The sequence below is a fragment of the Kitasatospora sp. NPDC004272 genome (genome assembly GCF_053603035.1).
This window is the reverse complement of record NZ_JBSGET010000014.1, coordinates 1-41,831: the sequence shown is the minus strand read 5'-3', so window position 1 is coordinate 41,831 and position 41,831 is coordinate 1. Positions and strand designations below refer to the sequence as shown.

Genomic DNA, 41,831 nt, shown 5'->3' with positions numbered 1-41,831 from the left:
GGTGTCGCCGGTGTAGTCGAGCTGGTCGGTGCACTTGGTGCCGGACTTCTTCGGGGTGCCGGCGGTCGCGCCGCCGCCCTGCGGGGCCGGGCAGGTACCGGTGGTCTCGCCGATCGAGTTGATCTCGGCGTTGGGCCGGGTGTCGCCGGTGTAGTCGAGCTGGTCGGTGCACTTGGTGCCGGACTTCTTCGGGGTGCCGGCGGTCGCGCCGCCGCCCTGCGGGGCCGGGCAGGTGCCGGTGGTCTCGCCGATCGAGTTGATCTCGGCGTTGGAGCGGCTGTCGCCCGCGTAGTCGACCCGGTCGGTGCACTTCGTGCCGGCCGCCGCCTTCACCGTGCCCGACGACTTCGCGGGGGTCTTGCCGGCGCCCGCGCCCGGAGTGGTCGGGGCCGCGGTCGGGGCGGCGGCGGGGGTGCTCGCGGCGGCGGGCGAGACGGTCACGGCGGCGGACGCGCTGGAGCCGGCCGAGGCGGAGCCGCCGCCGTCACAGGCGGTGAGCGACAGGCAGGCAGCCGCGGCGACGAGGGCGATGGCCGAAATCTTCCGAACGCGCATGGTCCTCTTCTTCTCGGTCGGGCGTCCCGCCCGCGGTGAGCGGGTCCGCCAGGAGGCAAGGGCGCTGCTCCCGGATATGAGGTTCCCTCAGCTACCGCCGGGATTCGGTCCGCACGGCGTCCCGGTTCCGCAACAGACCCGGCCCCCCGCCGGACCCGGCCCGCCGTCACCCGAGCGGGTGACCGTGCGCATACCGACCTGACGGTGCGTCAACAATCCCTGCAGACAAGCGAACCGCCGGCCCGGGGGAGCCCACCCCCCGCCCCCGGCGCCGCTCCCCGAACGGAGGCCCCGTTGCGCCGTCCCCTCGCGCTCACCGCCGCCCTGCTCACCGCCCTCGCCACCGCCCCCGCCCACGCGCACGCCGCCCCGCGCTGGGTGCACACCTGCACCGCCCCCGCCCGGGCCGACACCGCCTCCTGCGACGCGCTGCGGGTGGTCGGCACCGCCGCCGCCGACGCGGACACCGCCGGCTACGGCCCCGCCGAACTGCGCGCCGCCTACGGGCTGCCCGCGGACGGCGGCGAGGGCGCCACCATCGCCGTCGTCGACGCCTACGACCACCCGCGCGCCGAGGCCGACCTCGACGTCTACCGCCGCCACTTCGGCCTGCCCGCCTGCACCACCGACAACGGCTGCTTCCGCAAGACCGACCAGCGCGGCGGCACCCGGCTGCCCCGCGGCAACACCGCCTGGGCCGGCGAGACCGCCCTCGACCTCGCCATGGTCTCCGCGATCGCCCCGCGCGCCCGGATCCTCCTGGTCGAGGCCGACAGCGCCGCCGTCGGCAACCTCGGCGCCGCCGTCAACACCGCCGTCGCCCTCGGCGCCCAGTACGTCTCGATCAGCTGGGGCACCACCGAGAACGCCAACGCGGCGGCCTACGACAGCCGCTACTTCGACCACCCCGGCACCGTCATCGCCGCCGCCTCCGGCGACTCCGGGTACGGCGTCAACTTCCCCGCCTCCTCACCCCACGTGGTCGCCGTCGGCGGCACCACCCTGCGCCCCGACGGCTCCGCCCGCGGCTGGGACGAGACCGCCTGGACCCCCGGCACCGACCAGGGCGCGGGCAGCGGCTGCTCCGGCCGGTTCCCCAAGCCCGCCTGGCAGGACGACCCCGGCTGCGACCACCGCACCGTCGCCGACGTGGCCGCCGTCGCCGACCCCGCGACCGGCGTCGCCGTCTACCAGACCTACGGCGGCAACGGCTGGTACACCTACGGCGGCACCTCCGCCGCCGCCCCGGTCATCGCCGCCACCTACGCCCTGGCCGGCCCCCCGCCCCCCGGCAGCGACCCCGCGTCCTTCCCCTACCGCCACCCCGCCGCCCTCCACGACGTCACCACCGGCCCCGCCCCCACCGCCTGCACCCCGGCCTACCTCTGCACGGCCGGCCCGGGCTACGACGGCCCGACCGGCCTCGGCAGCCCGAACGGAGTGGAGGCCTTCCGGGAGTCGTGAGACCCGCTGCGCCGAGCCGGAACCAGGGGCGCGGGGAACCTGCTGCGCCCCTGGTTCCGCACCCGCTCCGCGCTACCGCTTCGGCGCCGGCGTCAGCCTGCTGGTGACGCCCACCCGGTTGAGCGCGTTGATCGCGCAGATCAGCCCGATCAGGTGGGCGAGTTCGGTCTCCGAGAAGTGCTTCGCGGCCTCGTCGAACACCGCGTCCGGGACGCGGGTCTCGGCGACCAGGGTGACCGACTCGGTCAGGGCCAGCGCGGCGCGCTCGCGGGCGGTGAAGTACGGGGTCTCCCGCCAGGCGGCGAGGGTGTCGAGGCGGTGCTCCCGCTCGCCCTTCGCGCGGGCGTCGCCCGCGTGCTTGTCCAGGCAGAACGCGCAGCCGTTGATCTGCGAGGCGCGCAGGTTGACCAGTTCGGTGAGCACCGGGTCGGCGAGGCCGGCGATCGCGGCCCCGGAGGCTTCCAGCAGCGGGCGGTAGAACTCGGGGGCGCGGTCGCGCAGCGAGATGCGGAGGGCGGGGGCGGGAACGGTGGAGTCGTCGGTCATACGGCCCACCGTAGGCGCGCGGTGGACCGGCCGCGTGGTTCATTTGGGGGATGGATCCCTGGGCCACTTTCGGCGGCGACCTGCACCTCGACCTGGACGCCGGACGCTCCCGCGGCCTGGGTCTGCGCGCCGCCCTGGAGGACGCGCTGCGCACCGCCGTCCGGGACGGCCGCCTCGCCGCCGGGACGCGGCTGCCGTCCTCCCGGGCCCTCGCCGTCGACCTGGGCATCGCCCGCAACACCATCGCCGAGGCGTACACCCAGCTCGCCGCCGAGGGCTGGCTCGCCTCCCGGCAGGGCTCCGGCACGGTGGTCGCCGAGCGCGGCCCGCAGTCCGCCCCCGTCGCGCCGCCGCCCGGGCTGCCCGCCCCGTCGGTGCCCGTGCACAACCTGCGCCCCGGCTCGCCCGACCTGAGCCGCTTCCCGCGCACCGCCTGGCTGGCCGCCGCCCGCCGGGCGCTGACCGCCGCCCCCAACGAGGCGTTCGGCTACGGCGACCCGCGCGGCCGGATCGAACTGCGCCGCGCCCTGGCCGGCTACCTGGCCCGGGCCCGCGGCGTGCGCACCGACCCCGAACGGCTGCTGGTCTGCACCGGCTACCTGCAGGGCCTCGGCCTGCTCTGCGCCGCGCTGCGCGAACACGGCCTGGCCGCCGTCGCGGTGGAGGAGTACGGGCTGCCGCCCCAGCACACCGTGATCACCGCCCGCGGCCTCGCCCTGCGCCCGCTGCCGCTGGACGAGGGCGGCGCCCGGACGGACGAACTGACCCGCACCGACGCCGGGTTGGCGGTGCTCACCCCCGCCCACCAGTTCCCCACCGGCGTCCCGCTGCGGGCCTCCCGGCGGGCCGCCGCGGTCGACTGGGCCCGGCAGACCGGCGGCTACCTGCTGGAGGACGACTACGACGGCGAGTTCCGCTACGACCGGCACGCCATCGGCGCCATGCAGGCGCTCGACCCGGAACGGGTGGTGTACGCGGGCACCGCGTCCAAGTCGCTCGCCCCCGGCCTGCGGCTGGCCTGGCTGGCGCTGCCCGCCGCCCTGGTCGAACCGTTGGCCCGGCACAAGCGGCTGGCCGACGCGCACAGCGGCTCGCTGGATCAGCTCGCCCTCGCCGAACTGATCGACTCCGGCGACTACGACCGGCACGTCCGGCGCAGCCGGCACCTGCTGCGCCACCGCCGCGACCGGCTGGTCGAGGTGCTCGCCGAACGCGCCCCCCGGGTGCGGGTCACCGGCCTCAACGCGGGCCTGCACGCCGTCCTGGAACTGCCCGCGGACGGCCCCGGCGAGGCCGAGCTGCTGCACCGTTCCCGGCGCGCCGGCCTCGCCCTGAACACCCTCGGCTGGCACCTGGCGCCCGGCGCCGCCCCCGGGCCCGGACGGCCCCCCGGGCTGGTGATCGGCTACGGCACCCCGCCCGAGCACGCCTTCGGCGCCGCGCTCGACGCGCTGGGCGAACTGCTCGCTCAGCCCTTGTGACTGCCCACGTAGAACAGCAGGAACAGGAAGGCCACGAAGACGTGCCCCGAGACGATGTAGATCCACACCCGGATCCACACCCGGTTCGAGGCGCGGTAGCCCGCGTCGATGGTCTCCGCGTACTTCGGGACGGCCGGGGCGGCCGGGGCGGTCCGAGCGGTCGGGGCGGGGGTGTGGGCGGCGGGCTTTCCGGTGTCGGTCATGGCGCGGTCTCCTGACGTGGAGGTGGTGGGGCTACAGGCGCGGGGTGTCACCCAGGCACAGGTCGCCGCCGGGGCTCTGCAACAGCGTGTGGACGAAGATCAGGTCGAGGCCGGAGGCGGAGTCCGCGGCGATCACGTGCGGGGTCATCGAGTCGAAGTGCGCCGAGTCGCCCTCGTCCAGGAAGTGCACCCGGTCGCCCAGCACCAGCTTCATCCGGCCCGCGGTGACGTACAGCCACTCCTCGCCCGGGTGCACCCGCACCACCGCGTCCTGCGTGCTCGGCGGCACGTGCACCCGGAGCGCCTGCATCGCCCGGCCCGGCGCACCGGCCCGCTGGTACCCCCAGCCGCCGGCCCGCCCGGGCTCCACCCGCCCGCCCCGGATCACCGGGTCCGGCTCGCCGGGCTGCTCGCCGAGCAGCTCGGACACGCTCGTCCCGTACGCCCGGGCCAGGCCCAGCAGCACCGGCAGCGAGGGCTGCCGGCGGCCGGTCTCCAGGCGGGACAAGTAAGCTGGCGAGAGGCCCACCCGGGCCGCCGCGACCTCCAGCGTCAAGCGGCTGGAGACCCGCTGCTCCCGCAGCCGCGCGCCGAGGCCCGCGACCTCCTGGTCCTCGTCGAGGGGACTGTCCGTCATGGGACCAGTGGACACCCTCCCTGCCCCCGAGGCAACAAACTTGCCCCACAGGCAAACCCGCCCCCTCTGCCTCCACTCTCCCGCCCCCACCCCCCCCGACACCAGGGCCGACCGGCCCCACCCGCGCTCCCCGAAGGGGGCCGGGCTCCTCCCGCCCGCCGAGCCCCGCCCGGCCGGGGCCCCGCCGTCCTCCCCGGAGGGGCGGCCTTTCCCACCCTCCCCGGTCCGCCCGGCCAGGGCTTTCGCCGTCCCCCGTTTCCCCTTCCGCCCCGGAGGGGCCGGGTTCCCCGCGCTTCTTCGCCTGCCCGGCCAGGGCTTTCGCCGTCCCCGGTTTCCCCTTCCGCCCTGGAGGGGCCGGGTTCTCCGCGCTTCTTCGCCCGCCCGGCCAGGGCTTTCGCCGTCCCCGGTTTCCCCTTCCGCCCCGGAGGGGCCGGGTTCCCCGCGCTTCTTCGCCTGCCCGGCCAGGGCTTTCGCCGTCCCCGGTTTCCCGTTCCGCCCCGGAGGGGCCGGGTTCTCCGCGCTTCTTCGCCTGCCCGGCCAGGGCTTTCGCCGTCCCCGCTTTCCCGTTCCGCCCCGGAGGGGCCGGGTTCCTCGCGCTTCTTCGCCCGCCCGGCCAGGGCTTTCGCCGTCCCCCGACTCCCCTCCGCCCCGGAGGGGCTCTCAGGGCCGGGGGATGTTGCGCAGGTTGGAGCGGGCCAGGTCGAGCATCTTGCCGACGCCGCCGGTCAGGACGGTGCGGCCGGCGGCCAGGGCGAAGCCCTTGAGCTGGGCGGCGGTGATGTGCGGGGGGATGGAGAGCGCGTTGGGGTCGGTGACCACGTCGACCAGCGCGGGGCCGGGGCGTTCCAGGGCGTCGGCCAGCACCTCGTGGACCTTCGCGGGGTCGGTGACCCGCTTGGCGGGGATCCCGCAGGCGCGGGCGATCGCCGCGTAGTCGACGTCGCCGTTGTCGATCTCGGACTCGGGGTAGCCGGAGACCAGCATCTCCAGCTTGATCATGCCGAGCGCCCCGTTGTTGAACACCACGGTCTTCACCGGCAGCCGGTACTTCGCCACGGTGAGCAGTTCGCCCAGCAGCATGCCGATCCCGCCGTCGCCCGACATCGACACCACCTGCCGTCCGGGGAAGGCGAGTTGGGCGCCGATCGCGTGCGGCAGGGCGTTCGCCATCGAGCCGTGCAGGAAGGAGCCGATCACCCGGCGGCGCCCGTTGGGGGTGAGGTAGCGGGCGGCCCAGACGTTGCACATGCCGGTGTCGACGGTGAAGACGGCGTCCTCGGCGGCGATCTCGTCCAGCACCGAGGCGACGTACTCGGGGTGGATCGGCCGGTGCTTCTCGATGTCCTTGGTGTACGCGCCGACCACCGTCTCCAGCGACTTGCAGTGCCGCTCCAGCATGGCGTCCAGGAACCGGCGGTCGCTCTTGCGCTCCAGCAGCGGCAGCACCGCCCGCAGCGTGGCGGCCACGTCGCCGTGCACGGCGAGTTCCAGCGGGGTGCGGCGGCCGAGCCGGGTCGCGTCGTGGTCGACCTGGACGGTGCGGGCCTGCGGGAGGAAGGAGTCGTACGGGAAGTCGGTGCCCAGCAGGAGCACCAACTCGGCTCCGTGCAGGGCCTCGTGGCAGGCGCCGTAGCCGAGCAGGCCGCTCATCCCGACGTCGTACGGGTTGTCGTACTGCACCCATTCCTTGCCGCGCAGCGAGTGCCCGACCGGGGCGTTCAGCGTCTCGGCGAGGTGCATCAGCTCCTCGTGCGCGCCGCGGGTGCCCGCGCCGGCGAAGACCGTCACGGTGGCGGCCGAGTTGAGGGCCTCGGCGAGGGCCTGCACCTGGGACCAGGGCGGGGCGGCCACCGCCTGCTCGGTGAGGAAGGTGCTGCGGCCGGTGGGGGAGGGGGCGGTGACCGCGGCGACGTCGCCGGGGAAGACCAGCACCGAGACGCCGGGGGAGCCCAGCGCGTGCTGGATGCCGACCCGCAGCAGCCGGGGCAGCTGGGCCGGGTTGGAGAGCATCTCGCACCAGGTGCTGCAGTCGGTGAACACCCGCTCGGGGTGGGTCTCCTGGAAGAAGCCGGTGCCGATCTGCCCGGACGGGATGTGCGAGGCCAGGGCCAGCACCGGCACGCCGCTGCGCTGGGCGTCGTACAGGCCCTGGATCAGGTGGGTGTTGCCGGGGCCGCAGCTGCCCGCGCAGACCGCGAGGCGTCCGGTCAGCTCGGCCTCGGCGGCGGCCGCGAACGCCCCGGCCTCCTCGTTCCTGACGTGCACCCAGGAGATGCCCTCGGCGCGGCGGATCGCGTCGACGACCGGGTTGAGGCTGTCGCCGACCACCCCGTAGACGCGTTCGACCCCGGCCTGCCGGAGCACCTCCACCATCTGGTCGGCCACGCTGCCCACGGGATCACCTCACGCCAGAAAGCACCGAAGAAACGGACATTCGCACCATAACGGCTCGGATGTCCGAGTCCTGGCTACCGCCCGTCGACGGTCGCGCCGAGGGCCTCGCAGGCGCCGGTGGTGGAGTCGGTGAGCGGGCCGACCACCGGGTACTGGGCCAGGTCGCGGTGGCACAGCTCGGCGGTGGAGGGCAGGACGCCGTGGTAGCCGGTGTCGAGGCCCTGGGCCTGGCCGAGGCCGCCGGCCTGGGCGATGGGGGCGGCCTGGGCGGGCGCCTGGACGAGGGCGAGCCCGGCCACGGACAGGGCGGCGAGGGCGGTGAGCTTCTTCATGGCAGGTGCAACGAGCGCCGCCCCCGCCCGGTCACGTGGATTGACCCGGCGGGGGCGGTTCGCGGGGAGTTCAGGACAGCCGCACCCGCAGGCTGCTGACGCCGTTGCTGACGAAGGAGGCGATCGGCGCCGGCGGCTCGCCCTCGGCGGCCCGCAGGCCGGGGAAGCGGGCGAACAGTTCGCGCAGCGCCGTCTCCGCCTCCAGCCGGGCCAGGGCGGAGCCGATGCAGAAGTGCGGCCCGTGCCCGAGCGAGAGGTGCCGGACCGGGGAGCGGGTCAGGTCGAAGCGGTCCGGCTCCGCCCAGTGGCCGGGGTCGCGCCCGGCCGCCGCGTACGAGGCGAGGATGCCGTCGCCGGCCGGGATCACCACCCCGTCCAGGTCGATGTCCTCCAGCGCGTAGCGCATCGGGAAGTGGCCGACCGGGGAGTCCCGGCGCAGGGTCTCCTCGACCACCGCGGACCACGGGGCCGCGCCGCCGAGCACCAGCGCCAGCTGGTCGGGGTGGGCGAGCAGGGCGCGCACCGCGTTGCAGATCAGGTTGAGGGTGGTCTCGTGGCCGGCCACCACCAGCTGCAGCAGGATGCCGATCAGCTCCTCCTCGCTGAGCCGGTCCTGCTCCTCGCGGGCGGCGATCAGCGCGCTGGTCAGGTCGTCGGCGGGCTCGGCCCGCTTCTCGGCGGCCAGCCCGGCCAGCAACCCGAGCATGTCGCGGGTCGCGGCGGCGCCCGCCCCGGGCGCGGCGGAGGAGCTGACCATGACGTCGGACAGCTCGTGCAGCCGGTCCTGCTGCTCGGCCCGCAGGCCCAGCAGTTCGCCGACGACGTCCATCGGCAGCGGGTAGGCGAACCGGGCCCGCAGGTCGACCGACCCGTCCGGGGCGGCGGCCCCGGCGAGGTCGTCCAGCAGGCCGAGGACCCGCTGCCGGACGGCGGGGGCCAGCGCGTCCACCCGGCGCGGGGTGAGGGCCTGGCTGACCAGGCCGCGCAGCCGGCGGTGGTCGGCGCCGTCGGAGGTGGTCATGCCGGGGATGGTGACGAAGGTCATCAGCGGCCAGCCCTCGGGGAGCCGCCCCTCCCGGTACAGCGTCCAGTGCGCGGGGTCCTTGGCCACCCGCGGGTCGGCGAGCACCCGCTGCAGGGCGGCGTGGTGGGTCACCGACCAGACCACCACCCCACCAGGGAGCTCAACCTGCGCCGCAGGTCCGAGAGCGCGGAGCTGCCGGTTCTCGGCGAGCTGGTCGGCTCCGGTGGGGTCGAGTCGGTGGGGGCAGACTCCGGCTGCGGCTGCGGTGTCCATGCGGTCCTCTCGGGCGTGACGGGTGCGGAGGCGGCGGGTGCCGGGTCGGCGAACCCGGTGGGTCCGGCGGACGGGAAGGGGACCGGGTCGGTCGGACGGGGCGGGGCGAAGGCGCTGTACAGCACCGGCAGGCTCGCCAGGGCGCGCGACCAGGGGGACGGGCGCCACTCCAACTCGTGTGCGGGAACCGCGAGTTGCAGGTCGGGCAGACAGTGCAGCAGGGTCTCGATCGCGGTCTCGACGATCAGCCGGGCCGGGTCCTTGGCCGGGCAGACGTGCCGGCCCGCGCTCCAGGCGAGGTGCGCCCGGTTGCCGCTGAGGTCGTTCGGCCCGTGCACCGCCGGGTCGTCGTTGGCACCGGCGATGCCCAGCACCAGCATGTCGCCCCGGCTGATGTACTGGCCGCCCAGCACGGTGTCCGAAGTGGCCCACCGGCCGGGGAAGTTCTGGATCGGCGGGTCGCGCCACAGCACCTCCTCCAGGGCGTCCGCGACGGTCGCCCGGCCGCCGGTCAGGCTGCCGCGGAAGCGCCGGTCGACGAGCAGCAGCCGCACCGCGTTGCCGATCCAGTTGACGCACGTCTCGTTGCCCGCGACCAGGAACACCAGCAGGTTGTGGACGGCCTCCTCGTCGCTCAGCCCGGCGGAGTGCCCCAGCAGCCAGGACACCAGGTCCTCCCCGGGGTGCTCGCGCCGCCGCCGCACCAGCTCGCCCAGCAGCCCGAAGAGCTCCACCGAGGCGCGGTGCGAGTCCGCGCCGCTGTCGACCACGTTCATGATCAGCCCGAGCAGCTTCGGACCCTCCTCGTCGGGCAGGTCCAGCAGCGTGGTGAACACCAGCGGCGGCAGCCGGCGGGTGAACTGGCTGACCAGGTCGGCGGTGCCGTCCGGCCCCCAGCTCTCGATCAGCGCCAGCGCGGCGGCCTCGCTGGTCTCCCGCAGCCGCTTCTGGTCGGCCCGGGCCAGGGTGTCGCCGACCGCGGCGCTCAGCCGCTGGTGCTCGGCGCCGTCCAGGTTGTTGAGGGTGGGCCGCCACATGGTCATCGGCACCAGGGGGGAGTCCGGCCGCAGCCGGCCCTCCGCGGCCACCCGCCAGTGCCGCGAGTCCTTGGAGAACTGCTGCTCGTTGCGGGTGAGTTCGAGGAGCTCCTGGTACCCGATGACCAGCCACGCCTCGACCCCGGGCTCCAGCTCGATCGGCGCCACCGGGCCGTGCTCGGCGCGCATCCGGGCGTACAGCCCGTGCGGGTCCTGGGCCACCGTCCGGCCGTACAGCGGGGTGACGCCGGGGCGCTCGGCGTACGGGCAGCCGCCGGCCAGGTGCGGTTCGGGAACGGTCATGACAGCTCCAGGGCGCCGGCCCGCAGGTGGTCGACGAAATCGATCAGCAGTCGGTGGGCGGCGTCCTCGTCGCGGACGTCACAGGTGAGGACCGGCACCCCGGGCAGCAGGTCGAGCGCGGCCCGCAGCTCCTCCTCCGGGTACGCCGGCGTGTCGGGGAAGCGGTTGACCGCCACCGCGAACGGGATCCGCTGCTCCTCCAGCAGCCCCAGCACGTCGAAGGACTCCTCCAGCCGGCGGGAGTCGACCAGGGCGATCGCCCCCAGTGCCCCGCGCGACAGGTCCTCCCACAGCGGCCAGAACCGCTGCTGCCCGGGCGTGCCGAACAGGTACAGCGCGAGCCGGGTGCTGAGCGTGATCCGGCCGAAGTCCAGCGCCACGGTGGTGGTCGACTTGTGCGGACGCCCGGTCAGGTCGTCCACGCCCTCGCCGACCGCGGTCATCGTCTCCTCGGTGCGCAGCGGGGCGATCTCGCTCAGCGCCCCGACCAGGGTCGTCTTGCCGACCCCGAACGGCCCGGTGACCAGGATCTTCACCGCGCCCTGCACGCTGGACGGCAGGTACTCGGGCTCAGCGGAGCTGACGGAGGCCAACCAGCACCTCCTCGATCAGTGCGAGCGGAGCCCGCTCGGCCGGACGGACGGGCGGCAGCACCTGGACCGCGCCCAGTTCCCACAGGTCGCCGACCAGCACCTTCAGCACGCTGATCGGCAGGCCGAGGTGGGCGGCCACCTCGGCGATCGACAGCAGTTCCCGGCAGAGCTCCAGGATCGTCAACTGCTCCCGGTTCACCACCAGCGGGTCGACCCGGACCCCCGGGACGGTCCGCACCAGGCTCTCGAACTCCAGCACGTTCCGGCCGGTCCGGCTGCGCCCGCCGGTGATGACGTACGGCCGTACCGGGCTGCGGCTCACCGCGGGTTCCCGGCGGTCGCGGTCTCCTGCCGGGGCGCGGCGGTCAGGTGCTCGCCGATCCGGCCGACCAGCATCTGCATCTGGTACGCCACCAGGCCCGCGTCGACCGACTCCCCGGCCACCACCGCGAGGTGCGCCCCGGCCCCGGCGGCCACCACGAACAGGTAGCCGCCGCCGTACTCGATGACGATCTGCCGGGTGCGGCCGTCGCCGAAGCCGGTGGCCACGCCCCGGGAGAGCGACTGCAGCCCGGAGCAGGCGGCGGCCAGGCGCTCGGCGTCGTCCCGGTCGATCCGCGGGCTGCGGCCGATCTCCAGGCCGTCGTTGGACACCACGAGGGCGTGCCGGACCTCCGGCACGGAGACGATGTCGGCCAGCAGCCAGCCGAGATCAGGGTTGGTCGTCATTCGGGTCTCCCAGGGGGGAAGCGGGGAATTCGTCGGGGCGGTCCGCGCCGGACCGCTGGTGGTGCTGGGCGGCGGCCCGGCCGTCCGCGGTGCCGCTCTGGAACAGCGACATGAAGGACCGGGCCTCGCCGGCGGAGCGCGGCGGGACCGTCGGCTCCGGAGGGAACCGGTGCTGCGGTGCGGCGCCCCGGCGGTTGCTCCGGCGGGGCAGGGGGCCGCCCTGTGCGGGTACTGCGGAGGAGGGGGTGCTCCCGGTCCGGGGGGAGACCGGGCGGGTGGGCAGCGGGGGCCGCGCCTGGGCCTGGGCCTGTGCCTGGGCCTGGGCCTGGGGGTGGGCCTGGGCCTGTGCCTGGGGGTGGGGCCGGGCCTGGGTCTGGGGCCGGGCCTGGGGTGCGGCCCGGTTCGGCTGCGGGCGGCCGGTCGGCAGTCCGTGCTGCGGCAGCGGGTCGGTGAGCAGCGCGGTGGGCAGCAGCACCACCACCCGCACGCCGCCGTACGGGGACGGGGTGGAGTGCACGGTGACCCGGAAGCCGTACTGCCGGGCGAGCAGGCCGACCGCGGCCAGGCCCAGCTGCGGGACCTCGCCGATCCGGGAGACCTCCAGCGAGCCCTCGCCGGACAGCGCGGCGGCCGCCTTGGCGACCGTCACGTCGGTCATGCCGACGCCGCAGTCGTCGATCTCGATCACCGCGCCGTTGTGCACCGACATCAGCGAGACGTACACCTGCGAGCTGGGCGGCGAGTAGCGGGTGGCGTTGTCCAGCAGCTCGGCCACCGCGTGGATCAGCGCCTCGGCGGCCGCGCCGAGCACCGCGGTGTCCACCCGGTTGTGCACGACCACCCGCTGGAACGGCAGGATCCGGCCCTGGGCGCCGCGGACCACGTCCTCCAGCGTGACGGGCTCGGGCCAGGTCCGGCCGGCCCGGGAGCCGCACAGCACGGCCAGGGTCTGGGCCAGCCGGGCCTGCTGGGCGGCGGCGTGGTCGGCCCGCAGCAGGCCGTCGAGCAGGACCGGGTCGTCGTGGGTGCGTTCCATCTCGTCCAGCCCGGCCTGCTGGTCGTGCGCCATCACCAGGATCCGGCGGGCCACGTTCAGGAAGGCGCGGCGGGTCGCCGCGTTCATCTCCTGCTCGTGCAAGGCGGCTTCGTTGCTCGCCCGGCGGTCGGCCAGTTCGACCTCCAACCGGGCCCGGACGTCGGCGAGTTCCTGCTCGGTGCCGATGAGCCGCAGGCGCAGGGTCCGGGTGACGGCACGGGAGCGGGCGGTGGCCGCGAGGGCGAGGAGGGCGAGCAATGCGGCTGCTGCCAAACACCATTGAGTGGTCGTCACACGCGGAGTTTATGGTGGTGTTACTACTTGCGTATGAACGGTTCCAACTTCCGTTGTTCAGATTCCGTCAATTTCGGACAGGTCGGACAGGATCGGCCCGCCCCCGGCTAACGGGCCGCCCCCGGTCGGCGACCGGGTCGAGGACCCGGTGCAGCAGGAGCAGCGCCACGTCGTCCTGCCGGACCTCGCGCTCCGTCACGTTCAGCGTCAGCAGGTCGGCCAGCCGCTCCAGCGCCTCCGGGCGCTCCAGCCGACCGGCCCCGCCGGCCTCCGCGGTCCACAGCTCCAGCCCGCCCAGCATCCGCTGCACCGACTCGTCGTAGTCCTCGTCCCGGACCTCCACCAGCCCGTCCGTGTAGGCCAGCAGCGTCTCGCCCGGCTCCAGCCGCGCCTCGGCCAGCGGGTAGCGCACCCCGGGCAGCACCCCCAGCGGCGGGCCGCCCGGCAGGTCCAGCTCCGCCGCCCCGGCCGCCCCGATCCGCACCGGCTGCGGGTGCCCGGCCCGGGCCGCCCGCAGCGCCCCGGTCGCCGGGTCCAGCACCACGTACAGGCAGGTGGCGAACAGCTCGGTCTCCATCTCGGCCAGCAGCCGGCCGGTCCGGGCCAGCGTCGTCGCCGGATCGTTCCCCTCCGTCGCGTACGCCCACAGCACCGACCGCAGCTGGCCCATCACCGCGGTCGCCTCCGCGTTGTGGCCCTGCACGTCGCCGATCACCAGCCCGACCAGGCCGCCCGGCAGCCGCAGCAGGTCGTACCAGTCGCCGCCGATCTGCATCCCCTCGGTGGACGGCAGGTAGCGGGCCGCCGAGGCGATCCCCGGCAGCACCGGCAGCGAGCGCGGCAGCATCGCCCGCTGCAGCTCGCTGGCCCGCTCGTGGTGCACGTCGTACAGCCGGGCCCGCTCCAGGGACTGCGCCAGGATGCCCGCGAACGCCGAGTACATGGTGCGGTCCTCGCGGCTGAACGACCGCTCGGAGGCGAAGGTGATCAGGCAGGAGCCGACCTGCCGGCCCGAGGCCACCAGCGGCAGCACCGTCCAGGCGGCCGGCGCGTCCGGGCCCCGGCGCTCCTGGCCCGGCTCGCTGAACAGCGGCGTGGCCCGGGCCAGCACGTGCTCCATCACCCCGCCCGCCAGGTCGTGCAGCCGGTTCAGCTCCGCCCGGTGCGGGCCGCCGAACACCGCGGGGGAGACCGGCGTCAGCCGGCCCTCGTCCACCAGGTCCAGCACCACGCCGGCCGCGCCCAGCGCCGGGCGCGCCACGTCGGTCAGCGCCGTGGTCACCTCGCGCACCGTCACCGCCCGGGACAGCGAGCGGGTCAGCGCCAGCAGCAGCGTGGAGCGCGCCCCCGCCGCCGCGGCGGACACCGAACCGGCCGCCGCCGCCCCCTCCGGCCGCCACTCCCGCCCGGTCAGCAGCCCCGCCGTCCGCACCGGCCGCCGGTGCACGTCCAGCATCACCTCGCCGGCCTCGTCCACCCGCCGCGGCGAGCCGTCCGGCCGCACCACCCGGTAGGAGACCCGGTACGGGCCGCCGGTGGCCAGCGCCTCCACCAGCGCGGCCTGCACGTCCGGCAGGTCCTCCGGGTGCACCACGTCCGCCAGGTCCGGCGCCCGCCCGGTCGGGCCCGGCGGCGGCAGGCCCACCACCCGGTACGCCTGCGCGTCCCACAGCGTCTCGCCGGTCACCAAGTCCCGCTCGAACGCCCCGGCACCCGCCGAGCGCACCGCGAGCGAGATCAACTGCCCTTCGGGGGAGGGGAGTTCCGCACTCGGGTGGCCCACGGTCGGGTCGGCCGTGTGCACGTGGTGCAGCAGGTGGGCGAGCCGGTGCGCGGCCACGTCGGCCAGGGTCTCCAGCAGCTCGACGTCCCGCTGCGGGACCGCCCCGCGGTGGGCCAGCGCGAGCGCCAGCGAACCCACCGGGCCCCCGTCCACCACCAGCGGCAGCACCGCCAGCGCGACCAGGCCGGTGCCCAGGCCCGCCGCCGTGTTCGGGTAGTCGGTGCTGGTCTGCTGCGGGCTCAGCAGCACCGGCTCGCGCCGCCGCAGCGCCAGCGCCGCGGGCAGCTCGCTCGCCGGATCGACCACCCCGTACTTGCGGTGCGCCCACTCGGGCAGTTCGTGCGAGGCGGTCAGCCGGAGCATGCCGCCGTCCAGCAGGTAGAGCGCCGAGCCCTCGCCGGTGATCCACGCCGGGCCCTCGGTCAGCAGCGCCGCCAGCAGCTCCGCCGCGCTCGACGCCCGCAGCAGGGCGCGCACGCAGCGGAGTTCGGAACGGCTGGCCCGACGCGGGGAGCTCTGGTCCATGGGAGGCGCCCGGCCCTTCCGGTCGACGTGCCAGTGCTGACCATCTTATGGACGCACCGGGCAACCAGGCGCTTTCACGACACGTGGTGGATCCGCGGCATTTCCGACACCCCGCCGGTGGCGGAACGGCCGGTCACTGGCCGTCGACCTCGCCGTACCCGCGCTGCGGGCGGGCGTCGACCGGTCGCAGCGAGCCCAGTCCGCGCAGCACCGCGACCCCGTGCCGCAGCGCGGCCGTCCAGCCCTCCGGCCGCGGGTCGGCCGACCGGCCCGCGGGCCGCGGACCGCCGGGCGCGCCGTCCGGTGCCGTCCGGGGGGCCGGGATCAGTCCCGTGCCGGGCTCGGTGCGCTGGGTCGCCTGCGGCATGTCGCTGATCCTCCGTGCTTGTCGGCCACACCCGTGGAAGGTCTCCACGCGGTATGACTTCCCGACCGGAGGACAGTGTTACGCACCGACGGTGTCGAAATGATGGGGAGGAGGTTGCGAAAAGGTGTGCAAGGGCGCCGACCTGCGCCGTCAGGCCCCCGGCAGCTCGGCGACGGTCTGCGCGAAGTCCTCGTCCAGCGGCAGGTCCGGGGCGGAGACGGCGTCCTTCAGCGGGGCGAGGCCGTCCCGGTGCTCCGGCGCGGCGTGCGCGCTGGGAGCGGTGAGCGAGGCGACCACGCCGACGGCGAGCGAGGCAAAGGCGAGCATGCTGCGCTTCTTCATACCGGGTAGAACGCGGCAGGCCCCCGGGAGGTCACGGGCCTTCGCCGCCGGGCCAGTTGGCCAGCCCCTCGACCAGCACCCCGGTCAGCCGCTCCAGCGTGACGTCGGTGCCCTCGGCGAGCTGGAACGCCCCCGCCGTGGTCAACGAGGCGTACCCGTGGGCCGCCGCCCGCAGCGTCCGCACGGCGTGCACCGCCTCCGAGCCCTCCAGCCCGTAGCCGCGCAGCACCGCGAACAGCACCCCCACCAGCCGCTCGGCGGCCTCGGCCAGCTCCGGGCCCGGATCCGGGTCCGGCACCTGCGGCAGCGCCGCGTACCGCCGCGGGTGCGCCAGGGCGTACCCGGCGTAGGCGCCCAGCAGGGCGCGGACCGCGCCGTCCCGGGAGTGCCCGAGGACGGCGGCGGCCAGGTGGTCGGCCAGCTCCCCGGTGGTGCGGACGGCGACCAGGCGGCGCAGTTCGGGCAGGCCGCCGGCCACGTGCTTGTACAGCGACGGGGTGGCCACCCCGGCCCTGGCGGCGACCGCGGCCAGGGTCAGCGCCTCGGCGCCGCGCTCGTCGATCAGTTCCAGGGCGTGGTCCACCACGGCGGCGGTGGAGAGTCCGGCGCGGGGCATCAGCGGGCGGTCCCGTTCTCGTCGGTCGGTCCGGCCGGGCCGTCGAGCTCGGCGAGGAAGGGCAGCAGGGCGTCGGCGACGGCCTGCGGGCGGCCGGCCATCGGGTAGTGGCCGGCGCCGGCGATCATCACCTTGCGGCCGCGCAGCGCGGCGGCCTGCCGGTCGGCGACCAGCTCCGGGTCCGGGAAGTCGGGATCCCGCTCGCCCATCAGCACCAGCGCGGGTACGTCGACCGCCGCGCACCAGCCGACCGGCGCCGAGTCGCCCTTCAGGTAGCCGCGCAGCGCCGTCTTGCGGGCCGGCTCGCGGAGCATCGCGGCCAGGCCGGCCCGGTAGTCCTCGAAGTCGGCGGGCCGGGCGGCGGCCGGGTAGTAGAACTTCTGCATCGAGCCCCACAGGCCCGGGAAGGCGCTGACCAGCGGGGCGGCCAGGCCGAACAGCGCCTTCTGGAAGGCGTTCAGCGGCAGGTTCTCGATGAAGGCGTCGACCAGCACCACCCCGCCGGTCCGCTCGGGGGCGAGCGCCGCGGCCCGCACCACGGTGGCGCCGGTGTACGAGCTGCCCACCAGGACGGCGCCGCGCAGGTCCAGGTGCTCCAGCAGGGCCACCAGGTCGTCCGCGATCGCCGCCGGGGTGTGGTCGGTGAAACCGGTGGAGGACTCGCCCATGCCGCGCAGGTCCATGGTGACCACCCGGTGCCCGGCGGCCCCCAGCAGCGGGGCGAGGAAGCGGTAGACGGTCCGCCGGTCGAGCATGCCGGGCAGCAGGACGACCGGGGTGCCGGGGCCGGTGGCGTCGTCGAAGGCGATCCGGCCGCCGGGGACGTCGAGGTACCGGGTGGTGGTGCCGAGGGTGCTGTTCATCGCGGGCCTCCTGGGCGGGCGTCGTCCGGCGCTCCGGGCTCCGCGCCCGGCTCCTGCCAATAGCCATAAAGCTAAGGCTAATAGCCTTAGCCGTCAAGCCCGGCGGGTGCGCCCGCCGACGGGCGCGCTCCGGACCCCGTCCGTCCCGGACCCCGTCCGGCTCAGATCCCGTCGGCCCGGAACGGGTCGTGCTCGGAGAGCAGTTTCTCCAGCCGGGCCTGGTCGACCCGGCTGGTGATCGCGCCCTCCTCCTGGCGGTCCCGGACCACCTTGGCCAGTGTGAACGCGGAGGTGACCTGGTAGAGCAGGCCGACGGCGAGGAAGGCGCGCATCCACGCGCTGACCGGGAGGTAGGCGACCCCCAGGGCCAGGGCGGCGGTCGCGAACGCGAAGGACGCGACGGCCTGCAGGTAGTAGGCGGACGTGGTGCGGCGGGGTACGGGAGCGGTCATGGGGCCAGGGTCCCGCCGGGGCGCGGGCAGGTCGTGAGTACGGATACTCAACTGCTCCGTCACGGTCCGTCATGGCCGGATCCGGGTACATCGACGAACCGTCACAAATCGCCCATAGGGCGTCAGGAAACTTTCACTGCACCCAGGAGGGCGCTTGGAATCATGGGGTCCATAGGATTAACGTTTGATAACGCAGCGCGGTCGGCAACGCCGTAACCATGCGGCACCGTGCGCCACGCCTAATCCATCCGGTCCTGCCCCGCGGCAGGTCCAGGAGCCGGGGAACCACGTTCCACCGGGGTGAATCGGGACGGCCCTGGGCCCGACCGTAGGAGACCTTCCACCTCCGAACCCGTCAGCTAACCCGGTCGGCGGCAGGGAAGGAAGGAGCGCGCCCCAGTGGCGTCGACCTACACCGAGAGCACCGGCACCCAGCTGCTCGACCACCCGGTCGAGGCCGAGCCCGTCCGGCACCGGCTCCCCCGCCAGGCCCGCACCGGCGCGCCCCTGCTGGGCGTCACCGCGATGACCGCCGCGCTCGGCGCCACCGGTCTCGCCGCCGCTCCCGCCCAGGCCGCCCCCGCGCCCGCCCCGGCCCCCGTCACCGCCGCCGACGAGGTCTCCGACGACCTGCTCGCCGCCGACCCCGGACTCGCCCTCGCCGCCCGCATCCTGCAGCAGGCCGACGGACAGCGCACCGACGCCGAGGAGTCCGCCCGGCTGGCCGCCGCGCAGGACGCCGAGGCCAAGCGCGCCGACCGGCGGGCCGGGACGACCACGACGGCCGCCGCACCCGGCACCGACCGCTCCGCGCCCGCCCTCCCGCTCACCGGCTACCGGCTGGGCGACGGGTTCTCGCAGGCCGGCCTGCACTGGGCGCACCTGCACAACGGGCTGGACTTCGCCGCCCGCACCGGCACCCCCGTCACCGCCGTCACCGCCGGCGCCGTCACCGCCGCGGGCTGGTCCGGCACCTACGGCTACCGCGTCGTCCAGACCCTCCCCGACGGCACCGAGCTCTGGTACTGCCACCTCGCCCGGATCACCGCCGCCCCCGGCCAGGCCGCGCCCGGCACCCTCCTCGGCACCGTCGGCTCCACCGGCAGCGCCACCACCCCGCACCTCCACCTGGAGGTCCGCCTCGCCGACGGCTCCCCGGTCGACCCGCTGCCCTGGCTCCGCCACCTCGGCCTCCAGCCGTGACCGGCGGCCGCGACCGCCGGGGCCGCTGACCCCGGGGCCGCGGCCCCGGCTGGTCGCGGCGCGACCGCCGCGCCCTCAGCTCGCCTGGCCGGTCGGCATCACGGTGACCTGCTGGAGGTTGACGCGCGGCGGCAGGGCGGCCAGGAAGCCGACCGTCCTGGCGATGTCGCCGGGGGTGAGCCACTCCATCGCCTCCTTGGAACCGTCCAGCCAGGCGAGCGCGCCCCGGTCGGTGACGTGCGACTGGAGCTCGGTGTCGACGATGCCGGGCTCGATCGCCGAGACCCGGACCCGCTTGGCGCCCAGCTCGGCCCGCAGGTGGAGCGAGAGGTGGGTGACGTACGCCTTGGTCGCGGAGTAGACGGCGAAGGTCGGGAAGAGGTTCCGCGCCGCGATCGACGAGGTGTTGACCAGGTCGGCCACCCCGCGCTCGGCCGCGGCCGCGACCAGCTGCGGGGTGAACGCGCCGATGACGTTCATCAGGCCGGACACGTTCAGGTCGATCTGGCGCTGCCACTGCTCCACGGCCAGCTCCTCGACCGGCGCCGGGAGCATCACCCCCGCGTTGTTGAACAGCAGGTCCGCGCCGCCCAGTTCGGCGGCGACCCGGTCGGCGGCGGCCCGCACCGAGGCCGGGTCGGTGACGTCCGCGGCGATCGCCAGGGCGGTGCCGCCGGCCCGCCCGATCCGGTCGGACAGCGCGGCCAGCCGCTCGGCGCGGCGGGCCAGCAGGACGACCCGGGCGCCCAGCCCGGCGAGCTCCTCGGCGGTGGCCGCGCCGATGCCGCTGGAGGCGCCGGTGACCACGGCGACGCGACCGGTCAGCGGCCGGTCGGCGGGGGCGGCGGCGGGAGTGCTGGTGGATGCGGACATGGTGAGCCTTCTTCCGTGCGGAGCAGGGGAGTTGCGGCACCGGGGAGTCCCGGGCACGACTCCAGCACACCAGCCCGGCGGCCCCGCGGACGGCCCCGGGCGGGCCCTGCGCCGACTGGTACCGGCAGGGCCACCCTCGCCCCGCCGGCGCGCCCGCCGGGGCCGCACACTTGGTCCATGGAACGCAGCAGGGAGATCGCCGACTTCCTCCGCACCCGGCGCGCCGCGATCGCCCCGGAGTCGACCGGACTGCCCGCGGACGGCCGGGTGCGCCGGGTGCCGGGCCTGCGCCGCGACGAGGTGGCGCGGCTGGCCGGGGTCAGCACCGAGTACTACACCCGGCTGGAACAGGGCCGGGCCGGGCACCCGTCCGCCGAAGTGGTCCAGGCACTGGCCCGCGCCCTGCGGCTCGACCCCTCGGAGCGCGAACACCTGGCCGACCTGCTGCTCCCCGCCGCGCGGGCCGCCCGCCGCGCCCCGGAGCGGCCGCAACGGGTCAGGCCCGGGCTGCACCTGCTGCTGGAGACCCTGGGGCACGTCCCGGCGTTCGTCCTCGGCCGGCGCACCGACGTGCTGGCCGCCAACCGGCTGGCCCGGGAGGTCCTCACCGACTTCGACGCGCTCCCGGCCACCCGCCGCAACCTGGCCCGCTACTACCTGCTCGACCCGCAGGCCCGCGACCGGGTCGGCGACTGGGCGACGATCGCCGCCGAGACCGCGGCCATGCTCCGGCTGGAGGCCGGCCGGTACCCGGAGGACCGCAGGCTCGCCGAGCTGATCGGCGAACTCACCCTGAAGTGCCCGGAGTTCACCACCTGGTGGAACGACCACCGGGTGCTCCGCCGCACCCACGGCGCCAAGCACTACGTCCACCCCCTGGCCGGCGACCTGCACTTCTCCTACGAGTCCTTCCAGGCCCCCGGCGACCCCGACCAGACCCTGTGCGTCTACTCCGTGGAACCCGCCTCCCCCACCGCCGACGCCCTGCGCCTGCTGGCCGGCTGGAGCACCCCGGTCACCACCTGACCGGGGCCCTCAGTACTCCTCGGGGGCCAGTTCGGGGAACTCCTCCAGCAGCAGCCGCGGCAGCCCCGGGACGGTCCACTCCCCGCACAGGTCGATCGCGGCCTGCGCCACCGCCTCCTCGAACTCCTCGAAGGAACCGGCGAGTTCGGCGGGCATCGGCAGCCCGCGGGCGGATCGCTCGGCCAGGTTGCGGTAGCTGCGCCGCATCAGGCCCTGCTCCAGCAGCCGCCGCGCGCCGTCGGTGGAGACCCCGACCAGCAGCGGCCGGCCCGGCTGGTCCCAGTTGCCGTCCCCGTCCAGGCCGGGCACCCGGTCGAAGGCGGCGAACCGCTCCTCCTCCGGCAGCTCCCGGAAGCCCGCCAGCCACTCCCGCACCCGCTCCGGCTCCCCGGTGGGCACCCCGTCCGCGCGCAGCAGCAGCGCGTACAGCCGGGGCCAGGTCACCAGGTCGGAGCGGCGCAGCAGGGAGAGCAGCACCTCGCCCTGCCAGTCCGCCTCCGCGCGCAGCTTCTCCGCCCGCTTCGCGTTCAGCCGCCGGGCCGCCCGCTGCCACCCGATCAGCATCCGCACCGCCGCCGGGTACCCGGCCGGGTCGACGTCCGGCTGCACGTACAGGTGCAGCTGCTCGTACAGCAGGTGCTCCAGCACCGGCGAGGAGAGCTCGGGCAGGCCGTCGTGCAGCCGGGCCCCGCCCAGCTCCAGCAGCGTCAGCACCGTCCGCACCACCGGCTCGGGCACCGGGTCGAACCCCTCCGCCACCGCCCACTCCAGCAGGTCGGCGGCGCGGGTGCGGGGCAGCAGGTGCAGGTCTTCGTCGTCCACCCCGGTACGGTAGCCGGTCCCCGGACGGCCGCCCGGTAGGGTCGGCGGGCATGGAGACCCTCCGGCTGGCCGGACCCCGGCTCACCCTGCGGGAGTACCGGCACACCCCGGAGGAGGTGGCCGCGCTGCACGCCGTGCACGGCGACCCCGAGACCGTCCGCCACCTGCCGTTCGGCGTCCGGGACTTCGAGGACTGCGCCGACCAGGTCGAGCTGTACCTGGAGGCGGCCGAGGAGCGGCCCCGGACGCACTACCGGCTGGCCGTCGACGACCCCGCCGGGGAGCCGGTCGGCCAGGCCGCGCTCACCCGCGAGGGCGAGCACGCCGCCGAACTCGGCTGCGTCCTGCGCCGCGACCGCTGGGGCGCGGGGTACGGTGCCGAGGTCACCGCGCTGCTGTGCGTGCTCGGCTTCGAACGCCTCGGCCTGCACCGGCTGGCCGCCCGCTGCGACCCCGGCCAGGCCGCCTCGGTGCGGGTGCTGACCCGGGCGGGCTTCCGGTACGAGGGCCGGATCCGGGCCGAGTCGTACCGCGACGGCGCCTGGCACGACGCGCTCCAGTACTCGCTGCTCGCCCCCGAGTGGGACGGTCCGCCCTGGCGGGGCGGCGGGCGGACGCCGAGCCCGGCTCCAGGACGGCCGGGGGGTTAACCCCACCACGGACTCGGCAGCAGGCGTCATTACGCCGGGCGGGGTCGCGGCGGCAGATTGGTACTCGTGCCCGGCACCGCCGACCGGCGGGGCCGCCCGACGACCCGAAGGACTCCGGATGTCCACCGCTGAGTACCCCGCCACCACCTCCGGCGGCCGCCCCGACCGACCCGGGTTCTGGCGCGCCCCGTTCGCCCCGCAGAGCTTCCGGGAGCTCGGCTACGCCCTCACCGGCCTCCCGGTGGCCCTGTTCGGCTTCTGCCTGGTCCTCCCGCTGTTCTTCACCGGCGTGGGCCTCGCCGTCACCGTCATCGGCCTGCCCGTCCTCGGCCTGCTGCTGGTCGTCGCCCGCGGCCTCGGCGCCGCCGAGCGCGGCCGGATCCGGACCATGCTCGGCGAGGAGCTGCCCGCCCCGCCCCCGGTGGTGGTCACCCGCGAGGGCTTCTGGGGCCGGATCACCGCCCGGCTGGCCGACCCGGCCGGCTGGAAGGCCGTGCTGCACCAGGTCGCGGTCTTCCCCTGGGCGATCCTCAGCTTCGTGCTCTCGCTGGTCGTCTTCCTGCTCGGCTGGTCGCTCGCCCTGTTCCCGCTCTACCAGTGGGTCTTCCCGCGGTACACCGACTGGAACGGCTACCGGGTCGCCGACTGGACCACCTCGGACGGCGTCCACCACGTCTACGAGCTCACCTCCTTCTGGCAGATCGCCGGCGTCTGCCTGCTCGGCCTGGTCATCCTCTTCCTCACCCCGCAGCTGGTCCGCGGCCTCAACGCGGTCAACCGGTTCGCCGCCCGCGCCCTGCTCTCCAGCAACGACTGAACGACACCCTCCGGCGGCGACCGGACGACCGGACCACCACCGGACGACCGGACCACCGCCGGACGACCGCCGGACGACCGGCTGGACGTGCGACACCCCCGGGCCCGTGGTCGGATGACCACGGGCCCGGGCCGCACCCCGGGCCCGCCGAACGTCCGGAGGCCCGCATGAGCCAGACCGCCCCGCCCGTCCTGGTCACCTCCCGCCCGCTGGACGAGTACTGCGCCTGCTTCGGCCTCACCCGCGCCGACCTGGGCCGGCTGACCGGCCCCGTCCTCGACTGCCCCGGCGGCGCCGCCGCCCTCACCGCCGAGGCCCGCGCACTCGGCTGCGAGGTGATCGCCGCCGACCCCGGCTACGCGCTCGGCCCGCACCGCCTCGCCGGGCTCGCCGCCGACGGCCGCGCCGTCATGGCCGAGGCCATCCGGCGCGACCCACGCGGCCACCTGCCCGCCGACCGCCGACGCCGCCCCGAGAAGTACCTGCGCAGCTGGGACCGGGCCCGCCGGCTGTTCGCCGCCGACGCCGCCGCCCGGCCCGAGCGCTACGTCGCCGCCGCGCTGCCCCGGCTCCCGTTCGCCGACGACACCTTCGCCCTCACCCTCAACTCCTACCTGCTGTTCGCCTACCCGGCCGTCTTCGGCCCCGCCGACCAGCTCCGCGCCCTGCGCGAACTCGCCCGGGTCACCGCCCCCGACGGCGAGGTCCGGGTCCACCCCCTGCACGACGAACGCGGCCGCCCCTGCCCCCACCTCACCGAACTGCGCGCCGCCCTGCGCCACCACGGCATCGCCAGCCGCGTCCTGCGCACCGGCGGCCCCGGCCGGACCGGCCGGACCGGCAGCGTCCTGGCCCTGCGCCCGCGGCACGCCCGGGACGGCGCCCCGGCGAACGCAGACGGCCCGTGGGCTGCTCCTCGGGCCGCCCCCACGGGGGACGGCGACCGAGGCACCGGGGATGTACCGGTGAGCCCACGGGCCGGGTGACTGCTGGGAATTAGCCTGAGCCGGAGACCACTACGGCCTCACCGCTGCACAGGCAGGGGCGGCTCTAGCGAGCAGCCACCTCACGCATCCTGAAAGAACTCAACTCAGGATCACCTCCTTTCAGTGTGCTGCCACCATAGGCACCGCCCACCGGACCGGGCAACGGATTTATCCGCCGGAACCTCCGGGGGAACGGCGAAGGCCCGGAGGCGTTGCCTCCGGGCCTTCGTGCTACTGAGTAGCGGGGACAGGATTTGAACCTGCGACCTCTGGGTTATGAGCCCAGCGAGCTACCGAGCTGCTCCACCCCGCGTCGGTGAACACCACCCTACCCCATCGCGAGGGCACCGCGTCGCCATCACCGCGGGTGCCCCGGACCAGGGGGAACGGCGCCGGGGAGACGGGTCGGGGAGACGGGCTTGGACAACGGGCCGGGGCAACGGGCCGGGGCAACGGGCCGGGGCAACGGCGCCCGGGAACGGCGAAGGCCCGGAAGCGATGCTTCCGGGCCTTCGTGCTACTGAGTAGCGGGGACAGGATTTGAACCTGCGACCTCTGGGTTATGAGCCCAGCGAGCTACCGAGCTGCTCCACCCCGCGTCGGTGAACACGACTCTACGTGAGCCCTGCCGGAAAGGGAAATCGGTTTCCGTCCCGGGCGTCCCCGCAGGTCGGCGACCACCGGCCGGAACGCCCGGGCCGGGCGCCGGGCGGTTCAGCCCGGGCGGCTCGGCTGCCGGGCGCGCCGGGTCTGCGCCCACACCGCGAAGCAGACCAGCGCGGCGAAGCACGGCACCATCACCAGGCCGTACACCAGCAGGAAGCCGTCCGTGCCCAGGCCGGCGGCGGCGTTCCACACCCCGTGCAGGCCCATCGCCAGCAGCAGGCCCAGCGGTGCGCCCAGCCGGGCCGGCCAGCGCCGGGCGGTGGTCAGGGTGAGGGCGAGGCCCAGCCCGGTCAGCGCGGTGAACAGCGGGTGCGCGAACGGCGAGAGCAGCGCCCGCAGCACGAAGGTGTGCACCGTCCCGTCGAAGTCCCGCAGGCTCGGGGCCTCGCCGAGGCCGATCGCGTCCAGCCGGGCCTGCCGGTCCGCGGTGAACGCCCGTCCCAGGTACAGCGCGTTCTCGGTGAACGCGAAGCCGCAGGCCGTCACGCCGCCCAGCACCGTCCCCGCCGCCAGCGTGCGCGGACTGGAACGGGCCCGCTGGCGGCCCGCCGGGGCCGGGCGGAAGTGCGCGGGACGGCCGGTGCCGGGCCGGTGCCACAGCAGCCGCCGCCACCGGCCGCACGGGCGGCCCTCCTCGCAGCGGTGCCGCCGCCGCAGCGGGAGCAGCAGCACCAGCAGCGCCGAACCCTTCGCCACCTCCTCGATCAGCGGCGTCGCGAACTCGGCGCCCAGCGTCTCCCCGCGCGCGCCCTGGTGGGCGACCAGGAAGTCACTGGCCCAGCCGTTCGCCAGGATCGCCACCGTGGTCGCGGCGCACGCCCCCCAGGCCAGGCAGAACAGGGTGTGCCGGACCGGCACCCGCGCGGTCTGGTTCAGCCAGGCCAGCGCCCCCAGCACGAACGGCAGCGGCAGCAGGGCCAGGCCCAGCCCGACCAGCAGCCCCGTCGTCCCGGTCTGCCGCTGCACCAGGTGCAGGATCAGCACCCCCGAACCCGCCAGCGCGAGCGCCGCCACCGCCGAGGAGAGCGCCGGGCGCCGCAGCGGCCACAACCGCCGCCACAGCGGCGGCACCGCCCGGACCGGCACCGGACCGCCCTGCTGGCCGGGGATCCGCCCGCTCAGCACCGGCCGCCGCGGCGACCGGCCCGGGAGCAGCCCACCGGACCGGCGCGCACCCTGACCGGGGAGCGACCGAAAGCCGGTGGGGGACGGGGAATCGGCGGCCGTGGCGGCGGCCACCACGGGCAGGCCGGGAGTCGGCTTGCCGCTGGGCGGACTGCTCACCTGCAGCAGCGTAGGCGAACCCCTCCCTCCGGGGGGAGGGGTCGGAACAATACGTACTCGCCGGGTGACCGATCGTCAGCGGAGCGGAACCGGCCGTACCGCCCGCCCCGGATCCGTGACATCCGTCATGCCGAGCCGGTGACGCCGGCTCCTGGGCCGGCCCCGGCCCCGGCGGGCACAGTGGTGACCACCGCGGGGGAGGGCCCGGCGGGGCGGGGACGACACGGGGGAGACACCATGAGCGGCAGCACGATCACGACGGCCGTCCGCACCGCGCAGGCGCCCGCCGGACCGCGGCCCGGAACGCCGGACGCGGGCGGGGCGTCGGGCGCGGGCGGAGGGTCGGCCGTGGCCGAGGGGCCGAGCGTGGCCGAGATGCGGCTGCCGGTCTGGTTCTTCGGCTTCGAGGGCGCCCTGGCCGGGGCCTTCGACCTGCTGCGCGCCGCCCCCTCGGCCTGGCCCGCGCTGGTCGCGCTGGCGGTCCTCAACCTCGGCGTCTCGCTGACCCTGATGCGCCGCCGGCTCAAGCTCGCCAAGCTGCTGTGGCGAGGCAAGGGCACCCGCAAGGTCGCCCTCGGCCTGATCGGCCTGCGGTTGGGCAGCCACCTGCTGCTCGGCCTGCTCGGGGCGGCGGTGAGCACCGCCCTCGGCCACGTCCTGTTCGCGCTGGTGATGAGCGCGGTGACGGTCGCCCTGCTCGCCCACGTCCAGCGGACGGCGCTCGGCGCGCTGGTCGCCGCGGGCCGGGCCACCGCCTGAGCGGGGCCGTCCGAACGGCCCGCCCCGGCGGGGTCAGCGGCGGCGGAACAGCAGGTCGTGCACCACGTGGCCCTTGGCCAGGCCGGCCCGCTCGAACTTCGTCACCGGACGCCAGTCGGGCCGCGGCGCGTACCCGGGCACGCTGCCCGCCGGGTGCTCGTCCGGCTCCAGCCAGCCCGAGCCGTCGCCCTCCGGGTGCAGGTTCTCCAGCTCCGGCGAGGCGCCCAGGACCGCCAGCATCTGCTCCGCGTACGGCTCCCAGTCGGTCGCGCAGTGCACCAGCGCGCCCGGGGCCAGCCGGGGCAGCACCAGGTCCAGGAACGAGGACTGGAGCAGGCGGCGCTTGTGGTGCTTCGGCTTCGGCCACGGGTCCGGGAAGTACACCCGCAGGCCCGCCAGCGAGGCGTCCGGCAGCATGTCGCGCAGCAGGATCACCGCGTCGCCCGCCGCGAGCCGGACGTTCTCCGAGCCGTCCCGCTCCAGGAACTGCAGCAGGTTGCCGTGGCCCGGGGTGTGCACGTCCGCCGCGAGGATCCCCGCGGACGGGTCCGCGGCGGCCATCGCGGCCGTGGTGTCACCCATCCCGAAGCCGATCTCCAACGTCACCGGACGGCCCCCGAACAGCACCGGCAGGTCCAGCGGAGTCCCGTCGATGGCCAGCCCGAACCGCTCCCAGCCACGGTCCAGCGCGCCCGCCTGCGCCTTGGTCATCCGACCACGGCGCGGCTGGAAACTACGGATCCGCTGCTCGCGGTGCTGGGCCTCGGTGGCCTTGTGCGGGTACATCGGCGCGGGGTAGGCCGCCGGGGCGGCGGAGAGCCGGGCCGACGCGGACAACTGGGTGCTGGGGGCGGAGGAGGTCACAATCGCACCAGTCTAAGGGAGGCCCGGCACGAGCCCCCGGGACGGGAGACCCGCCTCGGCGCAGCGGGTCTCACCCGGCCCGCAGCGCCGCCACCGCCCGGCGGGCGACCTCGCGGCCGATGCCGAGCGAGGCCGTCGCCGCCGGGGAGGGGGCGTTGAGGACGTGGACCACCCGGCGGGGGGAGCGCGGGTCGTCCGGGTCGAAGCCGGCGAAGGCGAAGTCGTCGAGCAGGGTGCCGTCCCGGGCGACGGCCTGGGCGCGGACGCCGGCGGTGGCGGGGACGAGGTCGGTCTCGGTGACGGCGGGCAGCAGGCGGCGGACGGCGGTGGTGAAGGCCCGCTTGGAGAGTGAGCGGTGCAGTTCGCCGAGTTCGTAGCGCCAGTGCCGGCGGGCGATCGTCCAGGTGCCGGGGAAGCGCACCGTCTCGGCGAGGTCGCGGACGTTCAGGGTGCGCCAGTCGTAGCCCTCGCGGGCCAGTGCGGGCACCGCGTTCGGGCCGACGTGGACGTCGCCGTGGACGCCCCGGGTGAGGTGCACGCCGAGGAACGGGAACGCCGGGTCGGGGACGGGGTAGACCAGGCCGCGCACCAGCGACCGCCGCTCGGGGGCCAGTTCGTAGTACTCGCCGCGGAACGGGACGATCCGCACCCCCGGGTCGTCGCCGGTCAGCCGGGCGATCCGGTCGCTGTGCAGCCCGGCGCAGTTGACCAGCACCGCGCAGCGGACCTCGCCGTGCGGGGTGGTGACGGTGACGCCGTCCGCGCGCCGGGCGATGCCCAGGACGGGGGTGTTCAGGCGGAGTTCGGCCCCGGCCCCGCCCGCGAGGGCGGCGTAGCGGCGGGCCACCGCGGGGTAGTCGCAGATGCCGGTGGTGGCCAGGTGCAGTCCGGCGATGCCGGCCACCTCGGGTTCGTGCGCCCGGATCCCGGCCGGGTCGAGTTCGGTGAGCGGGATGCCGTTGGCCCGGCCGCGTTCGGCGAGCGCGGCGAGGCGGGGGAGTTCGGCGGGGTCGGTGGCGACGATCAGCTTGCCGGTGACCTCGTGCGCGATGCCCTGCTCGCGGCAGAACTCGACCATCTCGCGGGCCCCGCCGGTGGCGTACCCGGCCTTGAGCGACCCCGGCCGGTAGTACACCCCGCTGTGGATCACCCCGCTGTTGCGCCCGGTCTGGTGGGCGGCGGGGGCGCCCTCCTTCTCCAGCACGGCGACGCTCGTGCCGGGGTGCTCGCGGGTCAGGGCGTACGCGGTGGACAGGCCGACGATGCCGCCGCCGACCACCACCACCTGGACGTCGTGCTTCAACCCCGCCACCCCTCGCCCGTGTGAGACCGCTCCGATGGATGGTGCCACGGCCGGGCCGGGGCGGCGGGGGAGTTCAAGAAGTGGCCAGGACCAGCCGGGCGCGTTCGGTCAGGTCCTTGACGCGTTGCTCGTTCTGGTAGGGCTCCAGGCGGCGCAGCAGTTCGACCATGTACTCGCGGCTGCGGTGCGAGGAGATCCGGCCGGCCACCTCGACGGCCCGCTCCCCGGCGGCGACCGCGGCGTCCAGGTCGCCCGCCTCGGCCTCGGCCATCGCCGAGACCACCAGTCGCAGGCCGTGCGAGCGGACGTAGCCCTCGGTCGGGCGGGCCAGCGCCTCCCGGGTGAACTGGCGGACCTTGGACGGGACGCCCAGGTCGCGGAAGCACTCGGCGGCGTCGGCGGCGAGGCGGTCGTAGGCGAAGAAGTCGATCCAGGTCGGGTCCGGGTCACCGGGGCGGGACCGGTCGAGGGCGGTCTCGGCGGCGGCCAGCGCGGTGCCGCAGGCGGCGGCGTTGCCGGCCTTGGCGTGGGCGCGGGCCTCGACCAGGTGGAAGAAGCTCATGGTGCGGGCGGTGGCCAGGCCCCGGTTGCGCTCCAGGGCGGCCTGGGCGAGGTCGACGGCCTCGTCCGGGAAGGAGCGGTAGGCGGCCTGCAGGCTCATCGAGGCCAGCACGTACCCGCCGAGCGGCACGTCACCGGCGGCGCGGGCCAGCCGCAGGGCCTGGATGTAGTAGCGCTGGGCGGCCTCGTGCTGGCCGGTGTCGAAGGCCATCCAGCCCGCCAGCCTGGTCAGTTCGGCGGTGGCGCCGAACAGCGCCCGGCCGACCGCGTCGCTGTACGAGGCGAGCAGCAGCGGGGCGGCCTCGACCCGCAGGCACTCCGGGACCATCGAGGAGCGCCAGTCGCCGCCGCCGTACTTGGAGTCCCAGCGGCGGGCCTCCTGGGCGGCCTCGCGGAGCTTCTCGGCGTCCGCGTGCCCCACCCGGTAACCGGACAGGTCGGGGAGGACCTCGCGGGCCACCGAGCCGTCGGCGGGCGTGATCAGCCAGCGCGAGACGGGGGTGGCGTACGCGGCGACCGAGAAGGTGCCGGCCAGGCTGTCGCTCCACCGGCCGCCGCCGGGGCCGCGCCGCAGGTCCAGGTCGACCCGCCACAGCTCGGTCGCCGAGCGGACCGCCTCCGGGACCTCGCGCGGGAACTCCAGGCCCAGCTCGGGCGTGGGGTGCGAGTCGGCGAGGCCGATCTCCTCCAGCGGGACGGGACGGCCCAGCTTGTTGCCGAGCGCGGTGGCGATCAGGTGCGGCACCGGGCGCTGCGGGACCATGCCCTTGGTGACCCAGCGGGCCACCGAGGTCTTGTCGTAGCGGAGGGTCAGTCCGCGCTGCGCGCCGAGGTCGTTGACCCGGCGGGCGAGCCCGGCGTTGCTGATCTGGGCGAGCGAGAGGAGTGCCCCGAGCCGGTCGTTCGGCCCTCGTGAGCTGACGGTCATGGTGGCGGTGGCACCCCCTGGCGACGTCGTGCGCGGAGTCGTGCGCGGATGGCGGAGAGCCGCGGTGGCGGCGGGTACGCCGGCGGACTGCTTGCACCTAGCGTAGTCGCCCGCGTTCCGAGGGTTAAGAGGCTGCATTCCGGTTGGCGGGAACGCGCCGCGTCCACGGCGGGCGCCCGGACGTCCGCCCGGTGCTCCGCGGGCAGGTGCCGGACGCCCGTGCTCCGGTCCCGTGCCCGCGTGCGCCACCCGTGCTCCCTGGTCGCAGCGGCAGGTGGGCGATTCGCTAAAGCCTGTGGATCGGCCCGCCGTCGAGGACCCGGCGGGCCGGGGGAAACGCTGCCTCAATTCCCCGCGGGCAGCTGCGCGTCCGGGAGGGCATGCGGATGCCCTCCCGGGCCGTGCGACGGCTTTCGGCCAACTTCGGCCGGTCCGCGGCGGCCGCGGCCGTTCCCCGCACCACCCTGCCCGGCCACCGGCCTTGCGCCGGACGGGAGTTCGAGACCCGCACGGCCCGGGCCCCGGAGGGGGAGGCCCGGTCCGTGCGCCTCCCCGTACCCGAAAGCCCGGCGCTCGTCCGCCCCATCGGTGGCACGATGTCTCCCGACGGCACGCCAACCCCGTACGCCCGCCCGGGGGTTCGCCGCGCGCCGCGGCACCACAGGTGGAGGCGCGATGCGGTGGCTCACCGGCTGGAGCGGCCTGACCGCCGCCGACCCGACCCTCGCCGCGCTCCGCCCGCTGGCCGGCACCCCGCTCTGGGGCGGCCCCAACCCGCTCTGGGCGGTCGGCGACTGGCGCCCCGACGAACTGCGCCTCGCCGTGCTCCGCCCCGGCGGCCCCGCCACCGTCCGCGGCGGCCTCGACCCGGGCGACCCCGCCGACAGCGCCGACCGGGACACCCCCGCCACCCTGCGCCTGGCCGTCGCCGGCCGCTGCGGCGCCACCGACCGCGAACTCGCCGACGGCCTGGCCGCCGCCCGCGGCGGCGCGCTGCGCCACCTCACCCACTGGCCCGGCAGCTACACCGTCGTGCTGCGCACCGGCACCCGCTCCACCGTGCTGCTCACCGACCTGTCCGGCGCCCAGCCGGTCTTCCACACCCCGTTCGCCGGCGGCACCGCCTACGCCACCGCCGCCCTCCCGCTCGCCGACCTGGTCGGCGCCCCCCTCGACGCCGCCCACCTGGCCGCCCGGCTCGCCACCCCCGAGACCCCCGAGGCGCTCGGCGACCGCACCCCCTACCGGGGCGTGCGCCGGGTCCCGCCCGGCCACGCGCTCGGCATCCGGGGCGGGCGGGCCGACCGCACCTCCTACCTGGACGACCCGGGGGAGGAGCGCGCCGAGGCGCCCGCCGTCCGCGAACTCACCCGCGCCCTGCTGGAGGCGGTCCGCTGCCGGGTCCGCGCCACCGCGCCCGCCGACCGGCCCCGGCTCGGCGTCGACCTCTCCTACGGCACCGCCTCCGCCACCGTCGCCCTGCTCGCCGCCGCCGTCCCGCTGCCGCCCGGACCCGGCACCGGCACCGGACCCGAGCGACCCGCCCCCCGCACCGGCGCCGTCAAGGGCTCCTGGGCCCGCCGCGCCGAACCCCCCGAGCCCGAGACGCTGCCCGCCGTCACCCTCGGCGACGCCGAAGGACTCGCCCTCGCCGTCCACGCCCCCCGGCTGCGCCACCTGCTCGTCCCGCCGGTCGCCCCGTACGCCGACCTCGCCGACCCCCTCGCCGGACCGCTCACCGACGAACCCGGACCCGCCCTGGTCGACGCCGCCCGGCACGCCGCCGCGCACCGGGCCGGCGGCGCCGACCACCTCACCGGCCACGGCGCCCGCCAGGTCCTCGACGGCCACCCCGCCCGGCTCGCCGACCTGGTCCGCGCCGGCCGCTCCCTCGACCTGCTCGCCCCGCTCGCCGCCCTGGCCGGCGCCGACCGGGCCACCGCCGGCGCCCTCACCGGCACCCTGCGCACCCCCGTCACCGTGCTGCGCGCCGCCCGCCGCCTCGCCCGGGCCCGCTACGCCGACGCCCTGGACGACCTCGCCCTGGAACTGACGATCCGTCAAGAACCACTTCCGGGAAGGACGATGGGCCGCACCCTGGCCGCCGACCTGGCCTGGCACCGCCCCGGCCCCGCCGCCCACCTGCTCGCCGCCGAACCGCTCGCCGCCCTCGCCCAGCACCTGCGCACCGCCGCCCGCGACGGCGCCCCCACCGAACCCCCCGGCGCCCGCCGGGCCCGCCTCGCCCTGCACCGGCACGCCGCCCACTACCGCACCCTGGTGCAGGCCACCGAGCAGCACGGCCAGCGCCTGCACGCCCCGTTCCTCGACAACCAGGTGGTCCGCGCCGCCCGGCTGCTCCCCGACGACCTGCGCCTGCAGCCCGGCGCCCGGCACGCCCTGCTCGCCGCCGTGCTGGCCGGCGCCGGCCGCACCGACCTCCCCGCCGACTGGGGCCGCGCCCCGGGCCCCGACCCGCACGACCCCGTCCGCCGGGGCCTGCGGGCCGCCGCGCCCGCGCTCACCGAACTCTTCGACCGCCCGCTGCTCGCCGAGGCCGGACTGCTCGACGCCCCCACCGCCCGGAAGACCCTGGCCGCCGCCACCGACCCCGCGCAGAGCGCCCCGCCCGGCACCCTGGCCGCCCTCGCCGACCTGGTCTCCGCCGAACTCTGGCTGCGTCGGCTGGCCGCCCGCCGCCCCGGCTCCTCCTGGACCGGCCTGCCCGCGCCCCGCCGCACCGCGATCGAAACCTGACCGCCCGGGTGCGCCTGCGCCGCCGCCGGGCCCGCGCCGGTTAGCGTCGGAACCCCAACTCCCGTTCGGAGCGCGCGCCATGACCGCCACCCTCCCCGTCAGCCACGAGGCCCCGCCGCCCGGCAGCTCGGTCCTGGCCGGCTGCGACGGCTCGGACGCCGCGCTGTGGGCCCTGGACCGGGCGATGACCGAGGCCGAGGCGCACCGCCTGCCGCTGCACGTCCTCGCCGTGGTCAACCCCTCGCCGACCGGCTACCCGCCCGGCATGGCCGACCTGGTGCAGGAGAGCGTCGAGCGGCTGATCGAGAGCATGTCCGACGGCCTGCGCCGGGCCGTCTCCACCGTGCAGTCCGCCCGCGCCCGCCCGTACGCCGGGCAGCTCACCCTGCACGTCGTCCTCGGCAACGTGATCGACGTGCTGCTCCAGGCCGCCGGGGGACGGCACACCCTGGTGGTCGGCACCCGCGGCAACGGCGGCTTCTCCCGGCTGCTGCTCGGCTCGGTCAGCACCGCCGCGGTGCACCACGCCACCTGCCCGGTGCTGGTGGTCCCGGCGCCCGCCGCCGAGGAGGACTGAACGGGGGAGGAGTGAGCGGGGGGACTGAGCGGGGGAGGGGCCGGGCCGGGGCGACCGGAATGTCCCGGGATGGTTGAGCGTTCACCTTCCGTCGAACGGCCGTCCGGTCGTCGAGCGACCACCCCGACAGGAGCACGCCCCGCCATGAAGGTCGAAATCTACTCGGACATCGCCTGCCCCTGGTGCTACGTCGGCAAGCGGCGCTTCGAGCAGGCCCTCGGACAGTTCGAGGGCAAGGACGGCGTCGAGGTGGTCTACCGCCCCTACCAGCTGGTCCCCGACGCCCCCGAGCAGGCCCGCCCGCACCGCGAGTGGCTCACCGAGCGCTACGGCCCGCAGGCCCTCGCCATGGACGCCCGGATCACCGAGGTCGGCAAGGACCTCGGCATCGACTACGACTTCGACGCCGCCGTCGAGGTCAACACCTTCCGCGCCCACCGCCTGCTCCACCTCGCCGAGACCGAGTACGGCACCGCCGTCCAGGCCGCCCTCAAGGAGCGCCTGCTCAAGGCCCACTTCTCCGAGGGCGTCGACGTCGGCGACACCGCGGCGCTCGCCGACCTCGCCGCCGAGACCGGCATCGACCGCGACCGCGCCGCCGCCTACCTGGCCGGCGAGGAGGGTGCGGCCGAGACCCGCGCCGCCCTCGCCGAAGCCCGCGCCATCGGCGTCACCGCCGTCCCCACCTTCGTCTTCGAGGGTCAGTGGGCCGTCCAGGGCGGCCAGGAGGCCGAGACCTTCCTCCAGGTCCTCCGCCAGGTCGAGGCCGAGACCGCCAAGCGGATCACCCCGCTCGCCCCGCCCGCCGCCACCTGCGAGGACGGCAGCTGCGCGATCTGAGACCCGCTGCGCCTTCGCCTCGGCGCAGCGGGTGTCAGCAGGTCAGCCGGGCCTGCGCCCAGTCCGCCAGGTCGACCACCGGCACCGAGTCGCGGACCGGGGTGACCAGCAGGCGGATGGACGTCTGGCCGTCCAGGGCGACGTGCACGGGGACCGGGTGGTCGCCCGGGGAGATCGGCGGGGAGGTCCACAGCACCCGGCCGTCGCCGCCCTGCACCGAGAACACCACCTCGCCGTACGTGACGCCGAAGTCGTCCAGCCCCGCGACGGCGTCGAAGGAGCGGCAGGGCCGGTTCAGGTCGACCGTCACCCGGGACGGCGCCCGGGCCGCCAGCACGTGCTGGTAGCGGGTGCCGTGCAGCCAGGCCGAGGGCCGCTGCAGGACCTGCCCGGCGCCGCGGACGGTCGGGGTGTCGCTCGCGGCCCGGTGGCCCCGGTTCAGCGGCACCTCGTCCAGCCAGAACTGGCGGGCCGTCACCACCGGCGGGGTCGGTGACGGGGACGGCTCCGGCGTCGGCGTGGGCGTCGGTGCCGGGGTCGGCGTGGGGCTCGGCGTCGGCGTCGGGGTCGGGGTGGGCGTCGGCGAGGGTACGGGCGGGGGCACCCGCCGAACGGGCGCGGGCGCGGGCGTCGGGGTGGGCGTCGGCGTGGGGGTGGGTGCCGGGGTCGGCGTGGGGCTCGGCGTCGGGGTCGGGGTGGGCGTCGGTGACGGCCGCGGCGCCGGCAGCGGACTCTCCGGCGCGGCGCTGACCGGCGGCGGGGTCGCCCGCGGCGCGGGATCCGGCGAACCGGTGAGCGCGAACGCGGCGACCGCCGCCGCGACGACGGCGATGCCGGCCGCGATGCCGGCCTTCGCCGCGGTGCCGAGCCCCTCACCGGCCGCGGCCGCCGCTCCGCCGCCGGACGACCCGGCGCCCCCGGCCGCGCCGGCGCCCGCCGTACCGGCCGCTCCCGCCGTACCGGCGGTGGTGGTCGCCGCGGTCCCGCCGACCACCGCCGCCCCGACCGCGCCGGTGACGGCGGCGCCGCCGACCGCCGCGGCCGCGACGGCGAACCAGCCGGAGCCGACCCAGAGCAGCGCACCGCCGGGCAGCACGGCCCGCAGACTGTGGTTGATGTCGGCGAGTTCCAGGTACGCGGCCGTGCAGCGGGTGCAGTCCTGGACGTGCTTGCCGACCTCCGCCGAGGCGCGCTTGCGCAGCGAGCCGCGGGCGTACGCGCCGAGCCGGTTGGCGTACCCGGCGCAGCCCGACTCCTGGCTGCCCGACACGTGCGCCTGCAGGAACGCGGCGGCCAGCCGGTCGCGGGCCCGGTGGGCCTGGACGGCGGTGGCGTTGGCGGTCTTGCCGAGCATCACCGCCACGGTCTTCGGCGACTCCCGCTCGACCTCGGTGTGCCAGAGCACCACCCGGTCGTCCTCGGGGAGCTCGGCGTACGCGCGCATCACCATGCGCTGGTCGGCCAGGGCCAGCGCCCAGGCGTCCGCGCCAGGGTCGGCGAGGTCGAACTCGACGGTGGCGGCGGAGGTTTCGGCGAAGCCGGTGAAGTCGTCGACCAGCTGTTCGCGCCGGTCCGAGCGGGCCCAGGCGGCCGCCACGTTGCGCACCGCCGTCAGCAGGTAGGCCCGGACGGCGAACTCGGGGCCCTTGCCGGCCCTGAGCGCCTGCAGGGTGCGGGCGAACACCTCGCCCGCCAGGTCCTCCGCGGTGAAGCTGTCCCGGCAGCAGGTGCGGGCGTAGCGGCGGACGGCGTCCGCGTGCCGGCGGTAGATCTCCTCGTACGCGGCGTCGTCCCCGGCCCGCACCAGGGCGGTCAACTCCGAGTCGGAGGGCGGGCGTTCGCCGTCGACCGGGTCGGCGGGGGAGGGCACCACGGCCCGCACCGGGAACTCCTCGCCGATGAACGCCTCGGGGGCGACGCCGCCCTGTCCAGCCGGGGCCTGGCCGGGCACCCGGCCGCTCAGCGACTCCCGGGCCGGACTGCCGCCCTGGTCCGGCACCTGGCCGGGGGTCTCCAGGTCGGAGCCGAACTCGCCCGCGTCGCCCTGCTCGTCGGGGTTCACCGGGTACCGACCCGGCGCGCGGCGCACCACAGGAGCCGCCCCTCGAAGTCGGCGGCGGTCACGGTGCGCAACGGAACAATGGCTCCAACCACGGGCACAGAATGGCATAGCGCGGCGACCACCGGTAGCCGGGTCCGCCCCGGCCCACTCGTCCGGGCTGCCGCTCGCGGAAGTGTTCGGACCCCCGGCGGCGCGGGCACCGCGCGTACCCGGAACGTTCCGTGCCGCTTCCGCTCCGGCCCGGGCGCCCGGCGGCTCCCGTCACCCGAACGGCGCGCCCCGAACACCCCCGCGAAGGAGCCGGCCCCTACGGTACGTCAACCTCCGTGCGGCGGGCCGGTTCAGGCCGCGCGCAGCCCCTGCAGCAGGATCTGCAGCAGCCGGTGCCCCGCCCCGCCCTCGGTCTCGCCCTCCCGGACCGGGACGGCCGCCGAGGCGTGCACCGGCACCGCGGCGGTCAGCACCAGCACCACGTCGGCCACCGTCACCCCGGGGCGCAACTCCCCGGCCGCGCCCGCCCGGGCCACCAGCGCCGCCAGCAACTGCAGCAGCAGCCGCGGATCGGCGCCCTGCTCGCCCTCGGCCACCGGCGCGCCGCCGAACGCCCGCAGCTCGGTGCCGCGCTGCTCGGGGACCCGGCCGATCTCCTCGGCGTACCGGAACGCCTCCGGCGGCAGCAGCCGCCCCGCGCCCGAGGCCGCCGCCCGCTGCAGGAAGCCCGCCAGCGCGTCCCACGGCCCGGTCAGGCCGCCGTACAGCGACTCCCGGGCCTGCGCGGTCAGCCAGGAGACCTCCTCGGAGGCGATCCGCTGGACCAGCACCTCCTTGCTCGGGAAGCGCCGGTACACGGTGCCGACCCCGACCCCGGCCCGCCGGGCGACCTCCTCCATCGGCGCCCCGTAACCGAGTTCGCCGAACACCTCGCGGGCGGCCCGCAGCACGCTCTCCAGGTTCCGCCGGGCGTCCACCCGCAGCCGCGAACCCGCACCGCGCCCCGCCCCGTCCGGACGCTCGCCGCCGGGGAAGCCGTACCGCTCCCGCTCGTCGGGACCGCGCTGCTCCGGCACCACGTCCACCGCGGACCTCCCGAACGCCGCGACCGGCACCCGCCCCGCCAACTGATCCTGCTCTGACATGCCAAACCTCCCCCGAGGCACCCCGTCCCGGGTACCCGAACGGCTACTGCGCCCCCTGGCGTGCGCTGCCGACACCGGCCGTGGTCCGACGCCCGCGCACTACCTTCCCCGGATGGCTCCCGTGCAGTCCGCGTCGATGCCACCAGGTCCAGGACGAACGGACCGGCACCATCGGCGGTCCGAAGCACAATCCGACCATAGTTCAGGGAAGTTCGCCGCAGAAGTGGACCACTCGTCGCCCAGGACCGGTCCGATCCGGGCCCTACGTGCGGACAAATCCCCTCACGCACCGCCCGCCGACCCGCGTGAGACGAGTCACAACCCGAGGATCCGGAGCGGAACGCCCGTCGGCACCCCGACTCGCCGCCCTTTGCTGGATCTTGACGAACCGTCAGGCCATTTCGGGAGGTCCGCCCCGGCTTCCCCGCAACGGTCGGGCGTACACGCTCCCACCGCTGCCGCCCCCGCCGCCCCCGCCGACCGGGGCGGCGCACCGCGTTCCGGGCCGCTTTTCCCGGCCGGATTCGGACCGATCCGGCCCGGAGTGTGGACAAGAGCCCACCGCCGGGTGCGTCATAGGGGGAACGTGAAACGGGTCACAGCCCCAGGGCCGGCCGGAGGTGCCCCATTCGAGTCCTGATCATCGGCGGCGGCTGCGCCGGACTGAGCACCGCGCTGCGCCTGCAACAGCTCCTACGTGCCCAGCTGAAGGAACGCCGGGTCGAGCTGACGATCGTCGAACCGCAGCCCTACCTGACCTTCCAGCCGCTGCTGGCCGAGGTCGCCGCGGGCACCATCGACCCGCGCCACGTGGTGGTCCCGCTGCGCACCGCCCTCCCCGACTGCCGGGTGCTCACCGCCCGCGTCACCAGGATCGACCACGCCACCCGAACCGCCTGGGTGGACGCCGCCCCGCGCGGCGAACTCCGGCTGCCCACCGAAGTCCCGTACGACGTCCTGGTGATGGCCCCCGGCTCGGTCGCCCGCACCGCCCCCGTCCCCGGCCTCGCCGAGCACGGCATGGGCTTCGCCACCGTCGGCGAGGCGGTCGCCCTGCGCAACCACGTCCTGGAACAGCTCGACCTGGCCTCCTCCACCCGCGACCCCGAACTGCGCCACGCCGCCCTGACGTTCGTCTTCGTCGGAGCCGGCTACGCGGGCGTCGGCGCGCTCGCCGAACTGGAGGACATGGCCCGCACCGCCACCAAGGGCTACCACAACCTCGACCCCGACGACCTGCGCTGGATCCTGGTGGAGGCCAAGGACCGCATCCTCGGCGAGGAGACCCCCGAACTCGCCGACCACGCCCTCGCCGAACTGCGCGAGCGCAACATCGACGTCCGGCTCTCCACCACCCTGGAATCCGCCGTCGACCAACTGGTGCTGCTCTCCGACGGCAGCCGCTTCGCCGCCCGCACCCTGGTCTGGACGGCCGGCATCCGCCCCGCCCCCGTCCTCTCCCTCACCGACCTCCCGCTCGACGGCACCGGCCGGATCACCTGCCTGCCCACCCTGCGGATCGCCGCCCCCGACGGCACCCCGCTGCCCGACGCCTGGGCCGCCGGCGACTGCGCCGCCGTCCCCGACCAGGCCGGCGAACCCTGCGCCCCCAACGCCCAGCACGCGCTCGCCCAGGCCAAACTCCTCGCCGAGAACCTGACCGCCGAACTGGCCGGTCGCCCGCTCACCGCCTACCGGCCCGACCACCCCGCCTGCTCCACCTCGCTCGGCCTGCGCCGCGCCGTCGCCCACACCAGGCGCGGCGCCCGCCTCACCGGCCGCCGCGCCTGGTGGCTGCACCGCGCCCGCCAACTGCGCCGCCTGCCGACCCGGGAGCGCCGGATCAGGGTCCTGACGGACTGGCTGTTCGGCGGCCTCTTCCAGCGCGAACTCGTTTCGCTGGGCACCATCGAGCGCCCCCGGGCCGAGTTCGAATCCGGTTTCACCACGGGCCCCGGCACCTGACCCGCCGCCTCCCCTCTCCTCCTCTTCTTCCTCCTCCCCTTCCTCCGTCGCCCCGTCGTCACCCCGTCCGGTTCCCGGCACCGGTTCCCACGTCCCGCCCGGCTCGTACCGGAGCGCACCCCAGGCGCGCGCTTCCCGGAACGCGCCGTACCGGGGGCTCGACTTCCGGAATCACACCGGAGCCTGACAGGATCAACCCGACGGGACCACTACGGCGCGTGCGGGTTCACGTACGTACTGTGATCATCACACCGCAGCCGTTCGCCCGCAGGCACCACCCCCCATCAGTCCCCGAGGAAGCGGCCGACGTTGAACCTCATGCGCTGGAGCGCCCGGCTCACCGGAGCCGCCTGGCGGGCCAACCCCGCCACCGCGGGCGAACCCGTCACCGTCCCCGGCCCGCGCGACCCGGCCGTCCCCGGCCTCCGCGACCCCGACCTCCGCGACCCCGAACAGCTCTACGACCTGCGCGAGGTCCTGCGCCGCCTGCCCGCCCCCGTCGCCCTCACCCACGGCCCCCAGCACCAGCTCGGCTACGCGAACCAGGCGTACCGCGACCTGTTCGGCGCCCGCACCCCCGGCCGCCCCGCCGCCGAGTCCCTCCCCGAACTCGCCACCCTCGGCGTGCTCCCGCTGCTCGACCAGGTCCTGCGCAGCGGACGCCCGCGCAGCGTGAAGTCCCGCTGCATCCTCGGCCTCGGCGGCAACCGCTACTACAACATCGCCTGCGTCCCGCTCGGCCCCGACGGACCGGCCGCCCCCGCCGGCGTCCTGGTCTTCGCCACCGAGGTCACCGACCAGGTCCAGTCCGCCGGCCGCCTCCGCGAAGCCGAACGCCGCCAGCGCGAAGCCGCCGTCACCCTCCAGCACAGCCTGCTCCCGCAGAAGCTCGAACAGCCCGACACCCTCCACGTCGCCGCCACCTACCAACCCGGCGGGGCCGACGCCGCAGTAGGAGGCGACTGGTACGACGTCATCGGCCTCGGCGGCGGCCGCACCGCACTCGTCATCGGCGACGTCATGGGCCGCGGCCTGCGCGCCGCCGCCGTCATGGGCCAGCTCCGCACCGCCGTCCGCGCCTACGCCCGGCTCGACCTCCCCCCGCACAAGGTGATGACCCTCCTCGACGGCCTCGCCATGGAGATCGACGCCAACCAGATCGCCACCTGCACCTACGCCGTCTGGGACCCGGACGCCACCACCCTCGTCTACGCCTCGGCCGGTCACCTCCCGCTCCTGCTCCGCGGCCCCGACGGCACCGTCCTGCGCGGCGAGGAACAGAACGGCCCGCCCCTCGGCACCGGCGGCGCCGGCCACCTCTCCCACACCCTCCGCCTCCTGCCCGGCACCACCGGCGTCCTCTACACCGACGGCCTGGTCGAACGCCGGGACCAGGACATCGACCAGGGCATCGACCACCTCGCCCACACCCTCACCGGCCCCGTCGGCACCCCCGACACCGTCTGCTCCCGCCTCCTGCGGGCCCTCGGCGTCACCGCCGAGCACGACGACGACGTCGCGGTGCTGGTCTTCCAGGTGCCCCTTGATCCCGAGCCCGCAGGTGTGTAGAGTTCTTCGAGTTGCCTGACAGGGAGCACCGAGCACGCGTCTGCGTGGACGGTCCCGGGGCGGCCAATCCCCTGAGAAACCAGTTCGATGATCCGTGACGGGTCGCGTTCCTTTTCGCGTCCCCGTTCGCTTTTTCGGCGTGCGCTTTTCCGGAGATTGCGGCCGATTCGCTTTACGGAGCGGGGATCGGCTAGAGTTTGAAACGTCGGACGGGGCGTCAAGCCGCAGAAGACGAAAGCGAGTCGGGAAAGAGCACGAGCTCGGATCTGATAAGCTTGAAACACGAAAGAACGAAGCGCCCGGAGATACGGTCGGAAGGCCGGTCGAAGGAAGC

38 protein-coding genes, 2 tRNA genes, 1 pseudogene and 1 riboswitch are annotated in these 41,831 nt (G+C 75.8%); of the genes and pseudogenes, 13 read left to right on the top strand and 28 right to left on the bottom strand.

Annotated features, from left to right (window positions below; all coding sequences use genetic code 11):
- Positions 1–555, bottom strand: a 555-nt coding sequence (locus ACWEO5_RS07070) for a hypothetical protein (protein ID WP_452160901.1), incomplete at its 3' end; no start/stop codon positions are given.
- Between the two features lie 294 nt (positions 556–849).
- Here ACWEO5_RS07070 and ACWEO5_RS07065 point away from each other — a divergent pair.
- A complete protein-coding gene (locus ACWEO5_RS07065) occupies positions 850–2,019 on the top strand; it encodes a S53 family peptidase (RefSeq protein WP_452160899.1) in 1,170 nt (389 codons plus the stop codon).
- Between the two features lie 72 nt (positions 2,020–2,091).
- On the opposite strand, the gene ACWEO5_RS07060 is transcribed toward ACWEO5_RS07065, so the two are convergent.
- Positions 2,092–2,565: a carboxymuconolactone decarboxylase family protein gene (locus ACWEO5_RS07060; RefSeq protein ID WP_344556208.1), complete on the bottom strand. Its 474-nt coding sequence runs from the start codon at positions 2,563–2,565 to the stop codon at positions 2,092–2,094.
- 50 nt (positions 2,566–2,615) lie between these two features.
- Between ACWEO5_RS07060 and pdxR the strand changes: the two genes are divergently transcribed.
- The gene (gene pdxR, locus ACWEO5_RS07055) at positions 2,616–4,046 is read left to right on the top strand and encodes a MocR-like pyridoxine biosynthesis transcription factor PdxR (protein ID WP_452160896.1); all 1,431 of its coding nucleotides are present in this window, start codon (positions 2,616–2,618) and stop codon (positions 4,044–4,046) included.
- Here the strand turns inward: pdxR and ACWEO5_RS07050 are convergent.
- The 16 genes from ACWEO5_RS07050 to ACWEO5_RS06975 all read right to left on the bottom strand — a co-directional run bounded on the left by ACWEO5_RS07050 (position 4,034) and on the right by ACWEO5_RS06975 (position 17,849).
- Complete coding sequence (locus ACWEO5_RS07050; RefSeq protein WP_452160894.1) at positions 4,034–4,249, bottom strand: DUF6126 family protein; 216 nt, start codon at positions 4,247–4,249, stop codon at positions 4,034–4,036. The two genes, pdxR and ACWEO5_RS07050, sit on opposite strands and share 13 nt — an antisense overlap.
- A 31-nt stretch (positions 4,250–4,280) precedes the next feature.
- Positions 4,281–4,886: a helix-turn-helix domain-containing protein gene (locus ACWEO5_RS07045; protein ID WP_344556214.1), complete on the bottom strand. Its 606-nt coding sequence runs from the start codon at positions 4,884–4,886 to the stop codon at positions 4,281–4,283.
- Positions 4,887–5,546: 660 nt separating this feature from the next.
- Positions 5,547–7,280 (bottom strand): pyruvate dehydrogenase, encoded by a 1,734-nt coding sequence (locus ACWEO5_RS07040; protein WP_452160892.1) that lies wholly within the window; start codon positions 7,278–7,280, stop codon positions 5,547–5,549.
- A gap of 74 nt (positions 7,281–7,354) precedes the next feature.
- Positions 7,355–7,612: a hypothetical protein gene (locus ACWEO5_RS07035; RefSeq protein WP_344556218.1), complete on the bottom strand. Its 258-nt coding sequence runs from the start codon at positions 7,610–7,612 to the stop codon at positions 7,355–7,357.
- A gap of 70 nt (positions 7,613–7,682) precedes the next feature.
- Positions 7,683–8,768, bottom strand: coding sequence for a cytochrome P450 family protein (locus ACWEO5_RS07030; RefSeq protein ID WP_452160889.1), 1,086 nt, complete (start codon positions 8,766–8,768; stop codon positions 7,683–7,685).
- On the bottom strand, positions 8,765–10,249 hold the full coding sequence (locus ACWEO5_RS07025; protein ID WP_452160887.1) for a cytochrome P450: 1,485 nt from the start codon (positions 10,247–10,249) through the stop codon (positions 8,765–8,767). Before ACWEO5_RS07025 ends, ACWEO5_RS07030 begins: the two co-directional genes overlap by 4 nt.
- Positions 10,246–10,842 carry a GTP-binding protein gene (locus ACWEO5_RS07020; protein WP_344556224.1) on the bottom strand — a complete coding sequence of 199 codons (597 nt, stop codon included), beginning with the start codon at positions 10,840–10,842 and terminating at the stop codon, positions 10,246–10,248. Before ACWEO5_RS07020 ends, ACWEO5_RS07025 begins: the two co-directional genes overlap by 4 nt.
- Entirely contained in the window at positions 10,820–11,164 is a 345-nt protein-coding gene (locus tag ACWEO5_RS07015) for a DUF742 domain-containing protein (protein WP_344556226.1), read from the bottom strand. Before ACWEO5_RS07015 ends, ACWEO5_RS07020 begins: the two co-directional genes overlap by 23 nt.
- Positions 11,161–11,571, bottom strand: a complete 411-nt coding sequence (locus ACWEO5_RS07010) for a roadblock/LC7 domain-containing protein (RefSeq protein ID WP_344556228.1) — start codon at positions 11,569–11,571, stop codon at positions 11,161–11,163. The genes ACWEO5_RS07015 and ACWEO5_RS07010 overlap by 4 nt, the downstream gene beginning before the upstream one ends.
- Positions 11,555–12,880, bottom strand: a complete 1,326-nt coding sequence (locus tag ACWEO5_RS07005; RefSeq protein WP_452160883.1) for an ATP-binding protein — start codon at positions 12,878–12,880, stop codon at positions 11,555–11,557. The genes ACWEO5_RS07010 and ACWEO5_RS07005 overlap by 17 nt, the downstream gene beginning before the upstream one ends.
- Before the next feature lie 88 nt (positions 12,881–12,968).
- A complete protein-coding gene (locus tag ACWEO5_RS07000) occupies positions 12,969–15,209 on the bottom strand; it encodes a SpoIIE family protein phosphatase (RefSeq protein ID WP_452160881.1) in 2,241 nt (746 codons plus the stop codon).
- A 133-nt stretch (positions 15,210–15,342) separates the two neighbouring features.
- Positions 15,343–15,576, bottom strand: a complete 234-nt coding sequence (locus ACWEO5_RS06995; protein WP_452160880.1) for a hypothetical protein — start codon at positions 15,574–15,576, stop codon at positions 15,343–15,345.
- A gap of 150 nt (positions 15,577–15,726) precedes the next feature.
- Complete coding sequence (locus tag ACWEO5_RS06990) at positions 15,727–15,918, bottom strand: hypothetical protein (RefSeq protein ID WP_452160878.1); 192 nt, start codon at positions 15,916–15,918, stop codon at positions 15,727–15,729.
- A gap of 31 nt (positions 15,919–15,949) precedes the next feature.
- Entirely contained in the window at positions 15,950–16,534 is a 585-nt protein-coding gene (locus ACWEO5_RS06985) for a TetR/AcrR family transcriptional regulator (protein WP_452160876.1), read from the bottom strand.
- Complete coding sequence (locus ACWEO5_RS06980; protein ID WP_452160874.1) at positions 16,534–17,397, bottom strand: alpha/beta fold hydrolase; 864 nt, start codon at positions 17,395–17,397, stop codon at positions 16,534–16,536. The genes ACWEO5_RS06985 and ACWEO5_RS06980 overlap by 1 nt, the downstream gene beginning before the upstream one ends.
- Positions 17,398–17,558: 161 nt before the next feature.
- Positions 17,559–17,849, bottom strand: a complete 291-nt coding sequence (locus ACWEO5_RS06975) for a YiaA/YiaB family inner membrane protein (RefSeq protein WP_452160872.1) — start codon at positions 17,847–17,849, stop codon at positions 17,559–17,561.
- A gap of 226 nt (positions 17,850–18,075) precedes the next feature.
- Positions 18,076–18,238: riboswitch (cyclic di-AMP (ydaO/yuaA leader) on the top strand.
- A gap of 10 nt (positions 18,239–18,248) precedes the next feature.
- On the opposite strand from ACWEO5_RS06975, the gene ACWEO5_RS06970 reads away from it, so the two are divergent.
- Entirely contained in the window at positions 18,249–19,052 is an 804-nt protein-coding gene (locus ACWEO5_RS06970) for a M23 family metallopeptidase (protein ID WP_452160870.1), read from the top strand.
- A 75-nt stretch (positions 19,053–19,127) separates the two neighbouring features.
- Here the strand turns inward: ACWEO5_RS06970 and ACWEO5_RS06965 are convergent, their stop codons facing one another.
- A complete protein-coding gene (locus tag ACWEO5_RS06965; protein WP_452160868.1) occupies positions 19,128–19,925 on the bottom strand; it encodes an SDR family oxidoreductase in 798 nt (265 codons plus the stop codon).
- Positions 19,926–20,102: 177 nt separating this feature from the next.
- Here ACWEO5_RS06965 and ACWEO5_RS06960 point away from each other — a divergent pair, with 177 nt between their 5' ends.
- Positions 20,103–20,951 (top strand): helix-turn-helix domain-containing protein, encoded by an 849-nt coding sequence (locus ACWEO5_RS06960; protein ID WP_452160866.1) that lies wholly within the window; start codon positions 20,103–20,105, stop codon positions 20,949–20,951.
- Positions 20,952–20,960: 9 nt separating this feature from the next.
- Here ACWEO5_RS06960 and ACWEO5_RS06955 read toward each other — a convergent pair whose 3' ends face one another.
- On the bottom strand, positions 20,961–21,773 hold the full coding sequence (locus ACWEO5_RS06955; RefSeq protein WP_452160864.1) for a hypothetical protein: 813 nt from the start codon (positions 21,771–21,773) through the stop codon (positions 20,961–20,963).
- Between the two features lie 50 nt (positions 21,774–21,823).
- On the opposite strand from ACWEO5_RS06955, the gene ACWEO5_RS06950 reads away from it, so the two are divergent.
- The 3 genes from ACWEO5_RS06950 to ACWEO5_RS06940 all read left to right on the top strand — a co-directional run bounded on the left by ACWEO5_RS06950 (position 21,824) and on the right by ACWEO5_RS06940 (position 24,226).
- Positions 21,824–22,423, top strand: a complete 600-nt coding sequence (locus tag ACWEO5_RS06950; protein ID WP_452160862.1) for a GNAT family N-acetyltransferase — start codon at positions 21,824–21,826, stop codon at positions 22,421–22,423.
- Positions 22,424–22,541: 118 nt separating this feature from the next.
- Positions 22,542–23,240 (top strand): sensor domain-containing protein, encoded by a 699-nt coding sequence (locus tag ACWEO5_RS06945; RefSeq protein ID WP_452160860.1) that lies wholly within the window; start codon positions 22,542–22,544, stop codon positions 23,238–23,240.
- Positions 23,241–23,407: 167 nt separating this feature from the next.
- Positions 23,408–24,226 carry a class I SAM-dependent methyltransferase gene (locus ACWEO5_RS06940; RefSeq protein WP_452160858.1) on the top strand — a complete coding sequence of 273 codons (819 nt, stop codon included), beginning with the start codon at positions 23,408–23,410 and terminating at the stop codon, positions 24,224–24,226.
- 239 nt (positions 24,227–24,465) lie between these two features.
- Here ACWEO5_RS06940 and ACWEO5_RS06935 read toward each other — a convergent pair.
- From ACWEO5_RS06935 to ACWEO5_RS06925, 3 genes are all read right to left on the bottom strand, one after another.
- A tRNA-Met gene (locus ACWEO5_RS06935) sits at positions 24,466–24,539 on the bottom strand.
- 212 nt (positions 24,540–24,751) lie between these two features.
- Positions 24,752–24,825 (bottom strand) — tRNA-Met (locus tag ACWEO5_RS06930).
- Positions 24,826–24,940: 115 nt separating this feature from the next.
- A complete protein-coding gene (locus ACWEO5_RS06925) occupies positions 24,941–26,176 on the bottom strand; it encodes a PrsW family intramembrane metalloprotease (RefSeq protein WP_452160856.1) in 1,236 nt (411 codons plus the stop codon).
- Between the two features lie 237 nt (positions 26,177–26,413).
- On the opposite strand from ACWEO5_RS06925, the gene ACWEO5_RS06920 reads away from it, so the two are divergent.
- Complete coding sequence (locus tag ACWEO5_RS06920) at positions 26,414–26,935, top strand: hypothetical protein (protein ID WP_452160854.1); 522 nt, start codon at positions 26,414–26,416, stop codon at positions 26,933–26,935.
- Between the two features lie 33 nt (positions 26,936–26,968).
- Here ACWEO5_RS06920 and trmB read toward each other — a convergent pair whose 3' ends face one another.
- The 3 genes from trmB to ACWEO5_RS06905 form a co-directional block, all read right to left on the bottom strand.
- On the bottom strand, positions 26,969–27,799 hold the full coding sequence (trmB, locus tag ACWEO5_RS06915; RefSeq protein WP_344556266.1) for a tRNA (guanosine(46)-N7)-methyltransferase TrmB: 831 nt from the start codon (positions 27,797–27,799) through the stop codon (positions 26,969–26,971).
- A gap of 70 nt (positions 27,800–27,869) precedes the next feature.
- Positions 27,870–29,102 (bottom strand): L-2-hydroxyglutarate oxidase, encoded by a 1,233-nt coding sequence (gene lhgO, locus ACWEO5_RS06910; protein ID WP_452160852.1) that lies wholly within the window; start codon positions 29,100–29,102, stop codon positions 27,870–27,872.
- Positions 29,103–29,175: 73 nt separating this feature from the next.
- Positions 29,176–30,591, bottom strand: a complete 1,416-nt coding sequence (locus ACWEO5_RS06905) for an MFS transporter (protein WP_452160850.1) — start codon at positions 30,589–30,591, stop codon at positions 29,176–29,178.
- A 675-nt stretch (positions 30,592–31,266) separates the two neighbouring features.
- Between ACWEO5_RS06905 and ACWEO5_RS06900 the strand changes: the two genes are divergently transcribed.
- From ACWEO5_RS06900 to ACWEO5_RS06890, 3 genes are all read left to right on the top strand, one after another.
- Complete coding sequence (locus ACWEO5_RS06900) at positions 31,267–33,348, top strand: asparagine synthase-related protein (protein WP_452160848.1); 2,082 nt, start codon at positions 31,267–31,269, stop codon at positions 33,346–33,348.
- 79 nt (positions 33,349–33,427) lie between these two features.
- Positions 33,428–33,925, top strand: coding sequence for a universal stress protein (locus ACWEO5_RS06895; protein ID WP_452160846.1), 498 nt, complete (start codon positions 33,428–33,430; stop codon positions 33,923–33,925).
- Positions 33,926–34,069: 144 nt separating this feature from the next.
- Positions 34,070–34,765 (top strand): DsbA family oxidoreductase, encoded by a 696-nt coding sequence (locus tag ACWEO5_RS06890; RefSeq protein WP_452160844.1) that lies wholly within the window; start codon positions 34,070–34,072, stop codon positions 34,763–34,765.
- 34 nt (positions 34,766–34,799) lie between these two features.
- Here the strand turns inward: ACWEO5_RS06890 and ACWEO5_RS06885 are convergent, their stop codons facing one another.
- Together ACWEO5_RS06885 and ACWEO5_RS06880 are read right to left on the bottom strand one after the other, a co-directional pair.
- The gene (locus ACWEO5_RS06885) at positions 34,800–36,827 is read right to left on the bottom strand and encodes a sigma-70 family RNA polymerase sigma factor (protein ID WP_452160842.1); all 2,028 of its coding nucleotides are present in this window, start codon (positions 36,825–36,827) and stop codon (positions 34,800–34,802) included.
- 341 nt (positions 36,828–37,168) lie between these two features.
- Complete coding sequence (locus ACWEO5_RS06880; protein WP_452160840.1) at positions 37,169–37,963, bottom strand: TetR/AcrR family transcriptional regulator; 795 nt, start codon at positions 37,961–37,963, stop codon at positions 37,169–37,171.
- 627 nt (positions 37,964–38,590) lie between these two features.
- On the opposite strand from ACWEO5_RS06880, the gene ACWEO5_RS06875 reads away from it, so the two are divergent.
- Complete coding sequence (locus ACWEO5_RS06875) at positions 38,591–39,928, top strand: NAD(P)/FAD-dependent oxidoreductase (protein ID WP_452160952.1); 1,338 nt, start codon at positions 38,591–38,593, stop codon at positions 39,926–39,928.
- Between the two features lie 309 nt (positions 39,929–40,237).
- Positions 40,238–41,485: pseudogene (locus tag ACWEO5_RS06870) on the top strand (PP2C family protein-serine/threonine phosphatase); the annotation flags it as partial.
- Between the last annotated feature and the right edge of the window lie 346 nt (positions 41,486–41,831).

Bases quoted from the DNA above. Each gene is read 5' to 3' on its own strand.
- ACWEO5_RS07060 (WP_344556208.1), bottom strand. From the start codon at position 2,565: ATGACCGACGACTCCACCGTTCCCGCCCCCGCCCTCCGCATCTCGCTG.
- pdxR (WP_452160896.1), top strand. From the start codon at position 2,616: ATGGATCCCTGGGCCACTTTCGGCGGCGACCTGCACCTCGACCTGGAC.
- ACWEO5_RS07050 (WP_452160894.1), bottom strand. From the start codon at position 4,249: ATGACCGACACCGGAAAGCCCGCCGCCCACACCCCCGCCCCGACCGCT.
- ACWEO5_RS07045 (WP_344556214.1), bottom strand. From the start codon at position 4,886: ATGACGGACAGTCCCCTCGACGAGGACCAGGAGGTCGCGGGCCTCGGC.
- ACWEO5_RS07035 (WP_344556218.1), bottom strand. From the start codon at position 7,612: ATGAAGAAGCTCACCGCCCTCGCCGCCCTGTCCGTGGCCGGGCTCGCC.
- ACWEO5_RS07025 (WP_452160887.1), bottom strand. From the start codon at position 10,249: ATGACCGTTCCCGAACCGCACCTGGCCGGCGGCTGCCCGTACGCCGAG.
- ACWEO5_RS07010 (WP_344556228.1), bottom strand. From the start codon at position 11,571: ATGACGACCAACCCTGATCTCGGCTGGCTGCTGGCCGACATCGTCTCC.
- ACWEO5_RS07000 (WP_452160881.1), bottom strand. From the start codon at position 15,209: ATGGACCAGAGCTCCCCGCGTCGGGCCAGCCGTTCCGAACTCCGCTGC.
- ACWEO5_RS06995 (WP_452160880.1), bottom strand. From the start codon at position 15,576: ATGCCGCAGGCGACCCAGCGCACCGAGCCCGGCACGGGACTGATCCCG.
- ACWEO5_RS06990 (WP_452160878.1), bottom strand. From the start codon at position 15,918: ATGAAGAAGCGCAGCATGCTCGCCTTTGCCTCGCTCGCCGTCGGCGTG.
- ACWEO5_RS06985 (WP_452160876.1), bottom strand. From the start codon at position 16,534: ATGCCCCGCGCCGGACTCTCCACCGCCGCCGTGGTGGACCACGCCCTG.
- ACWEO5_RS06980 (WP_452160874.1), bottom strand. From the start codon at position 17,397: ATGAACAGCACCCTCGGCACCACCACCCGGTACCTCGACGTCCCCGGC.
- ACWEO5_RS06975 (WP_452160872.1), bottom strand. From the start codon at position 17,849: ATGACCGCTCCCGTACCCCGCCGCACCACGTCCGCCTACTACCTGCAG.
- ACWEO5_RS06965 (WP_452160868.1), bottom strand. From the start codon at position 19,925: ATGTCCGCATCCACCAGCACTCCCGCCGCCGCCCCCGCCGACCGGCCG.
- ACWEO5_RS06960 (WP_452160866.1), top strand. From the start codon at position 20,103: ATGGAACGCAGCAGGGAGATCGCCGACTTCCTCCGCACCCGGCGCGCC.
- ACWEO5_RS06950 (WP_452160862.1), top strand. From the start codon at position 21,824: ATGGAGACCCTCCGGCTGGCCGGACCCCGGCTCACCCTGCGGGAGTAC.
- ACWEO5_RS06945 (WP_452160860.1), top strand. From the start codon at position 22,542: ATGTCCACCGCTGAGTACCCCGCCACCACCTCCGGCGGCCGCCCCGAC.
- ACWEO5_RS06940 (WP_452160858.1), top strand. From the start codon at position 23,408: ATGAGCCAGACCGCCCCGCCCGTCCTGGTCACCTCCCGCCCGCTGGAC.
- ACWEO5_RS06920 (WP_452160854.1), top strand. From the start codon at position 26,414: ATGAGCGGCAGCACGATCACGACGGCCGTCCGCACCGCGCAGGCGCCC.
- ACWEO5_RS06905 (WP_452160850.1), bottom strand. From the start codon at position 30,591: ATGACCGTCAGCTCACGAGGGCCGAACGACCGGCTCGGGGCACTCCTC.
- ACWEO5_RS06900 (WP_452160848.1), top strand. From the start codon at position 31,267: ATGCGGTGGCTCACCGGCTGGAGCGGCCTGACCGCCGCCGACCCGACC.
- ACWEO5_RS06895 (WP_452160846.1), top strand. From the start codon at position 33,428: ATGACCGCCACCCTCCCCGTCAGCCACGAGGCCCCGCCGCCCGGCAGC.
- ACWEO5_RS06890 (WP_452160844.1), top strand. From the start codon at position 34,070: ATGAAGGTCGAAATCTACTCGGACATCGCCTGCCCCTGGTGCTACGTC.
- ACWEO5_RS06880 (WP_452160840.1), bottom strand. From the start codon at position 37,963: ATGTCAGAGCAGGATCAGTTGGCGGGGCGGGTGCCGGTCGCGGCGTTC.